Annotated in this window: 52 protein-coding genes (2 of these 52 running past the window's edge); 9 read left to right on the forward strand and 43 right to left on the reverse strand. The window is 68.9% G+C overall.

Features of this window, described 5'->3' with window-relative positions; translation table 11 throughout:
• The 5 genes in view from PSPA7_RS14060 to PSPA7_RS14080 are tightly spaced (at most 6 nt apart) and all read right to left on the reverse strand, a layout consistent with a single transcriptional unit that may run on beyond the window.
• Positions 1-1,362: the 5' portion of a M48 family metallopeptidase gene (locus PSPA7_RS14060; protein ID WP_012075734.1), read on the reverse strand. 183 nt of this gene lie to the left of the window's left edge; only the first 1,362 of its 1,545 coding nucleotides appear in the window; its start codon is at positions 1,360-1,362; its stop codon lies beyond the left edge, outside the window.
• The gene (locus tag PSPA7_RS14065; RefSeq protein ID WP_012075735.1) at positions 1,363-2,025 is read right to left on the reverse strand and encodes a hypothetical protein; all 663 of its coding nucleotides are present in this window, start codon (positions 2,023-2,025) and stop codon (positions 1,363-1,365) included.
• Entirely contained in the window at positions 2,022-2,687 is a 666-nt protein-coding gene (locus PSPA7_RS14070) for a hypothetical protein (protein ID WP_033999872.1), read from the reverse strand. Before PSPA7_RS14070 ends, PSPA7_RS14065 begins: the two co-directional genes overlap by 4 nt.
• Positions 2,684-4,141, reverse strand: coding sequence for a M48 family metallopeptidase (locus PSPA7_RS14075; protein ID WP_012075737.1), 1,458 nt, complete (start codon positions 4,139-4,141; stop codon positions 2,684-2,686). The genes PSPA7_RS14070 and PSPA7_RS14075 overlap by 4 nt, the downstream gene beginning before the upstream one ends.
• A 6-nt stretch (positions 4,142-4,147) precedes the next feature.
• Positions 4,148-4,576 (reverse strand): hypothetical protein, encoded by a 429-nt coding sequence (locus tag PSPA7_RS14080; RefSeq protein WP_012075738.1) that lies wholly within the window; start codon positions 4,574-4,576, stop codon positions 4,148-4,150.
• A gap of 287 nt (positions 4,577-4,863) precedes the next feature.
• Here PSPA7_RS14080 and PSPA7_RS14085 point away from each other — a divergent pair, with 287 nt between their 5' ends.
• Positions 4,864-5,718 carry a helix-turn-helix transcriptional regulator gene (locus tag PSPA7_RS14085; RefSeq protein ID WP_074197344.1) on the forward strand — a complete coding sequence of 285 codons (855 nt, stop codon included), beginning with the start codon at positions 4,864-4,866 and terminating at the stop codon, positions 5,716-5,718.
• Positions 5,719-5,730: 12 nt separating this feature from the next.
• Here PSPA7_RS14085 and arsH read toward each other — a convergent pair whose 3' ends face one another.
• From arsH to PSPA7_RS14110, 5 genes are all read right to left on the reverse strand, one after another.
• The gene (gene arsH / locus PSPA7_RS14090; protein WP_012075740.1) at positions 5,731-6,423 is read right to left on the reverse strand and encodes an arsenical resistance protein ArsH; all 693 of its coding nucleotides are present in this window, start codon (positions 6,421-6,423) and stop codon (positions 5,731-5,733) included.
• Between the two features lie 11 nt (positions 6,424-6,434).
• Positions 6,435-6,905 carry an arsenate reductase ArsC gene (locus tag PSPA7_RS14095; protein WP_012075741.1) on the reverse strand — a complete coding sequence of 157 codons (471 nt, stop codon included), beginning with the start codon at positions 6,903-6,905 and terminating at the stop codon, positions 6,435-6,437.
• A gap of 29 nt (positions 6,906-6,934) precedes the next feature.
• Entirely contained in the window at positions 6,935-8,218 is a 1,284-nt protein-coding gene (locus tag PSPA7_RS14100) for an arsenic transporter (protein ID WP_012075742.1), read from the reverse strand.
• 13 nt (positions 8,219-8,231) lie between these two features.
• Positions 8,232-8,582 carry a metalloregulator ArsR/SmtB family transcription factor gene (locus PSPA7_RS14105; protein ID WP_003150304.1) on the reverse strand — a complete coding sequence of 117 codons (351 nt, stop codon included), beginning with the start codon at positions 8,580-8,582 and terminating at the stop codon, positions 8,232-8,234.
• A gap of 90 nt (positions 8,583-8,672) precedes the next feature.
• Positions 8,673-9,560: an AraC family transcriptional regulator gene (locus tag PSPA7_RS14110; RefSeq protein WP_012075743.1), complete on the reverse strand. Its 888-nt coding sequence runs from the start codon at positions 9,558-9,560 to the stop codon at positions 8,673-8,675.
• A gap of 214 nt (positions 9,561-9,774) precedes the next feature.
• Here PSPA7_RS14110 and PSPA7_RS14115 point away from each other — a divergent pair, with 214 nt between their 5' ends.
• Positions 9,775-10,836: an NAD(P)-dependent alcohol dehydrogenase gene (locus PSPA7_RS14115; protein ID WP_012075744.1), complete on the forward strand. Its 1,062-nt coding sequence runs from the start codon at positions 9,775-9,777 to the stop codon at positions 10,834-10,836.
• Positions 10,837-10,860: 24 nt separating this feature from the next.
• On the opposite strand, the gene pumA is transcribed toward PSPA7_RS14115, so the two are convergent.
• Positions 10,861-11,238 carry a monooxygenase PumA gene (gene pumA / locus PSPA7_RS14120; protein WP_003150300.1) on the reverse strand — a complete coding sequence of 126 codons (378 nt, stop codon included), beginning with the start codon at positions 11,236-11,238 and terminating at the stop codon, positions 10,861-10,863.
• A gap of 77 nt (positions 11,239-11,315) precedes the next feature.
• On the opposite strand from pumA, the gene soxR reads away from it, so the two are divergent.
• Positions 11,316-11,786, forward strand: a complete 471-nt coding sequence (gene soxR / locus PSPA7_RS14125; protein WP_012075745.1) for a redox-sensitive transcriptional activator SoxR — start codon at positions 11,316-11,318, stop codon at positions 11,784-11,786.
• A 7-nt stretch (positions 11,787-11,793) separates the two neighbouring features.
• On the opposite strand, the gene PSPA7_RS14130 is transcribed toward soxR, so the two are convergent.
• The 3 genes from PSPA7_RS14130 to PSPA7_RS14140 all read right to left on the reverse strand — a co-directional run bounded on the left by PSPA7_RS14130 (position 11,794) and on the right by PSPA7_RS14140 (position 14,724).
• On the reverse strand, positions 11,794-13,491 hold the full coding sequence (locus tag PSPA7_RS14130) for a peptidoglycan D,D-transpeptidase FtsI family protein (RefSeq protein WP_012075746.1): 1,698 nt from the start codon (positions 13,489-13,491) through the stop codon (positions 11,794-11,796).
• Between the two features lie 121 nt (positions 13,492-13,612).
• Complete coding sequence (locus tag PSPA7_RS14135; protein WP_003089295.1) at positions 13,613-14,128, reverse strand: GNAT family N-acetyltransferase; 516 nt, start codon at positions 14,126-14,128, stop codon at positions 13,613-13,615.
• Between the two features lie 5 nt (positions 14,129-14,133).
• Complete coding sequence (locus PSPA7_RS14140) at positions 14,134-14,724, reverse strand: TetR/AcrR family transcriptional regulator (protein ID WP_003150295.1); 591 nt, start codon at positions 14,722-14,724, stop codon at positions 14,134-14,136.
• A gap of 146 nt (positions 14,725-14,870) precedes the next feature.
• Here PSPA7_RS14140 and PSPA7_RS14145 point away from each other — a divergent pair, with 146 nt between their 5' ends.
• Complete coding sequence (locus PSPA7_RS14145) at positions 14,871-16,076, forward strand: MFS transporter (protein WP_012075747.1); 1,206 nt, start codon at positions 14,871-14,873, stop codon at positions 16,074-16,076.
• On the opposite strand, the gene PSPA7_RS14150 is transcribed toward PSPA7_RS14145, so the two are convergent.
• The gene (locus PSPA7_RS14150; protein WP_012075748.1) at positions 16,040-17,110 is read right to left on the reverse strand and encodes a CTP synthase C-terminal region-related (seleno)protein; all 1,071 of its coding nucleotides are present in this window, start codon (positions 17,108-17,110) and stop codon (positions 16,040-16,042) included. The two genes, PSPA7_RS14145 and PSPA7_RS14150, sit on opposite strands and share 37 nt — an antisense overlap.
• Before the next feature lie 86 nt (positions 17,111-17,196).
• Here PSPA7_RS14150 and PSPA7_RS14155 point away from each other — a divergent pair, with 86 nt between their 5' ends.
• Positions 17,197-18,093: a LysR family transcriptional regulator gene (locus PSPA7_RS14155; protein ID WP_041025351.1), complete on the forward strand. Its 897-nt coding sequence runs from the start codon at positions 17,197-17,199 to the stop codon at positions 18,091-18,093.
• A gap of 99 nt (positions 18,094-18,192) precedes the next feature.
• On the opposite strand, the gene PSPA7_RS14160 is transcribed toward PSPA7_RS14155, so the two are convergent.
• The 8 genes from PSPA7_RS14160 to ptxS form a co-directional block, all read right to left on the reverse strand.
• Entirely contained in the window at positions 18,193-19,512 is a 1,320-nt protein-coding gene (locus tag PSPA7_RS14160) for a c-type cytochrome (RefSeq protein ID WP_012075750.1), read from the reverse strand.
• Between the two features lie 11 nt (positions 19,513-19,523).
• On the reverse strand, positions 19,524-21,299 hold the full coding sequence (locus PSPA7_RS14165) for a GMC family oxidoreductase (protein WP_003110747.1): 1,776 nt from the start codon (positions 21,297-21,299) through the stop codon (positions 19,524-19,526).
• Positions 21,300-21,301: 2 nt separating this feature from the next.
• Positions 21,302-22,018, reverse strand: a complete 717-nt coding sequence (locus PSPA7_RS14170) for a gluconate 2-dehydrogenase subunit 3 family protein (RefSeq protein WP_003157914.1) — start codon at positions 22,016-22,018, stop codon at positions 21,302-21,304.
• A gap of 179 nt (positions 22,019-22,197) precedes the next feature.
• Positions 22,198-23,184, reverse strand: coding sequence for a 2-hydroxyacid dehydrogenase (locus tag PSPA7_RS14175; protein WP_012075751.1), 987 nt, complete (start codon positions 23,182-23,184; stop codon positions 22,198-22,200).
• Positions 23,185-23,202: 18 nt separating this feature from the next.
• A complete protein-coding gene (locus PSPA7_RS14180; RefSeq protein WP_012075752.1) occupies positions 23,203-24,510 on the reverse strand; it encodes an MFS transporter in 1,308 nt (435 codons plus the stop codon).
• A gap of 62 nt (positions 24,511-24,572) precedes the next feature.
• A complete protein-coding gene (locus PSPA7_RS14185; protein ID WP_012075753.1) occupies positions 24,573-25,523 on the reverse strand; it encodes a sugar kinase in 951 nt (316 codons plus the stop codon).
• Complete coding sequence (locus PSPA7_RS14190; RefSeq protein WP_012075754.1) at positions 25,516-26,298, reverse strand: sugar phosphate isomerase/epimerase family protein; 783 nt, start codon at positions 26,296-26,298, stop codon at positions 25,516-25,518. Before PSPA7_RS14190 ends, PSPA7_RS14185 begins: the two co-directional genes overlap by 8 nt.
• A gap of 71 nt (positions 26,299-26,369) precedes the next feature.
• A complete protein-coding gene (ptxS, locus tag PSPA7_RS14195) occupies positions 26,370-27,392 on the reverse strand; it encodes a transcriptional regulator PtxS (protein ID WP_012075755.1) in 1,023 nt (340 codons plus the stop codon).
• Between the two features lie 575 nt (positions 27,393-27,967).
• On the opposite strand from ptxS, the gene ptxR reads away from it, so the two are divergent.
• Complete coding sequence (gene ptxR, locus PSPA7_RS14200; protein ID WP_012075757.1) at positions 27,968-28,906, forward strand: HTH-type transcriptional regulator PtxR; 939 nt, start codon at positions 27,968-27,970, stop codon at positions 28,904-28,906.
• A 33-nt stretch (positions 28,907-28,939) separates the two neighbouring features.
• Here the strand turns inward: ptxR and pvcD are convergent, their stop codons facing one another.
• The 6 genes from pvcD to PSPA7_RS14230 all read right to left on the reverse strand — a co-directional run bounded on the left by pvcD (position 28,940) and on the right by PSPA7_RS14230 (position 35,766).
• The gene (gene pvcD, locus PSPA7_RS14205) at positions 28,940-29,596 is read right to left on the reverse strand and encodes a paerucumarin biosynthesis heme-binding protein PvcD (protein ID WP_012075758.1); all 657 of its coding nucleotides are present in this window, start codon (positions 29,594-29,596) and stop codon (positions 28,940-28,942) included.
• Positions 29,589-31,091, reverse strand: a complete 1,503-nt coding sequence (pvcC, locus tag PSPA7_RS14210; RefSeq protein WP_012075759.1) for a paerucumarin biosynthesis protein PvcC — start codon at positions 31,089-31,091, stop codon at positions 29,589-29,591. Before pvcC ends, pvcD begins: the two co-directional genes overlap by 8 nt.
• A 51-nt stretch (positions 31,092-31,142) precedes the next feature.
• A complete protein-coding gene (gene pvcB / locus PSPA7_RS14215) occupies positions 31,143-32,018 on the reverse strand; it encodes a paerucumarin biosynthesis oxygenase PvcB (RefSeq protein WP_012075760.1) in 876 nt (291 codons plus the stop codon).
• Between the two features lie 17 nt (positions 32,019-32,035).
• Positions 32,036-33,022: a paerucumarin biosynthesis protein PvcA gene (pvcA, locus tag PSPA7_RS14220; protein WP_012075761.1), complete on the reverse strand. Its 987-nt coding sequence runs from the start codon at positions 33,020-33,022 to the stop codon at positions 32,036-32,038.
• Between the two features lie 214 nt (positions 33,023-33,236).
• Positions 33,237-34,223, reverse strand: a complete 987-nt coding sequence (locus PSPA7_RS14225; RefSeq protein ID WP_012075762.1) for an asparaginase — start codon at positions 34,221-34,223, stop codon at positions 33,237-33,239.
• A gap of 97 nt (positions 34,224-34,320) precedes the next feature.
• The gene (locus PSPA7_RS14230) at positions 34,321-35,766 is read right to left on the reverse strand and encodes an alanine/glycine:cation symporter family protein (protein WP_012075763.1); all 1,446 of its coding nucleotides are present in this window, start codon (positions 35,764-35,766) and stop codon (positions 34,321-34,323) included.
• A gap of 168 nt (positions 35,767-35,934) precedes the next feature.
• Here PSPA7_RS14230 and PSPA7_RS14235 point away from each other — a divergent pair, with 168 nt between their 5' ends.
• A complete protein-coding gene (locus tag PSPA7_RS14235; protein ID WP_003157512.1) occupies positions 35,935-36,753 on the forward strand; it encodes a Cro/Cl family transcriptional regulator in 819 nt (272 codons plus the stop codon).
• Between the two features lie 133 nt (positions 36,754-36,886).
• On the opposite strand, the gene lpdA is transcribed toward PSPA7_RS14235, so the two are convergent.
• The 5 genes from lpdA to PSPA7_RS32825 are packed head-to-tail and all read right to left on the reverse strand — an operon-like array spanning position 36,887 to position 42,020.
• Positions 36,887-38,281, reverse strand: coding sequence for a dihydrolipoyl dehydrogenase (gene lpdA / locus PSPA7_RS14240; RefSeq protein ID WP_012075764.1), 1,395 nt, complete (start codon positions 38,279-38,281; stop codon positions 36,887-36,889).
• Between the two features lie 3 nt (positions 38,282-38,284).
• Positions 38,285-39,568 carry a dihydrolipoamide acetyltransferase family protein gene (locus PSPA7_RS14245; protein WP_012075765.1) on the reverse strand — a complete coding sequence of 428 codons (1,284 nt, stop codon included), beginning with the start codon at positions 39,566-39,568 and terminating at the stop codon, positions 38,285-38,287.
• The gene (locus PSPA7_RS14250) at positions 39,569-40,621 is read right to left on the reverse strand and encodes an alpha-ketoacid dehydrogenase subunit beta (RefSeq protein WP_012075766.1); all 1,053 of its coding nucleotides are present in this window, start codon (positions 40,619-40,621) and stop codon (positions 39,569-39,571) included.
• Positions 40,618-41,850, reverse strand: a complete 1,233-nt coding sequence (locus PSPA7_RS14255; protein WP_012075767.1) for a 3-methyl-2-oxobutanoate dehydrogenase (2-methylpropanoyl-transferring) subunit alpha — start codon at positions 41,848-41,850, stop codon at positions 40,618-40,620. Before PSPA7_RS14255 ends, PSPA7_RS14250 begins: the two co-directional genes overlap by 4 nt.
• Positions 41,851-41,891: 41 nt before the next feature.
• Entirely contained in the window at positions 41,892-42,020 is a 129-nt protein-coding gene (locus PSPA7_RS32825; RefSeq protein WP_255286380.1) for a hypothetical protein, read from the reverse strand.
• Between the two features lie 139 nt (positions 42,021-42,159).
• Here PSPA7_RS32825 and PSPA7_RS14260 point away from each other — a divergent pair, with 139 nt between their 5' ends.
• Both PSPA7_RS14260 and PSPA7_RS14265 read left to right on the forward strand, forming a co-directional pair.
• A complete protein-coding gene (locus PSPA7_RS14260) occupies positions 42,160-42,621 on the forward strand; it encodes an Lrp/AsnC family transcriptional regulator (RefSeq protein WP_003151882.1) in 462 nt (153 codons plus the stop codon).
• A gap of 71 nt (positions 42,622-42,692) precedes the next feature.
• A complete protein-coding gene (locus PSPA7_RS14265; RefSeq protein WP_012075769.1) occupies positions 42,693-42,986 on the forward strand; it encodes an inner centromere protein in 294 nt (97 codons plus the stop codon).
• Here PSPA7_RS14265 and PSPA7_RS14270 read toward each other — a convergent pair whose 3' ends face one another.
• From PSPA7_RS14270 to PSPA7_RS14310, 9 genes are all read right to left on the reverse strand, one after another.
• On the reverse strand, positions 42,987-43,988 hold the full coding sequence (locus PSPA7_RS14270) for a DNA topoisomerase IB (protein WP_012075770.1): 1,002 nt from the start codon (positions 43,986-43,988) through the stop codon (positions 42,987-42,989).
• A 135-nt stretch (positions 43,989-44,123) separates the two neighbouring features.
• Positions 44,124-45,191 carry an acyltransferase family protein gene (locus tag PSPA7_RS14275; protein ID WP_012075771.1) on the reverse strand — a complete coding sequence of 356 codons (1,068 nt, stop codon included), beginning with the start codon at positions 45,189-45,191 and terminating at the stop codon, positions 44,124-44,126.
• 82 nt (positions 45,192-45,273) lie between these two features.
• A complete protein-coding gene (gene murJ, locus PSPA7_RS14280) occupies positions 45,274-46,683 on the reverse strand; it encodes a murein biosynthesis integral membrane protein MurJ (protein WP_012075772.1) in 1,410 nt (469 codons plus the stop codon).
• 1 nt (position 46,684) lies between these two features.
• Positions 46,685-48,121, reverse strand: coding sequence for an O-antigen ligase family protein (locus PSPA7_RS14285; protein WP_012075773.1), 1,437 nt, complete (start codon positions 48,119-48,121; stop codon positions 46,685-46,687).
• A 2-nt stretch (positions 48,122-48,123) separates the two neighbouring features.
• Positions 48,124-49,227, reverse strand: a complete 1,104-nt coding sequence (locus PSPA7_RS14290; RefSeq protein WP_012075774.1) for a glycosyltransferase family 4 protein — start codon at positions 49,225-49,227, stop codon at positions 48,124-48,126.
• The gene (locus PSPA7_RS14295) at positions 49,218-50,426 is read right to left on the reverse strand and encodes a glycosyltransferase family 4 protein (protein WP_012075775.1); all 1,209 of its coding nucleotides are present in this window, start codon (positions 50,424-50,426) and stop codon (positions 49,218-49,220) included. The genes PSPA7_RS14290 and PSPA7_RS14295 overlap by 10 nt, the downstream gene beginning before the upstream one ends.
• 8 nt (positions 50,427-50,434) lie before the next feature.
• On the reverse strand, positions 50,435-51,763 hold the full coding sequence (locus tag PSPA7_RS14300) for a glycoside hydrolase 5 family protein (protein WP_012075776.1): 1,329 nt from the start codon (positions 51,761-51,763) through the stop codon (positions 50,435-50,437).
• Positions 51,753-52,940 (reverse strand): glycosyltransferase family 4 protein, encoded by a 1,188-nt coding sequence (locus PSPA7_RS14305; protein ID WP_012075777.1) that lies wholly within the window; start codon positions 52,938-52,940, stop codon positions 51,753-51,755. The genes PSPA7_RS14300 and PSPA7_RS14305 overlap by 11 nt, the downstream gene beginning before the upstream one ends.
• Positions 52,940-54,855: the 3' portion of a GumC family protein gene (locus tag PSPA7_RS14310; protein WP_012075778.1), read on the reverse strand. 73 nt of this gene lie beyond the right edge of the window; 1,916 of the gene's 1,989 nt are visible here — the last part of the coding sequence; its start codon lies beyond the right edge, outside the window; its stop codon occupies positions 52,940-52,942. Before PSPA7_RS14310 ends, PSPA7_RS14305 begins: the two co-directional genes overlap by 1 nt.

Raw genomic sequence — 54,855 nt, forward strand, 5'->3', positions numbered from 1 at the left:
CATGCCCAGCGGAGGGTGGGTATCCTGCGGATGGACCTGGAGTCCCTCCGCGCCGGGGTCCGGTGCTTCCAGGCCGGACTGGCCCAGGTAGACGTGGATGGCGTCCACCAGGTTGTCCGGCGCGCGCGCCGGAGCGAGCAGGCAATGTTCGAGGAACGCCCGTATCGGCGCGCCGGCCGCCGCGCTGCGCAGCAGGGCCGAGGCCATCGCCGGCGCACCGGCCAGTTGCGCGGCGTGGCGGTCGGCGGCGAATTCGCGCAGGCGGCTCCAGTGGTTCACGGCGAGGCCGAAACGTTCGAGGAAGTACCCGGCCAACAGTCGCGCCGGCTCCAGTGCCGCACGTTCGAAGACGTTGGCTTGCTGTTCCTCGATGGCGGCCAGTTGGCTCGCGGCGCCCTGGTAGATCGGCAGGAAGCGCAGGCTGTAATGGGCGTCGCGGCCGGCGAAGTGGGCCAGTTCGTGGGCGATCACGGCACTCAGTTCGGCGCGATCCAGCAGGCCCAGCAACGGTAGCGAGAGGTATAGGCTGCGTCCTTCCAGATGCTCGCCGGAAGGTTGCAGGCAGACGCGGTTGGCGGTCACGTAGAAGCCGTCGCAGAGTCCCACCAGCAGGTGCTGCGGGACTGGCGTATCGAGGCGCGCCGCCAGCTCGCGCAGTAGCGTCCAGAGTTCCGGCGCATCCTCTTCGCCCAGCCGGCGGCCGATGACATCCAGGGCCGGCGCCGGGCGCAGTCGCAAGCGGCCGATCTTCGCCAGCATCTGCAACGCCGACGCCAGCAGGCCGAGAAGGATCAGCGCCACGCTCAGTTGGGTGCGTCCTTCGCTGACCGGAACCTGGCCGACCCGCCACAGCCCGAGGATCTCGAACGTTCCGGCACAGGCCAGGGCCAGGGCGAGCAGGCCGATCTGGGCCAGCAGCAGGCAGGGCAGCAGGCGTCTGCCCAGCTCGAACCACAGGAGCAGGCAGCGCCGCGAGCGCAGTGCGCTGCGTGCGGCGCCGGCGATGCCGGCCAGGGAGACGGCTCCCAGTACGGCGACCAGCGCCGCCAGGCAGGCTCCGCTATCGGCGAGGACGGCGGCGAAGCGATTCAGGCGCTGTGCGCTTCGTGTGTCGACGAGTTGCTCGTCGAGCCGCGCCAGGGCCAGGTCGCGCACATAGGCCCGGCCGTCCACCCGGACGCTGGCCCTCGGCGGCAGCGCCCGCGCTTCGGCGAGCGCGCGCTCGACCCGCTGCTGCGCGGCGCCCAGTCGCTCGGCCTGCTGCTCGGCGCGCCAGGACTGCCAGGCGCCGAGCCCCGCCAGCAGCGCTGGTACCAGCACCAGGCAAAGCAGCAGCCTTCGCGGATGGACCGTGCCCTTCACTCAGCCCTGGCTGCGCAGTTGTTGCAGGTAGCGCTGGGCGTGGGCGGCCTGGATGTAGGCGTCGAGGATCGCCGCCATGTCGTCGCAGTCCAGCTTCTTGCCGTCGCTCTGCAGGCCGGCCGACATGATGGTGATGCGCGGGTCCTTGCCTTTGAAGGCCATGGCCTGGGAGGCGAACACCTGGCGTACGGCGCGATGGGTCGGCAGGGGCGTTTCGGGGCGCAGGTGGAGGGTCTGGGTGGTTTGCAGCATGTCGGCCTTGACGCTGAAATCGATGACGTCGGCCAGCTCGACCGGAGCCGACAGGCTGTCGGCCCAGAGCTGGGTACGGGTCAGGCGCATGAAGGGGGTCTTGCCGGAGTTGCGATGCTGGTAGCCGAGGAACAGCCCGAACAGGCCGAGCAGCAAGCCGACGACGCCGACCCCCGGCTTGCCCTGGGAGAACCACATGCCGGTCATGATGAAGGGCACGATGCTCAGCAGCGGACCCAGCACCACGTACTTGCGGGTATTGGTGAATTCGGTGGCCGGCGGCACGTTGGCGATTACCTTTTCCAGGTGGGCGACGACCTCGGCGGTCTTCGCCTGGTTCAGTTCTTCATGCTCGGCGCCGAGGGTTTCGGCGAGGTTGGAGACGAGGTCCCGGGGTTCCTGGTTGCTCATGGAGATATCCTTGGCGTTGGGGAGAAAGAAGGAGTGCTGGGCGGCGTTCCGCCCAGTTGGCGGAGCCGGGCCTGGGCGCGGGCGATGTCCAGGTAGAGGTCGATGACCTCCGCGGCTTCCAGAAGCGAGAGGTTGCGACCATTGAGCCGCCAGCCGGGGGACAGCAGGCGAACCTGGGGGCCGCCCCGGCATTCGCTGACGGCCCGCGCGGCGAACGGATCGAGCGGGCGCGTGGATGGCGCCGGCGGCGCCTTGCCGTGCAGTTCGAGGGTTATCGTGGTGAACCAGACGCCGTCCTCCAGGCGCAGGTCGGCGACCTCCAGCAGGTCCAGCGGCGCCGACAGGCCGCGTGCGCGCAAGCATCCATCGCCGAGCACGAGGAACGGCGCGTTCCTGGCGTTGCGCTGCAGGTGGGCCAGGCCCAGGAGGAGTGCGGCCGACGCCAGCAGGCACAGCGCCAGCGCTTCGCGCCCGGGGTGGTCGCGCAGCGTCCAGGCGCCGCCGAGCAGCAGCAGGCCGAGCAAGGCGGACAGCGGCGCCGCGCCACGGGCGGCGCCGATGCCTATCCGGTTGGGAACGCTGCCGACGAAGCGCCGCAACCGTGTGGCTTCGTCGTCCCTTGTCCCGGTGGGGCAGGGAGATCGCGCGCCAGGCGGGTTCATCGGCTTCCCCCGTGACCGGCGGCGAGCAGGCGGTTGAGCCACTGCGTGTCGTCAGCGCTGACGACGCGGCTCGCCTGCCGCAGCAGGTCGTCATCGAGCGCCAGGGACAGGTCCGCTATCCGCTGGCAGGTTGGCGGATGGCTGTCGAACGGGTGCTCCAGGCGGCGAGCGCTGTCGTGTTCGTCCAGCTCCAGGGAGTTCCCGCGCAGATGGTCGGTCAGCGCATGCACCAGGTTGCGCGTCTGCGGGCTGGCCAGCAGGCGTTCGATCAGTCCTGCCAGGGCGCAGGTGCGCAGCAGCGCGATGGCGAAGGTCCGTGCGCCGGCCACCCGCGCCCCGACCTTGTCGGCCGCCAGTTCCTGGCGACGGTTCCAGTGCAGGTAGGCGCGCTCGAAGCGTTCGAAGAAGTACAGCGCGGCCCACAGGCCCGGCTTGCCGAGCAGGCCGACATGCCCATCCTCGGGCGCGGCGATGCGTTCGATGCGCAGGCGCACCTGCCGCTGCAGCAGCGACAGGGAGGCGCCGTGGGCGGTGTCGCCGGCGGCGAAGTGGCCCAGTTCGTGGCCGATGATCGCGGCGCTTTCGGCCTCGCTCATGACCGAGGCGTAGGTCAGCGGGATGTACAGGGTACGCCCCGCCAGGGGAATGCCGCGGGGTGCCAGCAGGACCCTGGCCTGGGTGACGAAGTAGCAGTGCTCGATGCCGGTGACGACGTGGTCCGGCAGCGGCGCTCCGGCGCGCTCGGCGATCTGTCCCAGCCATTGCCAGAGCCCCGGCGCGGCGACCCGGTCGAGTTCGCGGCCGAGCAGGTGCAGCTCCGGCTCCTCCAGCGGCAGCAGTTCGCCGCGCAGACGCCGCAGCATGAGCAGGCCGCCGAGGAACAGCAGCCACAGCGGCAGCGAGAAGAGCAGGGCGGTGAAACCGTGGCTGTGCCAGTGGCTGTAGCTCCACAGCGCTTCGTAGAGCAACTGGCTGGCCAGGGCGGCGACCAGCAGGCCGGCGTGCAACGGGACCAGTCGACCGAGGCGTCGCCAGGCCGGCGCGAGGTGGCCGAGCAGGTAGGCTTGCGAGCGCATCGAGCGGCGCCCGTCGTATTCCAGTTTCGCCAGTAACGCGGCCGCGACCAGCGCCGAGGCCAGCGCGCAGAGCTTGCCGAGAGCGGCCAGCCAGCCGCGCAGGGCCAGCCATGGATGGTCGCGGCGGATGGCCTCGGCGTCTTCGGCGAACTGGTGAAGATGACCTTCGACGCCATAGGCCGGGCGGAACAGGTGACGAGGAATAGCGCCGGCGGCTTCCGGGTCGTTGCGCGCCGAGGCGCTCCAGTCGCGCATGAACTGTTCGTCGCGCAGGCTGGAGTCGACGCGGAAGGCCTGCACGGCGGACCAGGCGTAGAGCACCAGGGGAATCAGGAAGAGGAATGCGAGCAGCCTGACCCGTAGCGTATCGTGGCTCATCCGCGCTTATTTCTGCTCGAGGTAGTCGGTCAGGAACGCCTGCGGCTCGCCGGCGGACGACAGCGCCTCGCTATAGGCGACTTGCCGCGTCTGCTGCTCGCCGGGCAGGTAGAGCTCGCCCCAGCCGTCGCGCACGATCAGGATCACGTACTTGCTGCCGTTCAGTTCGGTGGAATACCGACTGTCCCTGCTGCTCTTTTCCACCTTCACCTTGTGGATCAGGCGGTCCCAGTCGTGGTCCAGGCCTTCGACCTGCAACAGCGCTTCGCCGGCCGCCGCTTCGCCGATACGCAGGGTCCAGACCTTGAGCCCCTGCTGGCCCTGGTAGGCCACCACCTTGTCGGCGACTGGCGGCCGCGCCTCTTCGGCATGCGCCACGCAGGCACCCCAGGTCAGCGCGCCCAGCAGCAGCGCCGCACTCCACTTTGCTATCATTCTCGCCCCCTTTGGCAACGCGATATAAAAGGGGCGCATGTATTAATACAGGCGCGGATCACGAACAACCGAGGCGGCCGCTGCTCACAGGAAAAGCGTCGCGGCCCACAGGTTCGGTTCGATCAGCGCACGGAACCAACCTGGAAAGCCGCTGCCTGAACCGGTTCAGATGGCTGCGTACCACCGATATCTTCGCCATGGAAAGCTGGAATCCCTACCACGACACGGAACTCTACTTCGACGCGCCTTCGCCCCTGTGCCAGTCGCGCATCCTCGACGCGCGCGAGATGCTCGGCAGCGCCACCGGCCACTACCAGGCGCGGACGGTGCGCCCGTCGATGCAGTATTTCGATTGCGACCTGAGCTTCACCGAGCCGCTGCGAACCCACAAGGTGCTGCCGGAAGGCCTGTGCATCGTGCAGATGTTCGACGGCCAGTGGCGGCACAGCGTCGACGGCGGCGAGCCTTATCTCTACAACCTGGGTGGTCCTTCGGTGCTCGGCACCGGCGAGCCGATGGAGGCCTTCGATATCCTGCCGGCGGGCAGCCGCGTGCGCCTGGGCGGGCTGCGGATCGCCGCCAGCTACCTGGAGGAGGAACTGGAAACCGGCGATGGCGCCCTGCGACCGCTGGCGCGGCTGAAGGGCGACGGCGCGAGCTTCACCCAGTTGTCCCGTTGCGGCGCCATCAGCGCCCTGTTCGAGCGCCTCTACCAGAATCCCTACCGTGGTGCCCTCGCACGCCTGCACGAAGAGAGCCTGACCCTGGGCCTGCTGGTGGAGCTGGCGGCCCACCTGGGCGGCGCGGACCTTCGTCGCGCGCGTACCCCGCGCGCCCAGCGCGACCTGGCCCACGAGGCGCGCCGCCTGCTGGAGGCGAACCTCGGCCAGCCGCCTGCCAGCCTCGAACTGGCGCGCCAACTGGGGGTCGGCGAAACCACCCTGCGGCGGATTTTCAAGAACGAGTTCGGTCGCTCGATGTTGCAGTACGTCCGCGACCGGCGTCTCGAGATCGGCCGGCAGATGGTCCGCGAGGGCCGCTGGCAGATCGCGCAGATAGCCTATCGCCTGGGCTACTCCAGTCCGGAGAACTTCACCCATGCCTATCGCGCGCGCTTCGGCCATCCGCCGGGGCGCGAGTGAGGCGGGCGCGGCTCAGAGCGAACGCTGGTCGACCCGCGCGGAAAGCTGTTCGGCGCTTTCCTTGCGCTCCGAATAGCGGTCCACCAGGAAGTCCGTGCGCTCGCGCAGGAGCAGGGTGAACTTGAACAACTCCTCCATCACGTCGACCACCCGGTCATAGTAGGGCGACGGCTTCATCCGGCCTTCTTCGTCGAACTCCAGGTAGGCCTTGGGCACCGAGGACTGGTTGGGGATGGTGAACATGCGCATCCAGCGACCCAGCACGCGCAACTGGTTGACCACGTTGAACGACTGCGAGCCGCCGCAGACCTGCATCACCGCCAGGGTCTTGCCCTGGGTCGGGCGCACGGCCCCGAGCGCCAGGGGAATCCAGTCGATCTGCGCCTTGAATACCGCGGCCATCGCGCCATGGCGCTCGGGCGAGCACCAGACCTGGCCTTCCGACCACTGCACCAGGTCGCGCAACTCGCGGACCTTGGGATGCTCCAGCGGTGCGTCGTCGGGCAATGGCAGTCCGGAAGGGTCGAAAATCCGCGTTTCGGCACCGAAGCGTTCGAGCAGGCGTGCGGCCTCCAGCACCAGCAGGCGGCTGAAGGAGCGCTCGCGGGTCGAGCCATAGAGCAGGAGGATGCGCGGCCTGTGCCCGGAGACGGGTGGCGGGTCGCCGAGCAGTGCGGGATCGAGGTTGGGTAGTTGTTCGGACATGCTTCCTCCGGTCAGAGCGAGCCGATGCGCTCCAGCTCGCGCTTGAGCTGGTCGCGATCCAGGGTAGCGAAGGGCAGGCCGAGGAAGGCCCGGCAACGCTGTTCGCTACGTGCCAGGGTGGCGCGGAACGCCGCATCCCGCTGGGCCTCGTCGCCGTCCAGGGTGGAGGGATCGGCCAGGCCCCAATGGGCCTTCAGCGCTGCGCCGAAATACAGTGGGCAGGCTTCCCCCGCGGCGGCGTCGCAGACGGTGATGACGATGTCCGGCGGCGCGCCTTCGAAGGCTTCGCTGCCCTTGCTGTACAGGCCGTGGGTGGCGATGCCGGCCTGTTCGAGGGTCGCCAGGCTGCGCGGATGCACCCTGCCGCTGGGCTGGCTGCCGGCGCTGCATGCCTCGAAACCTGGCGGGGCCAGGTGGTTGAACATGGCTTCGGAAAGAATGCTGCGGCAACTGTTGGCCGTGCACATGAACAGGACTCGCATCGCATGCTCCTTCCGCCGTGCGGCGGATCTCAGAGGCTCAGGCGCAGGGCCAGGGCCGAAAGGGTCGCCAGCAGGACCGGCAGGGTCAGCAGGGCGCCGACCCTGAAGTAGTAGCCCCAGGTGATGCGCGTGCCTTTGCGCGCCAGCACGTGCAGCCAGAGCAGCGTCGCCAGGCTGCCGATAGGGGTGATCTTCGGCCCCAGGTCGCAGCCGATGACGTTGGCGTAGATCATCGCTTCGCGCACCGCGCCGGCGGCGTCGCTGGCCTGGATCGACAGGGCGCCGAGCAGCACGCTGGGCATGTTGTTCATCACCGAGGAGAGCGCGGCGGAAAGCAGCCCGGTGCCCAGCGCGGCCACCCATACGCCGTGTCCGGCCAGGCGGTCCAGGAACTGCGCCAGGAGGTCGGTGAGCCCGGCGTTCTTCAGGCCGTAGACCACCAGGTACATGCCCAGCGAGAACACCACGATCTGCCAGGGCGCTTCGCGCAGCACCCGCCGGGTCGAGATCACCCGCCCGCGCCCGGCCACCGCCAGTAGCAGCGCCGCGCAGGCCGCGGCCACCGCGCTGACGGGGACGCCCAGCGGCTCCAGGGCGAACAGCCCGGCGAGCAGGACCAGCAGCATCCAGCCGCCGACGACGAAGGTCGCACGGTCGCGGATCGCCGCCCGCGGCGGCTTCAATTGCTCCAGCGCATAGACCGGCGGCAGGTCGCGGCGGAAATACAGGAACAGCACCAGCAGGGAGGTCGCGACGCTCACCAGGTTGACCGGCAGCATCACCGCGGCGTACTCGCCGAAGCCGAGCCCGAAGTAGTCGGCCGAGACGATGTTCACCAGGTTCGACACCACCAGCGGCAGGCTGGCGCTGTCGGCGATGAAGCCTGCCGCCATGACGAAGGCCAGGGTCGCCGCCGGGCTGAAGCGCAGGGCCAGCAGCATCGACATCACGATAGGCGTGAGGATCAGCGCCGCGCCGTCGTTGGCGAACAGCGCCGAGACCGCCGCGCCGAGCAGCACGCAGAAGGCGAACAGGCGCCGGCCGTCGCCGCCGGCCCAGCGCGCGACGTGCAGCGCGGCCCATTCGAAGAAGCCGGCCTCGTCCAGCAGCAGGCTGATGACGATCACCGCGATGAAGGTGGCGGTGGCATTCCAGACGATGTTCCAGACGGTCGGGATGTCGCCCGGCGCGACGCTGCCCAGGGCCAGGGCGAGCAGCGCGCCGATGCTGGCGCTCCAGCCGATGCCGAGGCCCCTGGGTTGCCAGATGACCAGGACCAGGGTGAACAGGAAGATGGCGAAGGCGATCAGCATGGGGCGGCTCGCGCTATGGGCAGCAGGCGGAGGCGCGCTGCGGGCGGCCGTCCATGTCGCGCAGGCGCGCGGCGTCGGCTTGCAGCCAGTCGCCGTTGGCCCGCAGGGACACTTGCAGGACTTCGTGGATCCAGGCCGGCAGCGCCGGGTTCAGGCGGTAATACACCCACTGGCCCTGGCGGCGGTCGAGAAGCAGCCCGGCGCTGCGCAATTGGGCCAGGTGACGGCTGATCTTCGGTTGGCTGTCGGCGAGGGCGCACATCAGTTCGCAGACGCACAGTTCGCCCTGGTCGACGATCAGCAGGGTGGCGCGCAGGCGCGTCTCGTCGGCCAGGCATTTGAACAGGTCGGGGGGCATGAGCATGGTGTCGCGCTCTTGTATATGGAAAATCGAATATACGTATATCCATATGTATTGCAAGCAGCACGCCCGCCATAGCGGGCCGCGCGCCTCTCAACCGCGAGCAGCCTGGACTTCTTCGCTCGGCGTGCGGCCGAAATAGCGCTTGAACTCGCGACTGAACTGCGACGGACTCTCGTAACCGACCTGGCCGGCCGCGGTGCTGGCGTTCAGGCCGTCCTGCACCATCAGGCTCCAGGCCTTGTACAGGCGCACGCTCTTCAGGTATTGCAGGGGCGAGGTGAAGGTCATCGCCTTGAAGTTGTGGTGGAAGGTCGACACGCTCATGTTCGCCTCGCGGGCCAGGGTGTCGATGTCCAGAGCGCTGGCGTAGTCGGTGTGGATGCGCCGCAGGGCGCGCGCCATCCGCCCGTAGCCATTGTGCCGGCCGGCGACGGCGCGCAGCGCGCTGCCCTGTTCGCTGCGCAGGGCGCGGAAGATGATCTCGCGGACCAGTTGCGGGCCGAGGATATGGCTGTCCATCGGGCTGTGCAGGCAGCGCACCAGGCGCAGCGCGGCATCCTGCATGCCCGCGTCCAGGGGCACCGAGGCCATCGGCGCGCTGGGTGCCACCTCGCTGTCCTCGGGGTCGCCGGGAACGTCTTCCATTTGCAGCAGCAACTCCTTCAGCACGCCGATCTCGACATCGACCTTGAAACCGAGCAGCGGCTCGCCGGGGGAGGCATGGGTCTCGCATTCGAAGGGCAGGGGCACCGACATCACCAGGTAGTGGTGGGCGTCGTAGCGATAGGTTTCGCCGCCGAGGTGCCCGATCTTCTGCCCCTGGGCGATGATGCAGATGCGCGGCTCATAGAAGATCGGCCCGCGCGGATAGTCGCGCTCGGCCTGCATCAGGTGCACGCCGGGGATGCGGGTGGCGCTGATGCCGGGCTGCGGGTGCAGGTCGGCGATCAGCTGCGCCAGTGGGTTCTGTGCGGTCATGCCTTGAGCGATTCTCCGGAAGGGGAGGCAAACGTAGCAACCTCGCGCGTGCCTGGGCAGGGGTGGCGCGTCACTTCGGCACGAATAGGCAAGGCTTCGACAGGAATGGACATTCTGCGCCGGCGGCCATCCGGCCAACAATTGCCGCCCGTACCGGGCCGCCCTCCGCCATGCCGGAACGCGCGGCCCGCCTTCCCGTCAAGAGGACACGCCGATGACCCTTCAGATCCGCGGCTATGCCGCGCAGTCCGCCAGCGCCCCGCTGGCCGCCCACCGCTTCGAACGGCGCGCGCCGCGCGTCGACGACGTGGTGATCGACATCCTTTACTGCGGCGTCTGCCATTCGGACATCCATCAGGCACGCAACGAATGGCACAACAGCCTGTACCCGCTGGTGCCGGGCCACGAGATCATCGGCCGGGTCGCCAGCGTCGGCGCCGCGGTGAGCGGTTTCGCGGTCGGCGAACTGGTCGGCGTCGGCTGCATGGTCGACTCCTGCCAGCACTGCGCCGCCTGCGCCGAGGGCCTGGAGCAGTACTGCGCGGAATACCCGACCCTGACCTACAACGGCCGCGACCGCCACGACGGCCTGCCGACCTTCGGCGGCTACTCGGAGCGTATCGTGGTTTCCGAACGCTTCGTCCTGCGTATCCCCCGGGGGCTCGACCCGAAGGCGGCGGCGCCGCTGCTGTGCGCCGGGATCACCTCCTACTCGCCACTGCGCCACTGGAAGGTCGGCCCCGGTAGCCGGGTGGCGGTGGTCGGCCTGGGCGGCCTCGGTCACATGGGCCTGAAGTTCGCCAGGGCGCTCGGTGCCGAGGTGGCCCTGTTCACCCGTTCGCCGGGCAAGGAAGAGGAAGCGCGGCGGCTCGGCGCCGACCAGGTGATCCTTTCCACCGACCCGCAGCGGATGGCCGCCGTCGCCGGGCGCTTCGACCTGATCCTGGACACCGTGCCGCACCCGCACGACCTCAATCCCTACCTGGCGACCCTCAGGCGCGACGGCACCCTCGTACTGGTCGGCCTGCTCGAGCCGCTGGAGCCGGCGGTACACGGCGCGCAACTGGTGATGGGGCGCCGCTCGATCGCCGGCTCGGCCATCGGCGGCATCGCCGAGACCCAGGAGATGCTCGATTTCTGCGCGACCCACGGGATCGCCTGCGACATCGAGATGATCGAGATCCAGCAGATCAACCAGGCCTACGAGCGGATGCTGGCCAGCGACGTGAAGTACCGCTTCGTGATCGACATGGCGTCCCTGCGGAAGTCCTTCTGAGACCGACCGTCGGCGCCGGTGGGCTCAGCAGCCCTCGGCGCCGACCAGGAAGGTCTCGAAACGCACGCTTTTCGCGCCCAGCCGCCAGACGCCCGCGCTCAGCGGGCCTTGCGCGTCCTCCCGGGCCTGCCAGGCGCGTTCGCAGTCCTCGCGTGAACGCCAGCAGGTGTAGTTCAGCACGTGCTGGCCGTCCTCGCTGGGGTGCAGGCTGGCGGACAGGTAGCCCGGGCATTTCCTGAAGCAGCGTTCCAGGCGTTGTAGGTGCGCGTTCTGTTCCAGCGCCAGCGACAACTGGCTGGCGGGCTCCACCTCGATATCGATGAATTGCGCGTAGCACGGCGACCGCTCGCCATCGGCCGGGCACTGGTCGTCGGTACAGCAGTAGGAGCAGGGGATGAGCATGGCGGGTTACTCCGGATGACTTGTGTCGAGGGCCGGCTCAGGGTAAAACCTCAAGTAAACTTGAGGTCAAGCCAATCATGAAGAATTCCTGCGCATCCCGCGAACTGAGCGTCGGCGAACTGGCCAAGCGTGCCGGCGTGGCGGTCTCCGCGCTGCACTTCTACGAATCCAAGGGGCTGATCAGCAGCCAGCGCAACGCCGGCAACCAGCGTCGTTTCAGCCGCGAGACGCTGCGCCGGGTGGTGGTGATCAAGGTCGCCCAGCGGGTCGGCATTCCCCTGGCGCAGATCGCCCGTGCCCTGGATACCCTGCCGGCCGGGCGCAGCCCCACGGCGGCGGACTGGGCGCGCCTGTCGGCGCAGTGGAAGGCCGACCTCACGGAGCGAATCGACAAGCTGCTGCTGTTGCGCGACCAGCTGGACGGCTGCATCGGCTGCGGCTGCCTGTCGCTGCAGGCCTGCCCGTTGCGCAATCCCGGCGACCAGCTCTCCGCCGAGGGGCCGGGGGCGCACTGGCTGGACGCCGAGGGTCGCGAGCACGACGGCTAGGCGGCGGTCAGCCGTGGTGCTGGCGGTCGGCGACGGCCGGGCTGTCCTGCAGATTGTCCGGCGGGATCGCCAGGGCGCGTAGCGATCCGGCCATGATGTCGCTGAAGGTGGGCGCCGAGACCAGGCCGCCGAAGTAGCCGATCTTGCTCGGCGAATCGATCATCACCGCCAGCACCAGTTGCGGGTCGGACGCCGGGGCCATGCCGACGAACAGCGAACGGTAGGACTTGTCAGCGTAGCCCCGGCCCGAGGCCTTGCGCGCGGTGCCGCTCTTGCCCGCCACGTGGTAGCCCGGCACGCGGGCGCGGACCACGCCCTTCGGGTCTTCCACCACGGTTTGCAGCATCGCCCGGATGCGCCGTGCGATCTGCGGGTCCATCGCCTGGCGCACCTGGTTCTGCGGGTTGTCGCGGAGCAGGCTGAGCGGCACCAGCTTGCCGTCGTTGGCGAACACCGAGTAGGCCTGGGCCAGCTCGGCGGTGTTCACCGCCAGGCTGTAGCCGAACGACATGCTGGCGGTGGCGATGTTCGACCACTTCGGGTGGAACGGCAGGTAGCCCGGGTTCTCGCCGGGGAAGCCCAGCGACAGCGGCGCGCCGAAACCGACCCGGCCGAGCTGTTCGAGGATCGGCTTGGGTCCGATCTGCAGGGCGACCTTGCTCATGCCGATGTTCGAGGAGTTGATCAGCACTCCGGTCATGGTCAGTACGTCGCGCCGGGCGACGTCGTGGATGGTGTGCCCGTCGATGGTCATCCAGCCCGGTGCCACGCTGACTTGACTGTTCTCGTCGAACTTGCCGGAGGCCAGCGCCGCCGACATGCTGAACGGCTTGATCACCGAGCCCGGCTCGAAGGTATCGGTGAGGGTGCGGTTGCGCATGAAGGCCGGGGCGAAGCTGGCGCGGTTGTTCGGGTTGTAGGAGGGGAAGTTGGCCATCGCCAGGATCTGTCCGGTCTTCGGATTCACCAGCACCGCCGAGCCGGAGTGCGCGCCGAACTTGAGCACGGCCTTTTCCAGCGCCTTGTAGGCGATGAACTGTAGTCGCAGGTCGATGCTCAGGGCCACGTCCTGGCTGGCCTTGGGCGTCTTCAGTACCTTGATGCTGTTGACCAGCGAGCCGCGCGGGTTGATCGCCACCTCGCGTACCCCGTCCTTGCCGCTAAGCCAGTCGTTGAAGCCCAGTTCGGTGCCTTCCTGGCCGCGGCCGTCGATGTTGACCAGGCCGATCAATTGCGCGGTCAGCTCGGAGCTGGGGTAGAAGCGCTTGTATTCCTTGATCTGGTGTACGCCCGTTATGCCCAGGGCCATCACCTCGCTGGCCTCGATCGGCGACAGGCCGCGCTCGAGGTAGAGGAAGCGCTTGTTCGGGTTGGCCTTGAGTTGGGCCAGCAGCGGCGCGGCGGGGCGGTGCAGGGCCCCGGCCAGGCGCGGCACCTCGTCGAGGTGGCCGGCCATTTCCCTGGGGTTGCACCAGATCGACGCGACTTCGGTGGATACCGCCAGCGGCTCGCCGTTGCGGTCGGTGATCATGCCGCGGGTGACCGGGATCGGCAGATCGCGGATCGAGCGGAGGTCACCCTGGTCGGCGAGGAACTCGTGGTCGTGGACCTGGAGATAGACCAGCCGTCCGGAGACGGCCAGGGAGGCGAGGAGGAACAGGGTGACGACAAGGATGAAGCGGTAGTTTCGGCGTTGGCTGCTCATGCAAGGGCACACTGGGGAAGAGGGAGAGCGGAAGCCCGTCCGGGGCAGCGCTGAAACATCCTGTTGCAGTTGGCAACTGTACCGTCACCCGCCACCCGCCGGTCAAGCCCTTTGCCGCCGTCTAGAGCACCAGGCGCATCGCGCAGCGGCTGTCGGCGGCGAAGCCGATCTCCTGCTCGTGGCCGAGGATCGCGCGCAGGCGCTCGCCGGCTTCCTGCCAGGTCAGCCGCTGGAAGCCCAGGCGCGCGTAGAACGGCGCGTTCCAGGGCACGTCGCAGAAAGTCGTCAGGGTCAGCGCCCGGCAGTGGCTGGCGTGGGCGTAGGTCACCGCGCGTTCCAGCAGGCGGCGGCCCAGGCCCTGCTGCTGGTGGGCCTGGGCGATGGACAGCTCGGCGATGTGCAATTCGTCGGCGCAGCGTTCGGCGGCGAGGAAGCCGACCGGCTGGCCATCGGCGTCTTCCGCCAGCCAGTGGCTGCCGCGTTCGATCAGGCGGCGATGGAAGTCCACCCCGGCGACCCCGGCGTCGGCGATCCAGGCCAGCTCGGGCAGCAGGCGGAAGCTTTCCCCGGCCGAGCGCTCGATGGCCGGGAGCAGCGCGGCGTCCTCGTCGCGGCTGGTTCTGATGCGGTAGTCCATTGGCTTCACTCCATGAGCAGGCCGTCGAGCAGCACGTCCAGGGCCTGGCAGGCCCTGGCCAGGCTCTGCGGCGGATGTTCGGCGTTGGCGATGCGCAGCGCGGCATCCACCAGCGCGCCATTGAGCAACCAGGCCAGGGCCTCGGCGTCGGCGCGGCGGATCCGTCCGCTGTCCATCAGCTCGCGCAGTTGTCCGGTCATCGATTGCAGGCAGCGCAACTGGCTGGCCTCGCTGCTGGTACAGCCGAGGATCGCCGGCGCATCGCGCAGGACGATGCGCTGGATCTCCGGTTCCAGGGCCATTTCCAGGTAGGCCCGGTTGTAGGCGCGGAAGCCGTGCCAGAGGTCGCTGCCGGCGGCGAGGATGGCGCCGAGGCGGGCGTTCATCTCGTCGTCGATCTGTTGCACCACGGCGGCCAGCAGGCCCTTCTTGTCGCCGAAGTGATGGTAGAGCGCGCCACGGGTGAGGCCGGCGCTGGCGGTCAGTTCGTCCATCGAGGCGTCGGCGTAGCCGCTGGCGGCGAACGCCCGGCGCGCGGCATCGATCAGCTTGGCGCGGGTCTCCTCGATCATTTCGGCGCGAGGCTTGCGGGCCATGCGAGGTCTCCGGGTGGCAAGGGGGCTTCAGGATAATTGACATACGCTGCGTATGTCTCCATGATTTTTTACATACGCAGCGTATGCAAGTTTCGCTTTCTCCCGTCGTCGCCGGTTCCGCTGGAACCGGCCAGCCGAGGCTTTCCATGAGCAATCCCTATCTCGAACTGTTTTCCGCGCCTGGCGCCAAGGGCTTTTCCGCCGCCGGCCTGCTGGCGCGGATGCCGCTGTCGATGACCGGCCTGGGCATCGTCACCATGCTTTCCCAGGTACATGCCGACTACTGGCTGGCCGGCACCGTGGCGGCCACCTTCGTGTTCTGCAATGCGCTGCTCGCGCCGCAGGTATCGCGCCTGGTGGACCGCTTCGGCCAGGGCCGGGTGCTGCTCCCGGCGGCGCTGGCCAGCGCCCTGGCGATGGCCGCGCTGCTGCTCTGCACGCACTATCGCGCGCCGAACGCCTGGCTCTACCTGTTCGCCCTGCTGGCCGGGGTGATGCCGAGCATGCCGGCCATGGTGCGGGCGCGCTGGAGCGAGCTGTACCGTGGTTCGCCGAAGCTGCATACGGCGTTCTCCTTCGAATCGGTGATGGACGAGGTCTGCTACATCATCGGGCCGGTGCTGGCGGTGAGCCTCAGCGTCGGCTGGTTCGCCGAGGCGGGGCCGCTGCTGGCGACGCTGTTCCTGGTCGCCGGGGTGAGCCTGTTCAGCCTGCAACGCGGCACCGAACCGCCGTTGCATGCCCAGCCGCGGCGCCGCGCCGGCAGTGCGCTGGCCTATCCGGCGGTGCGCGTGCTGGCGCTGGTGCTGGCTGCCATCGGGGTGATCTTCGGCGCGGTGGAGGTGGTCAGCGTGGCCTTCGCCGAGACCCACGGCAACAAGGCGGCGGCAAGCCTGGTGTTGTCGGTCTATGCCGTCGGCTCATGTCTCGCGGGATTGCTGTTCGGGCTGCTGCGCTGGCGCCTGGCGCTTTCCCGGCAACTGCTCTGCATGATTACGCTGATGGCCCTGAGCCTGGTGCCGCTGCTCGGGGTGGACAGCATCCTCGCGCTTGCCCTGACCGTGCTGGTGGCCGGTTTCAGCGTGGCGCCGACGATGATCCTGGCCATGGGCCTGGTCGAGCGCGCGGTGGACCCGGCGCGCCTCACCGAAGGCCTGACCTGGGCCATCACCGGGCTGGGCATCGGCATGGCCCTGGGCTCGGCGCTGGCCGGTTGGGTGGTGGAGGGCTACGGCGCCGCCAGCGGTTTCCTCGTCGCGGTCGGCGCCGGCTGGCTGGCCTGGCTGCTGGCCCTGGCCTGCTTCCGGGTGCTGGCTCAGGACGAGGCCGGAGACTGCGCGGTGTCCGGCTGAGCCGGGAAGGCGTATTCGCGTTCGACCCGGGCGATCCGCGCGCTGAAACCGGCGTACCAGTCGCGCCGGCCGCGCGCCTGGGCGTCGCGGTGCTCCGCGTGGCGGCTCCAGGCACGGATCGCCGCCTCGCTGTCCCAGTAGGACACGGTGATGCCGAAACCGTCGGCGCCGCGGACCGACTCCACGCCGAGATAGCCCGGCTGGCGGCTGGCCAGTTCCAGCATGCGCTCGGCCACTTCGGCGTAGCCGTCGTCGACGGCGCTGCGATGGGAGCTGAAGATCACTGCGTAATAAGGTGTCGGGCCGCGCCGCGGGCGGTCGCGGCGCTGCGTCCGGCACGCCTCGACGAATGCCTTCGGCAGTGGCGGCAGGACGCCGGCCAGGGCTGCCCGCTCGGGTTGGAACAGGGTGGCGACGAAGAACGGATGCTGTTCCAGCTCCACCGCGCGGATCGCCCCGTCGGCGCTCCAGGCGCTGGCCCGCAGTGCGCCGCCGGTGAGTTCCGCGGCGAAGCGCGGGGCGATTGCGTAGCGGCAATGGTAGTCTGCCTCGATCCAGTCGGCGGCATACGCCAGGGCCAGGCGCGAGCCGCGCAGCAGGCGGACTTCCTCGCGGGCTTCGAGCAGAGCGCAGGGCAGGGTGGCGATCACCGCCTGGTCGCTGTGCGGATGCTCCTCGCCATGGGTCGCCGCCTGCCAGCCGAGGGCGTTGCGGGCGAACTCGAGGATCGTGTGCTGGAAGCCGGCGCAGGTACCGAGGAACGGCCGGCGCCGGCCCCGGGCATGGGCGATCAGGCGCAGCACCGCGTCGGTGTCGCGATAGGGGCTGCCCGGCACACACCAGAACCCGTCATAGCGTTCCAGCGCCGGCTCGGCGGGCAGGCGGTCGCTGGCCAGCCAGTCGAATGCGATCTTCAGGCCGAGTGCCTCGCCGGCCAGGCGCAGGGCCAGGGGAATCGCCCGGTGGGCGGTGATGTGCGGGTCGTGGTCGCCGACCAGGGCAATGCGCAGCGGCGCCGCGGGAGGGGTGGACATCCGTTTTCGCTCCAGTTTCGCCACGCCGGTTGGCGGGCCCTGGCGCTCACTCTATAGTTGCGTTTCCGCACTCGATATCGGCGCCAATGCAAAAGATGAATGCACCGCTGCAATATCGCCTGGACCATGCCGATCTCGCCCTGGTCCTCGCCCTGGTTCGCGGCGGCAGCCTGGCGCGGGCCGCAGAGTTGCTCAGGGTCGATGTGTCGACGGTCTTCCGGGCCATCCGCCGGCTGGAAAAGAACCTCGGCAAGGCATTGTTCGACAAGAGCCGCAGCGGCTACCTGGCGAACCAGACCGCCCGCCGTCTGGCGCAGCAGGCGGAACTGGCGGAGCAGGCGCTGGAGGCGGCGCGCATCGGCCTCGAACTGGAGCGCGAGGTGCTCAGCGGTACCGTGCGCCTGACCTGCTCCGACGCTGTCCTGCATGGCCTGCTGCTGCCGGCGCTGGCGCGCTTCATGCCTGGCTATCCGGCCTTGCAACTGGAGCTGGCGACCTCCAACGACTTTGCCAACCTCAGCCGGCGCGACGCCGACATCGCCTTGCGCATGACCCGCACGCCGCCGGAACACCTGGTCGGGCGCAACCTCGGCGAGGTGCACTACGTGCTCTGCGCCAGCGAACGCTACCTGGAGGGCCGCGACGCGGCGGAGCCCGCCATGCTGCACTGGATCGCCCCGGACGATTTCCTTCCCGACCACCCGAGCGTGGTCTGGCGTCGTCGACACTATCCCGGGGTATTGCCGGCCTACCGCTGCAACGGCGTGTTGGCGGTCGCCGAGATGGCCCGCGCCGGCCTCGGCCTGGCGGCGATCCCCGCCTACCTGCTACGCGACGGCGACGGCCTGCGGGTACTGGACGCCGACCTCGAGGGCTGCGCCAGCGCCTTGTGGCTGCTGACCCGTCCGGACTGCCGGGCGTTGCGCTCGGTGGTCGCGTTGTTCGACGAGCTGGGGCGGCATGTGCGCTTGGGCGATGACTGAAGGGGGAGGGCCATGCTCGGGACGGCGCACTCCCGCTCCCCAACCCTCTCCCGCGAGCGGGAGAGGGGCTGGAATGGCGTTTCGCCAGAGGCCTGGCGTTCAGCCGCGATCCGCCGCGGCCGGTCCCGGCGGCGGAATGTCGCCCACCGCCGCCGCGCCGGTGGCCTTGCGCAGGCGCTTGACCTCGTCGACGCTGACGCTCGGCGCCTGGTTGCCCCAGCTGGTGCGGATGAAGTTGACCACGTCGGCGATCTCCTGGTCGTTCATCCGCCAGCCGAACGGCGGCATGGTGAAGCTCGACGGTGCCTGGTGGGTGGCCGGCAGGGAGCCGCCCTTGAGCACGATGTGCACCAGGGAGGTCGGGTCGCCGCCGGTCACTACCGGGTTGCCGGCCAGGGCCGGGAAGACCCGCGCATAGCCCTTGCCGTCGGTGCGGTGGCAGGCCCCGCAGTTGTCGACGTAGAGCGCCGCGCCGGTCTTGCTGTCGTCGCCGTGGAATAGCGCCTGGGCCACGCTCTCGTCGTAGACGTGCGGCTGGTCGGCGGGGTCCGCTGGCGGCAGCGACTTGAGGTAGCGGGCGATGGCGGTGAGGTCGGCGTCGGTCATGTACTGCATGCTGTGCACCACCACGTCGGACATGCCGCCGAACACCGCGCTGCGCTCGCTGCGGCCGGTACGCAGGAAGCTGACCAGGTCGGCTTCGCTCCAGCTGCCCAGTCCGGTCCGGTGGTCGCCGCGCAGGCTCTTGGCGATCCAGTTCTCCAGCGGCGCGCTGCCGGACAGGTAGGCCGCGCCATCGCTCGCCGCCAGGGCCTTCTCCTGCATGCCCAGCCCACGTGGGGTATGGCAGGCGCCACAGTGGCCAAGGCCTTCGACCAGGTAGGCGCCGCGCGCCAGCACCGGGTCCTGCCCGGCGGCGGCCTGGAAGTCCTTCACTTCGGGAGCGAAGGTCCAGCGCCAGAACGCCAGCGGCCAGCGCATCGACAGCGGCCAGGGGATGTCGCTGGCCTTGTTGGGCTGCTCCACCGGCTCCACGCCATGCATGAAGTAGGCGTAGAGGGCGCGCATGTCCGCTTCGCTGACTCGTGCGTAGGACGGGTAGGGCATCGCCGGGTAGAGCGTGTCGCCGGACCTGGCCACGCCGTGGCGCACGGCGCGGTCGAAGTCCTCGAAGCTGTAGTCGCCGATGCCGGTCTTGCGGTCCGGGGTGATGTTGGTCGAGTACACCGCACCGATCGGCGTTTCCATCGGCAGGCCCCCGGCGAACGGCTTGCCGTCCCTGGCGGTGTGGCAGGCCACGCAATCGCCGGCGCGGGCCAGGTATTCGCCCTGCCTGATCAGGGCCGGGTCCGGCGCCTCGGCGGCCTGGGCGATGCCGCAGGCGAGGACGGAGAGGGCGAGCAAGGCTGTCGGTTTCATCGTTGCGCTCCTCATGCCTGCACCAGCGGACCGGGGTTCTTCAGGTATTGCTCGCGGATCGCCTTGGCCGACCAGTAGGCCAGCGCCGCCACCAGCCCGGTGGGGTTGTAGCCGGTGCCCTGGGGGAAGGCCGAGGCGCCCATGACGAAGACGTTGTGCACGTCCCAGCTCTGCAGGTAGCGGTTGAGCACGCTGGTCTTCGGATCGCTGCCCATGATCGCCCCGCCGAGCAGGTGGGTGGTCTGGTAGACCCGCGTATTGAAGTGGTCGCCGAAGTTCTTCACGCTCACCGAGATGGCCTTGGGGTTCATCGCCTCGGCGATCTTGCGCATGTGCTCGGTGACGTAGCGGCTCATGCGGATCTCGTTGTCCTTCCAGTCGAAGGTCATGCGCAGCAGTGGCTGGCCGTAGGCGTCCTTGTAGGTCGGGTCGAGGTCGAGGTAGTTGTCGCGGTAGGTCATGTTGCTGCCGTGGGCGTCCATCGACACGGTGTGCGTGTAGGCGTCCTTGACCGCCTGTTTCCAGCCGCTGCCCCAGCTCGGCGTGCCGGGCGGCACGGCGAGGCCGCCGATCGGCTTGGAACCGGCCTGGTTGACCCACATCGGCGAGCCGCCGACGAAGCCCAGCGGGCCGTGGTCGAAGTTGTCGGCGTTGAAGTCGTCCACCGCCACGCCGCCGCCGCCGGTGCCGACGAAGGGGTTGGTGTGTACGTCCTTGTCGAAGAACGCCTTGATGGTGGCCATGTTCTGGTAGGCGAAGTTCTTCCCCACCACGCCCTCGCCGGTGCGCGGGTCGTAGGGCTTGCCGATGCCGGAGAGCAGCAGCAGGCGCACGTTGTGGAACTGGAAGGCGCTGATGATCACCAGCTTCGCCGGCTGCACGATCTCGCGCCCCTGGGCGTCGACGTAGGTCACGCCGGTGGCCTGCCTGCCGTCGCTGTCGAGGTTGACCTTGAGCACGTTGCAGTTGGCGCGCAGTTCGAACAGCGGGGTCTGGCGCAGCGCCGGGAGGATGTTCAGGTTCGGCGAGGCCTTGGAATACATGTAGCAGGCGTAGCCGCTGCAGAAGCCGCAGAAGTTGCACGGTCCCATCTGCACCCCGTAGGGGTTGGTCCAGGGCCCCGAAGCGTTGGCCGCCGGCAGGTCGTAGGGGTGCAGGCCGAGTTCCTCGGCGGCCTTGCGGAACAGTTGCGCGGAGTACACCTGGCGCAGCGCCGGCAGAGGGAAGTCGTCCGAGCGGTCGGCGGCGAACGGATTGCCCTTGCCGACCACCTGGCCCTTGACCGTATGCGCGGTGCCGGAGGTACCGAAGACCTTCTCGGCGAAATCGAAGTGCGGTTCCAGCTCCTCGTAGCTGACCCCGTAGTCCTGGATGGTCATGCCTTCGGGGATGAATTTCTTGCCGTAGCGTTCCTCGTAATGGCTGCGCAGGCGCAGCTCCTCGGGCATGATCCGGAAGTGCACGCCGGACCAGTGCAGGCCGGCGCCACCGACGCCGTCGCCGGGAAGGAAGGCGGAGAGCTGGCGGTAGGGCAGCGCGGTGTCGTTGATCCCGTGGCGGATGCTCACGGTACTCTTGGAGAGATTCTGGAACAGCTTGCCGCGGGTGTTGTAGGTCAGCTCGTCGAGGGTGTTGGGGTAGGCGCCGTCGGGATAGGTATCGCGGTTCTCGCCGCGCTCCAGCGCCACCACGTTGAGCCCGGCCTCGGTCAGCTCCTTGGCCAGGATCGCTCCGGTCCAGCCGAAGCCGACCACCACCGCATCCACCGGTTTGAGTGTCGTCGCCATCTTCAGCCCCTCTCGCCGGAAATTGCCACCGGCGGGAAGGGATACTTCTCGCCGCGGTCGGCCCAGTCCATGAAGTCGGCGCGGGCGCCGGGGAAACCGACCAGCTTCCAGCCCACCAGGCCGCGATTGCCGCCGTGCTGCGGATCGGAGAAGAAGCCTTCGTGGGTGTTTTGCAGCAACTGGCCGAAGAGCAGGGTGGCCGGCAGGTCCTGCAGGTCGATCCGGCCGGCTTCCAGGCGCTGCAGGATGTCGTCCTGCGCCGACGGCTCCAGCTCGGCGAACGGCTTGCCCTGGTTGGCCTTGCTCCAGCGTTCCAGGGCGGCGATGCCGACCCGGTAGATGTCGCGTGGCACCAGCTTCAACTGATGGCCGAACTCCGGCGCGGCGTCGGTGACGAACGGCCCCTGCATGTACCAGAGTGCGCCGTGCCCGTAGGGGGTTTCCATCTGTCGGTCGATGAACTCCGGCACCCCCGCCTCGATGGCGCCGGGGCCGTTGTCATCGCTGGGGATCAGGCGCGCCACCGCGGCGTTGACGAAAGCCCATTCGGCGCTGGTGAAGAAGCGAGGCTGGTAGCGTTCGCCGGGTTTGTCCCGCTCGGCGGCGGGAGTCTGCATGGCATGGCCGACGCCATAGCCGGCCAGGGTCACCGCCGGGATCACGGTCAGGGTCTTGCGCAGGAAGTCGCGTCGGCCGTTGACGGCCTTGTCATCGGGCATGGTGGGGTCCTCTCTGGATCATCACGGTTTCGTCTTTCTGATAATGATTAGCAGGCTAATTATAAGTTCATGTGTCACGTTGGAGAAACGTTTCAGCAAGGATTCAGGGCAGGCCAATACGGCAAGTGAAGCAGAACGGCACCCCGGGTGTCGGCCCGGCGCGCTCGCTGGCGACCGCTTCAGGCGCGCTGGCGTCGCGCCCAGGCCGAAGGATTGACCAGGTTCAGCGGCCGCTCGCCGGCGAGGGCGGCCAGCAGGTTGTCTACCGCGCAGCGGGCCATGGCTTCGCGGGTTTCCTCGGTGGCCGAGCCGATGTGCGGGGTGGCCACCACGTTCGGCAGGCGTAGCAGCGGCGAGTCGGGAGACAGCGGCTCGCGCTCGAACACGTCGAGACCGGCGGCGCGGATCCGCCGTTGGTCCAGGGCCTCGATCAGGGCCGCCTCGTCGACCACCCGGCCACGGGAGATGTTGATGAAGATCGCCTGCGGGCGCATCCGGGCGAACTGCGCGGCACCGACCAGGCCTTCGGTGGCGGCGGTCAGCGGCAGGGTCAGGCAGACGAAGTCGGATTCCTCGAGCAGCGCGTCGAGGGAGCGGTAGCTCGCCGCGTAGCGTTCCTCGACCCGGGGCTTCGGGCTATGGCTGTGGTACAGCACACGCATGCCGAAACCGTGGTGCCCGCGCCGGGCCAGGGCCTCGCCGATGCGGCCCATGCCGACGATACCGAGGGTCTTGCCATGCACGTCGGTGCCGAACTGGGCGGCGCCGATGCTCTTCTTCCATTCCCCGGCGCGCACCCAGCCGGCCAGCTCCACCACCCGCCGGGCGGTGGCCAGGATCAGGGCGAAGCCGGTATCGGCGGTGGTCTCGGTGAGCACGTCGGGGGTATTGCTGAGGAGGATGCCGCGGCGGTCGAGGTAGTCGATGTCATAGTTGTCGACGCCCACCGAGACACTGGCGATGGCTTCCAGTCGCGGCGCCAGGTCGAGCAGCCCGGCGTCCAGGCGCAAGCTCGCGCCGAGCAGGCCGTGGGCCTCGGGCAGGGCGTCGCGCAGGCGGGCTAGGCCGTCGCGGCCGGGCTCCTCGACCAGGAGCACCTCGGCCCGCTCGCGCAGGCGCTCCATCAGGGGCGTGGAGAGACGTTTGTAGAGAACCACTTTCTTCATCGGATGCTCCGGAGTCGCTCAGGGATGGGCCGGCGCCGCCCGCCGCGAGGGATGCGCACGACCGGCATCGGGCTCGCGCCTGTCGGCGTGCGGGTTGAGGAACACGGTGAGCAGCACCGACAGCAGCAGCGCGCCGCTCATGAACAGATAGGACGCCCCGGGCCCGCCGGTGATGCCGTTCAGGTAGCCGACCAGCCAGGAGCCGGAGAACGAGCCCAGCGCGCCCATGCTGTTGATCAGCGCCATGGCGCCGCCGGCGACGTTGGCCGGGAGGACTTCCGGGACGATCGCGAAGAATGGCCCGTAGGGCGCGTACATGCAGGCCCCGGCTAGCACCAGCAGGGCGTAGGACAGCCAGAAGTGCTCGCTGCCCAGGGCGTAGGAACCGTAGAAGGCGATGGAGGCGATCAGCAGCGGCGGCCAGACGAAACGCTTGCGTTTCTGCATCCGGTCCGAGGCCCAGGATACCCCGAGCATGGCGATCACCGCCGCCAGGTAGGGCAGCGCCGACAGCCAGCCGGCTTCGACGATGTCGATGTTGGCGCCGTGCTTGAGAATCGACGGCAGCCAGAGGACGAAGCCATAGACGCCGATGCTCCAGCAGAAATACTGCAGCGAGAGGACGATGACCTTTGGCGAACGGAACGCCTCGCGGTAGTTCTTCACCGGCTTGATGCCCTGCTGCTCGGCGGCCAGGGCGTCTTCCAGGTCGCGTTTTTCCGCGGCGCCGAGCCAGGCGGCCTGGCGCGGGCGGTCATCCACCAGGCGCCACCAGATGAAAGCCCAGATCACCGCTGGCAGGCCTTCGATGATGAACATCCAGCGCCAGCTGAAATGCTCCACCAGGTAGCCGGAGACCACCGACATCCAGAGGATGGTCACCGGGTTGCCGAGGATCAGGAAGGTGTTCGCCCGCGAGCGCTCGGCGCGGGTGAACCAGTGGCAGAGGTAGACCAGCATCGCCGGCATCACCGCCGCCTCGACCACGCCGAGAAGGAAGCGGATGCCGATCAGCAGGTAGACGTTGGCGACCATTCCGGTCAGGGTGGCCAGCCCGCCCCAGAGGATCAGGCTGACGAAAATCAGCTTCTTGACGCTGCGCTTTTCCGCGTAGATCGCCCCCGGCACCTGGAAGAAGAAGTAGCCGAGGAAGAACAGCGCCCCCAGCAGCGAGGACAGCCCGGGGGTGATCCGCAGGTCGTCGGCCATCCCGGAGGCGGCGGCGAAGCCGTAGTTGGCGCGGTCCAGGTAGGCCAGGCTGTAGGTGACGAAAACGATCGGCATGATGTACCACCAGCGGCTGCTGGCGAGGCGAGGCATGGTCATGGTCGGGTATCTCCTGAGCTTGTCTTGTTCTTGTCGCAACAGGTGCCGCGTGGGCGGCGGGTTCAGGCGCTCCTGCGGCGCTCGCGGTCGAGCAGCTGGCTGCGTTCCGGCAGCCCCTCCATGTCGCCGCGGACCTGCACCGCGCGGCTGCCGATCCAGTTGCCGCGGGCCACCGCGTCGGGCAGCGGCAGGCCTTCCAGCAGCGCGCTGACCAGCCCGACCGCGAAGCCGTCGCCGGCGCCGACGGTGTCCACCACGGTCGCCACCGGCACGCCGGGAACCAGCCCTTCACCGTGGGCGTCGCGATAGTAGGCGCCGCTCGGACCGAGCTTGATCGCCACCGCGTCGACGCCCATGTCCAGGTAGAACGCGGCGATATCCGCCGGTTCCTGCCAGCCGCTGAGCAGGCGGCCTTCCTCCAGGCCCGGCAGGACCCAGTGGGCGCGCGCGGCGAGGGCGTTGACCTCGGCGATCATGCGGCGCTCGCCGGGCCACAGCGAGGGCCGCAGGTTGGGGTCGAAGGACAGGCTGGCACCGTTGTCGCGCATGCGCCGCATCAGTTCGTGGGACAGTTCGCAGGCACTCGCCGAGAGTGCCGGCGGAATGCCGGTGGCGTGCAGGTGGCGGGCGCCGAGCATTTCTTCGCGGAGGTGGGCGAGGCCCAGCCGGCTGGCCGCCGAGCCGCGGCGGAAGTACTCGACCCGCGGGTCGGTGCCATCGACTTCGCGGGACTTCATCTGGAATCCGGTGGGCGCTTGCGCGTCGACCTCGACGAAGCGGCAGTCGAGGCCCTCGCGGGTCAGGCTGTCGAGTACGAAGCGGCCGAGCGAGTCGTCGCCGACCCGGCTCAGCCAGGCCACCGCGAAGCCGAGGCGGGCGAGGCCGATGGCGACGTTGCTGTCGGCGCCGGCGATGCGCTTGCTGAACTGCTCGACCCGGTGCAGTTCGCCGGGCTGTTCGGCGACGAACATGGCCATGGTCTCGCCGAAGCAGAGGATCTCGAAGTCAGCCATGCTGGCGTTCCTCCTGGATGTGCCCGAGGCGGGCGAGGGCGGCGATGTGCCGACGACTGAGACTGAGCAGGTCGTCGCCCAGCAGCGGGTATTCAATGGCCCGCGCGGCGCCCTCCGGGAAATGCTGGAACAGGCGCTGCCAGTACTGCAGGTCGGCGGCCGACGGCGGCACCGCGACCAGCTTGCCGTCGCGGTTGCGGATCACCGCCTTGCAGTGCACGTAGCCGACGTAGCGGCCCAGGCGCAGGGCGGCGTCGTCCACCGCCTGTTCCTGCCAGCGCCAGTTGCCGATGTCGAAGGTCATCGCCAGGTTCAGTTGCTGGCGTTCGGCGAGGCGGAAGAAGCGCTCCAGCACCTCGATCCGGCCGCCCTGGGACGTCTGGTCGTTTTCCACCAGCAGTTGCAGCGGGTGCCGCGCCAGGCGTCGGCCAAGGGCGGCGAGGTCGGGCTGCTCCGGCAGATGACCGAGCGAGACCTTGAGCCAGCCGGCCCCGCAGGCTTCGGCGCGACGCAGGGTCGGCTCCAGTTCGGGGTGCAACTGGCCGTCCTCGCGCCACAGCTCCAGGGGCGAGGAGAACACGCATTCCAGTCCTTGCAACTGGATGGCGGTGGTCAGCGCCTCGGTATCCGGCGGGCCGGCGAAGAGTTCCTCGCGCAGTTCCACGCGCCGCGCGCCGGCCATCGCCAGCAGGGGCAGGAAGCTGGCCTGGCCGCGACTGCGGACGAGATCCGCGCCGTAGCTGGAAAGACTGATGGAGACGGGATGAAGGGACATTGGCATTCCTCTGAAACCGGTTTCATTTCAGGCCGAGCGAAGGCCGCCGGCAACGCGTCGGTGGCAGGCCGCTAACCGCGTGGATGGGTCGAGCCGCGAACGATCAGTTGTGCCGGGAAGGTCACCCGGCGCGCCGGCTCGCGGTCGCCCTCGAGTCGCGCCAGGAGACGCTCGAAGGCGGTGCGGCCGATTTCGTCGGTGGGTTGGGCGAGGGCGGTGATGCCGCTGCCCACCAGCGGGTACCAGTCGAGTTCGTCGAGGGCCAGCAGGCCGACCTCGTCGAACAGCCGGCAACCGAGGTCGCGCAACTGGCGGGTGGCGCACAGGGTGGCGACGCCGTTGCAGCTGAACAGCGCCTTCGGCCCCGGGCCGCTGGCGGCGAGGAAGGCGCGCAGGCCGTCGCGGAAGAAGTCGTCGGTCTGCAGGACCTGGCCCTTGAGCGCCGGCCGGCGACCGATGGAGGCGTTGAAGGCCTGCACCCGCTCGATCCGCGAACTGGTGCCGTCGAGCGGTTCGGTGACCAGCAGGATGTCGCGGAAGCCGCGCTGTTGCAGGTGGTCCAGGGCCTGTTCGACGGCGTCGGCGTTGTCCAGGCCGACCAGGTCGGTGTCCAGCTCGGCCAGCTGACGGTCCACCAGCACCATCGGCAGGTGCTGGTGCAGGGCGCGCAGCTCGCCCGGGTGGTGGCCGAGGGTGTTCACGATCAGTCCTTCGACGTTGTAGGACTGCAGGGCGGCCAGGTGATGGCGCTCCTGCTCGTCGTCGCGGTCGGTATTGCACACCACCAGGCTGTAGCCGTGCTCGCGGCAGGCGGTTTCCACGCCATGCATGACGGCCACGGAGTAGGGGTTGAGGATGTCCGCCACCAGCATTCCGACCAGCCGCGTGCGGCCGCGCTTGAGGCCTCGGGCCATCTGGTTGGGGCGATAGTCGAGCTGGTCGATGGCACGCTCGATGCGCTCGGCGGTGGCATCCGCGAGAAGCTGGCGGTCGCCGCCGATATAGCGCGACACGCTGGCCTTGGAGACGCCGGCGGCCTCGGCCACCTGGTTGATGGTGGCGCGGCCACGGCTGGGCAGTATTGAACCATTCACGGACCTGGTACCTCTTGGTGCTGTTCTTATTGGTGTGTCCGGCTGGTCCGCACCAGCGGATGCCAGGGGTCTGAAACCGGTTTCAGAAAACACCAGAAGCGGCTTGTCCGTCAACGGGAAAAATGTACGACCTCCGTGAAGTCAGCAAGGCGAGCGCTGATGTTGTTCATGAAAAACGAATAATAACCTGGAGTGATCGGATTCAATTATTAATGTCGAATGACATGAATGTGCCATATCTCCATAAATAAAAAGAAAGTTTGCTTAATACTTAAGAAACTACTTGAGGAGCGATTTGTCGGTAGGACGTGATCAATCGGCCAGGCGTGTGCCGAAGTTCGACCACCGATGTCTACCCGACCGACCGTCTGAAGCAGTTCTCATTTATCGGAAGACGAAGGTGCGGCGGTGAAACTTATGGCGCTGTGGCGGTCCGTATCGACCACCTGACCACCCGGTTTCGTCATCACGCTTACCCATCGTCGCGGGGCCCTGCCGAATATCGCCGTCCGCCGCCGCAGGATGCTGCGTCGACAGACCCGTCCGGCCCCACTTCCCGGCTAAGGAATGACAGGATGAGCGCCGCCCTGGAGCGATTGAATCATCTGAACCTGAATCACTTGTATGCCTTCGTCGCCATCGCCGAGCACAACAGCTTCACCGCCGCGGCGGAGGCGCTCGGCCTGTCGAAATCACTGCTCAGCGAGCAGTTGCGGCGTCTGGAGGCCGACCTCGGGATCCAGCTGCTGACCCGCACCACCCGGCGCATGACCCTCACCGATCGCGGCGAACTGCTGTTCGGCGTAGCCCAGCGCATGCTCGGCGAACTCGACGGGGCGCTCTCCGATGTCCGCGACCTGCAGGGCGAACCCAGCGGCCGGCTGCGCATCACCGCGCCGCAGGACTTCGTCAAATGGCATATCAGCAGCGTTTCCGCGGCGTTCATCCGGCAGTTTCCCAAGGTCCAGGTGGAGATGCTCGCCGACGACCAGTTCAGCGACCTGGTCGGCCAGCGTATCGATCTCGCCGTGCGTATCGGCTGGCCGCGTGACTCCGGGCTGCACGCCAGCAAGCTCTGCGATTTCCAGCAGGTCGCGGTGGCCACGCCGGAATACCTCGCCGGCCTGCCGCCGCTGCGCCAGCCATGCGATCTGGAGCGTTGCGAGTGGATCGGCCATACCCGCCTGAGCACCCCCTGGAACTGGACTTTCGAGCGCCAGCGCGAGCGCGCCACGGTGCAGACCCGCGGCCGCCTGCTGGCGAACAATACCCTGGCGGTGTACCGCCTGGTCCTCGACGGTGCCGGGGTCAGCGTGCTGCCGAGCTTCCTCGTGGCCCGCGAGCTGGCCCGCGGGCGGCTGGTCCATCTGTTGCCCGACTGGCGGCTGCCGCAGGGCGGCATCTATGCCCTGTATCCCTCGGCGCGCTACATGCCGGTGCGGGTCAGGGCGTTCATCGAGTCGCTGCGCGAGCATCTCGGCCGCGAGCCGTTCCGCCTGGCGCAGGGCGAATGAGGCTGGGCATCCATGCCTGGGGGCTGTAGGGCGTTATTCGCCCTGCGGCCCCAGGCTGCCCAGGTAGCCGGCGAGCGCCTGGATGTCGTTATCCTCCAGGCCGTCGGCGACCACGCGCATGGTCTGGCTGTTACCGCGCTGGCCGTCGCGGAAACGCTGCAGCTGGGTCGCCAGGTACTCCGCCCATTGCCCGGCCAGGCGCGGCGCCTTCAGCGCCGCCAGGCCCCGGGCGGCGCGCCCGTGGCAGGTGACGCAGGGCGGTACGCCGCGCTGCGCCAGGCCGTTCTCGAAGAGCTGCCGGCCGCGTTCGCGTTGCGCCGGGTCGGCCAGGGTCTGCTCGCCGGCGCTCATGCGCTGGGCGGCGAACCAGGCGGAGACGTTGACCACGTCCGCCGCGCTCAGCTCCTCGCCGCGGCCGTTGGTGGCCGGGTTGCGCCGGCGCTGGGTCTTGAGGTCGTAGATCTGCTTGTACAGGTATTCCCGGTCGAGCCCGGCGAGCTTCGGGTAGCTGCGGTTCGGCCGCGGCCCGCCGTTGCCGTCGTCGTCGTGGCAGCGCGAGCACATCTTCTGCGCCATCGCCTTGCCGCGCGCCAGGTCGGCGGGGGCGTCCGGGCCCGGCACGGCGGCGGCCAGCGGCAGGGAAACCAGGGCCGACAGGCAGCCGGCCAGCCAGCGTTTGCGCTCAGTCATGCTGCCAGGGCCCCCGTAGCCAGCCATGGATGTCGTAGTCGGCCATGCAGCGCCGGACCATCGCCTCGCAGTCGGCCAGGTGCCCGCGACGGTTGGCCCAGGCCAGCGAGTCGAGGCGGATCTGCTCGGCATTGCCGGAGTAATGGCTCTCATAGACCGCATGGCGCGCGCCGAACTCGCTGCCGGTGGCGTCCCAGATCAGCTTGAACAGCTTCAGGCGCTGCTCCGGCTCCAGTTCGGCGCCGCGGTAGTAGCTGTCCACCAGCCGCCGCGCCTCGCCGTCGCGCAGGTCGGCGGCGGCCGAGACGGTGACCAGCGGGGCGCCGCCGAGGGCGTTTTCCAGCAACTCGCGGACACGCTTCCAGATCTGCGGCACCTGGATGCGCAGGGCATTGGCGTACTCCAGGCGCGGCACCGCCGAACCGGCGGCGTTGCGCTCCGGGTCGCGGGCCATGGCGGTGGTCAGCGCCTGCAGCAGGTGCTGCAGGGCGATCAGCTCACCGAGGGCCGCCTGGATCCCGCGGAAGCCCTGGGTGCCATTGGCGCGCACGCCGAGGGAAAGCAGGCCGATCATCAGCTCCAGCTTCACCCCGAGGCGGATGCCGGACTGGAAGTTGTACAGGTTGGCGAAGCCCGACTCGGCATAGAAGCCGGTGGCGCGGCGCAGGTCGCGGTAGACCAGGACGTCTTCCCAGGGAATCAGCGCCTTGTCGAACAGCAGCACGCTGTCGTTCTCGTCGAAGCGGCTGGACAGCGGATAGTCGAAGGGACTGCTCGCGCGCTCCTCGTAGGATGGCCGGCACATCAGGCGCAGGCCGGGGTTGTCCAGGCGGGCGAAGAACACCAGGGCGAAGTCCTCGGCCTTGCCGGCTTCCATCTGCGCCGAGGCCACCGGGGCGACGAAGGTGGCATTGGTGATGGCACTGCCGGTGGCGAGCATCTTCGCCCCGCTGACGACGATGCCCTGGTCGGTCTCGCGTTCGACGTGGACGAACACGTCGCGCATCTCGTGGATCGCCTTGCTGCGGTCCAGCGGCGGATTGATGATCGCATGGTTGAGGAACAGCCCGCGGTCGGCGAAGGCGCGGTGCCAGGCGCAGGCGTTCTGCCGGTAGTCGCCGTAGAAGCCGGCGCCGGCCTCCAGCCCGGACATGAACGCCGCCTTGTAGTCCGGGGTACGCCCCATGAAGCCGTAGGTCATGCGCGACCAGCAGCCGATCGCCTCGCGCGCGCCGAGCAGGTCCTCGGCGTTCTGCGCAGGGGTGAAGAAGCGGTGGCTGCGGCGGCCCTGGGCATCGACCCGGGTGAGGACGTCGCGCTGCTCGCCGTGGAGGGCGTCGTAGAGCCCGGCGATGCTCCGGCAGGCATTGCGGAACGCCCTGTGCCGGGTGACGTCGGCGACCCGCTCGCCGTTGAGGTAGACCTGGCGGCCGTCGCGCAGGCTGTCGAGATAGTCGGCGCCGGTCATCAGCGCGTTGGGGACGGAATGGCTCATGCTGGTTCCTTGTCGGGACGCCGGCCGTGGCGCGCACGGCCGGCGGGGCGGTCAGTCGCGCTGCAGGTGCGGGTTGCGCAGCGCCGGCTCGGCGTGGATATGCACCCGCCGCAGGTGGCGCGGCGCGCGGTGGGCGAAGGCCTCGCGACCGTGCAGCAGGGTCAGGTTGTCGGCGATCACCAGGTCGTCGCTGCGCCAGCGGTGGGCGTAGTGCGCCTCTGGGTGGTACAGGCAGCGGCGCAGGCTGGCGAGCAGTTCGCCGCGCTGTTCCGGGGCGATGCCGTCGTAGTGGAACTCGGAGGGGTTGATGAAGCTGGCGTCGCCCTCTACCGGCGGTTCGCAGAAACGCAGGATGGGAAACTCGCGGCGCGGGTGGCGCTCGATGATCGGCGCGGCCGAGCGGCTGCTGTAGTGCGCCGCGCTGCGCTGGTACCGGCCGCTGGCGCGGCGCCAGAGTTCCAGCTCGCTACTGTCGGCCAGTTGCAGCGCCGCCGGGGTCGAGCTGAAGGTGGTGCGGCCACCGTCGCTGTCGCCGGGCGCGTCGACACAGTGGAACACCTGGAATTCCGGCACCGTCTCCAGATACATGCCATCCCAGTGCAGCGGCACGTAGTTGTTGGCGAAGATGTGGTCCTCGGCGCCTTCCTGCTCCACCAGCTCGAGCACCGCGCCGAACGGCCACCGCATGACTTCGCCGAAGTCGTGGCAGTAGCGGGTCAGGCTCTCGGCGTCGGCGAAGGCGGCGAAGCCGCGCAGGAGCAGCAGGTGGTGGCTGCGCGCCAGGCCCTTGAGCCACTGTGCCGGCAGCTCGCCGACGTGCATGCCGGGACGGCCCGGCTCCAGCAGCAGGCCGAAGCGCGGCTGCTTGCCCTGTTCGTCGCGCAGCGGCGAGAGACGTACCGGTTGATCGCTGACATAGGCGTTCATCGTCTGGCTCCTCGGACTCAGGCCACGGCGGCGCGCCGGGCGGCCCTGGCCGGCAGGCGGTAGTGACTGGGCTGGCCGTTGATCTGCACCAGTTCGCCGCCCATTTCCAGCACCTCGCTGCGCTTCATCAGCACGAAGCGGTCCTCGGTGTTCACCGCCACGCCGTGCCAGGGCGTCAGCCAGTCGTCGCGGGTCGGCATCATGTGGATGCCGAACTTCAGGCTGTCCGCCGGCTGCGGGTGGATGGACAGGCGGATCGCGCGGGGGAACTGGTCGGCCAGCAGCGCGCCCCAGGCCCAGCTGCGCTGGATCACCCCGTAGGCGCGCTCCTTGGCGTCGCGTTGCAGGGCGGTCTTCGAACCCTGGTAGTCGGGGGTCAGGCCGTCCTCGTAGAGGAAACGGGTGATGGCGCGGTACAGCAGCAGGCCTTCTTCGCTGGCCAGCAGGGTCTCGCGGATGCTTTCCAGCGGCTCGGCGTAGCCGTCGATCAGCAACTGGCGGAGCTGCTCGTGGTCGTCGCGCTGGGCCTCGAAGGCGCGCACGTCCTCCAGGTTGAACACGCCGATATGGGTGGCGCCGATCTCCTCGATCATCAGGCGCAAGGCATCCTGGTAGGCGCTGATGTGCGCATCGCCGATCCTCACCAGGTCGCCGAACACCCGGCCGTCGGAGCAGACGGTGATCTTCGCGCCTGGCGCATAGAACAGCTGGATGCGCTGGCACAGGTGGTTGAGGAACGACAGCGAGAGGCGCTCGGCCATGTCCGGACGGCTGTCGAGGACCTTGCCGGGGTTCGGCGACTTGGCCGGAAACGCCGGCAGGACGAATTCGATGGGCTCGCCGGCTTCGATGAAGGCGGCGATGCGCGGCAACTGGACCTGTTCGATGCGGCGGATCTCGTCCGCTTCGCTGGCGCTCTGGCGATGCTCGGGGTAACGGCGGCGATAGAGCAGCAGTTCTTTCAATACGCGTGCGGGAAGGGTGTCTTCGGCGATGGCGTACATGCAGGTGTTTCCTCCTTGTGGGCGGACGCCGGCGTGGCCGGCGGCGGAAGCCGACATCCTGTGGATTCGCTGGCGGCGGATAAACCGCGGAAGGCCGGAAACACTGTTCGCTGAAGCTTGACGATGAGCGCCGGACACGGGCGGACCGTGGGCGTTGTCGCGTATCGCGGGGAGGGCGGAAGGAAGCGGCCGCCACCGGGCGGCCGCTGGGGAATCAGTCGGCGTTCTCGCCGCACAGGTCGAGGGCGAACCAGCGTTGCGCGTCGTCGCGTCCGAGGCCGGCGCCGAGCAGGCCGAACAGCTTGCCGAGGGCCGCCTCGCGGGTCATCCCGCCGGCCGAGACCAGGCCGGCGTCGCGCAGGCGGCTGCCGGCGGCGTAGACTCCGAACTCGACCGCGCCGTAGGCGCACTGGCTGACGGCGGCGAGCAGCACGCCACGGGCGTGGGCCTCGCGCAGGGCCGCCAGCAGTTCCTCGTCGTCGGACGGGCCGGTGCCGCTGCCATAGCATTCCAGCAGCAGCGCTTCCACGCCGCTGTCGAGCAACCCGCGCAGATGCGCGGCGCGCAGCCCTGGATAGAGCGGCAGCACGGCGAGGTTCACTTCCCGGCGCGGCTGGCGGTAGCCGAGGGTGGCGGGTACCGGCGCATGTTCGGCTTGGCGTGGTCGCGGCAGTTCGGCGAAGGCGTCGAACGCATCGCTGCGCAGCTTGCTGACCCGTGCGCCGTGCAGCAGGGCATCGTTGAAATAGACCTGCACGCCGCGCGCATGGCCCGCCTGGAGTACCCGCAGGGCGCCGACCAGATTGTCCCAGGCGTCGCTGCCCGGGGCGCCGGCCGGCAGCATGGAACCGGTCAGCAGCACCGGGACCGGCAGGTCGAGCAGCAGGAAGGACAGCGCCGCGGCGCTGTAGGCCAGGGTATCGGTGCCGTGCAGGAGGAGCACGCCGTCGTGGCCGGCGTCGAGCGCGGCGACGATGGCGTCGCGCATCGCCAGCCAGTTGCCCTGGCTCATGTTGGCGCTGTCCAGCGGCGGTTGCAGTTCGGCGAAGCGCCAGCGCAGGTCCGGGGCGTCGCCGAGGGTGCGCAGGTGGTCGCGCATGCGGGTTTCGAAACCGCCGGCCGGGGCCAGGCCCCGGGGGGTTTCCAGCATGCCGATGGTGCCGCCGGTGTAGAGCACGAAGAGGTTCTTGACTGGGAGCATCCGTAATCCTTGTGTCGGGCCTCTTCGCAACGGATGTGCGAAGAGATGCCCCATTGTCGCGCAGGCGCCGCTCCAGGGGGAGGGCGCCCGGCCGGACTCAGCGGTTGCCGCTGGGCAGCGGCTCGGTGCCCGCTTGCGTCGGGCTTTCGGCGCGCTGGCCGGCGGGCCAGGCTTCGCGGTCCAGGTCGAGGTCGGCGAACTGCGCCGAGTCGAACACCGGTTGCCTGATACCGGCGCGACGCTGCACGTCGTAGTCGCGCATCACCCGCAGGCCGACCTTGAACAGCAGGGCCAGGGCCATCAGGTTGACGAAGGCCAGGCAGGTCATGGTGATGTCGGCGAAGGCGAACACGGTCGACAGGTCCTGCACCGAGCCCCAGACCACCAGGGCCAGCACCAGCGCGCGGTAGCCGATCAGCACCAGGCGGTTGCGGCTGAGGAACTGCAGGCTGTTCTCGCCCAGGTAGAAGTTGTAGAGGATGCAGGTGAAGACGAACAGCGACAGGGCCACGCTGACGAACACCCGGCCCCAGTCGCCGACCACCGCCGCCAGGGAGTTCTGGGTAAGGACGATGCCGTCGCCCTCGAAGCCCGGGGTGTAGAAGCCCGAGAGCAGGATCAGCAGGGCGGTGCAGGTACAGATCACGAAGGTGTCGAGGAACACGCTGAAGGCCTGGACCACGCCCTGCGCCGCCGGATGGCGCACGGCGGCGACCGCGGCGACGTTCGGCGCGCTGCCCAGGCCGGCCTCGTTGGCGAACACGCCGCGCTTGACGCCCATCACGATGGCGCTGCCGAGCAGGCCGGCGAACGCCGGGTCGAGGCCGAAGGCGCTCTTGACGATGGTTTCCAGCATCGCCGGGACGTGCTCGATCTGGCTGGCGATGACGTACAGGGTGACGCCGATGTAGGCCAGGGTCTTGATCGGTACCAGCAGGTCGGAGACCGCGGCGATGCGCTTGATGCCGCCGATGAAGACCACGCCGAGCAGCACCGCCAGGGCGATCCCGGTGTGCTGCGGGGCGAAGCCGAAGGCGTTCTGCAGCGAGTGGGTGACGGTGTAGGACTGCAGGCCGTTGAAGGCGAAGCCGTAGGTGATCAGCAGCAGGATCGCGAAGACCACCGCCATCGAGCGCAGCTTCAGGCCGTACTGGATGTAGTAGGAGGGGCCGCCGCGATACAGCCCGTCGCCGTCGCTGCGCTTGTAGACCTGGGCCAGGGTGCACTCGAAGAAGCTGCTGGACATGCCGACCAGCGCGGTCACCCACATCCAGAACACCGCGCCCGGACCGCCGAGGGTCACGGCGATGCCGACCCCGGCGATATTGCCGGCGCCGACCCGGCCGGCGAGGCTCAGCATCAGGGCCTGGAACGAACTGAGCTGGCCGGCCTGGCCGCGCAGTGATTCGCGGAACACGCCGAACATGTGGCCGAAGTGGCGGAACTGGACGAAGCGCGAACGGATCGTGAAGTAGGCACCCAGGCCGACGATCAGGACGATGAGGACTTTTCCGGAGAGAAAATCGTTGAGCATTTCAAGCATGGAGGTCTACCTCGGTTCTTATTCTGGTACCGGCGTGCACTGCGGCAGCGCCTTGCTGCGCGGCGCATGGTTGGCCATGACGCACCTGGTTACAATTTCGCGGGTTGCTCCTGCTTGATGCGACCTGATGCTAGAATCGCATCGATCGCATCATCTTCGGAGCCACCGATGTCCGAGCACCTGAGCGCCAATCTCAAGCTGCTGTGCAGCCATTACCGCTCGATCTCCGAGGTTTGCCGGCAATTGGCGATCAATCGCGCGCAATTCAACAAGTACCTCAGCGGCCAGAGCCAGCCGACGCCCTACAACCGCAAGCGGATCGGCGATTTCTTCGGCGTCGAGGACTACGAGCTGGGCCTGCCGCCCGAGCAGTTCGCCCGCCTGATCGGCGCGCGCGCCAACCTCCAGCCGCGCCAGTCCAGCAACGATCCGCTGTTGCGTCTGCTAGAACCGCTGCGCGCCGAGGCCGGCGACCTGGGCCGCTACTGCGGCTACTACTTCGAATACGCCAACTGCATGTCGGTGCCGGGCAGCATCCTGCTCTCGCTGGTGCATCTCTACGAGGAGGACGGCGTGTTCCTCTTCGAGCGCCAGGAACGCCAGGAACGCACCAGCAGTACCGACGTGCAGGCGGAGGAGTGGGCACGCTGCCGCTATCTCGGCGCGGCCTTCCAGTTGCAGGACCGGGTGTTCCTGATCGACTACGAATCGCTGACCCTCAACGAGATGAGCCAGACCATCCTCATTCCCAGTTTCAAGAGTCGCATCACCCGCCTGAACGGCCTGAAGATGGGCGTTTCCAGCGGCGACCGGCGGACCCCGGCGTGCAGCCGGGTGGTCTGGGAGTACCTCGGTGCGGAAATCAACCGGATCAACGCCTACCGCCAGGTGCGGCTGTATCGCCCGGACGACCCGCGGATCGACGAGGACGTCCGCCAGCGCCTGGCGGCGGGGAGCCTGCGGCACGGGTTGCTGGAGACGGAGTGAGGGGACGGAGGATCGCGCAGGGCGATGAGGCCTGCCGATGACCCGGTTCGCGGCCACGAAAAAGCCCCCTTGCCCGACGGGCAAGGGGGGTAATGTGCGCCGGTGGTTGGCCGGCTACCGAGGTTCGCGGGAATCAGATGTGCAGGGCGTGCCCCAGCGCGCGCAGGGCGGCTTCCTGGACCGCTTCGCCGAGGGTCGGGTGGGCGTGGATGGTGCCGGCGATGTCTTCCAGGCGGGCGCCCATCTCCAGCGACTGGGCGAAGGCCGTGGACAGCTCCGAGACCGCCTTGCCCACCGCCTGCCAGCCGACGACCAGATGGTTGTCGCGGCGCGCCACCACGCGGACGAAGCCTTCGTTGGCCTCCAGGGTCATGGCGCGGCCGTTGGCGGCGAACGGGAAGCTCGCCACCAGGCAGTCCAGCCCGGCATCCTTCGCCTGCTCGGGGGACAGCCCGGCGACCACCACTTCCGGATCGGTGAAGCACACCGCCGGGATCGCCAGCGGGGCGAACTGGCGGCGCCTGCCGGCGATCAGCTCGGCGACCATCTCGCCCTGGGCCATGGCCCGGTGCGCCAGCATCGGCTCGCCGGCGAGGTCGCCGATGGCCCAGACATTGCGCATCGAGGTGCGGCACTGGTCGTCGACCTTCACCGCCCGGCCGTTCATGTCCAGGCCCAGGCTTTCCAGGTTCCAGCCTTCGCTGCGCGGTCTGCGGCCGACCGCCACCAGCACCTGGTCGGCGGCGATCTCGCGCTCCTCGCCGGCGCCGTCGCGGACCCGTACGCCATTCTCGCCCGGGCCCAGCAGGCTGTGCCCGAGATACAGCTCGACGCCCAGCTTGCGCAGGGCCTGGGCCACCGGCTTGGTCAGTTCCTCGTCGTAGCCCGGCAGGATGCGCGGTTGCGCCTCCACCACCGCGACCTCGACGCCGAGCTTGCGGTAGGCGGTACCCAGCTCCAGGCCGATGTAGCCGCCGCCGACCACCACCAGGCGCCCGGGCAGGCTGCCGGGCGCCAGCGCCTCGGTGGAGGAGATCACCTTGCCGCCCAGCGGCAGGCTCGGCAGCTCGACGCTCTGCGAGCCGGCGGCCAGCAGCAGGTGCTCGCAGTCGATGCGCTGGCTGCCGCCGCCGGCCAGTTCGACCGCCACGCTCTTGCCGTCGAGGATTCTTGCCCAGCCCTGGACGACAGTGACCCCGTGCTTCTTCAGCAGCGCGGCAACGCCGCTGGTGAGACGGTCGACGATGGCGTCCTTCCACTCCACGGTGCGGGCGATGTCGATGCTCGGCGCCTGTACCTGGATGCCCAGCGCCGACTGGCCGGCATAGTGGCGGGCCTTGAGGTATTCCTCGGCGGCGTGGATCAGCGCCTTCGACGGGATGCAGCCGACGTTCAGGCAGGTGCCGCCGAGGGCGGCGCCCTCCACCAGCACGGTGGGAATGCCCAACTGCCCGGCACGGATCGCCGCGACGTAGCCGCCGGGACCGCCGCCGACGATCAGCAGGGTAGTCTTCAGGGTCTGGCTCATCGCTTACTCCAGGAACAGGGTGGCGGGATGTTCGAGCAGGCCGCGCACGGCCTGGATGAAGGCCGCCGCGTCCATCCCGTCGACCACCCGGTGGTCGAAGGAGGAGGAGAGGTTCATCATCTTGCGCACGACGATGTTGCCGCCGACCACCATCGGGCGCTCGACGATGCGGTTGACGCCGACGATGGCCACCTCCGGATGGTTGATCACCGGCGTGCTGACGATCCCGCCGAGCGCGCCGAGGCTGCTCAGGGTGATGGTCGAGCCGGACAGTTCCTGGCGTTGTGCCTTGCCGCTGCGCGCGGCTTCGGCCAGGCGCGCCACTTCGCTGGCGTTGCCCCAGAGGTCGCGCGATTCGGCGTGGCGCAGCACCGGCACCATCAGGCCGTTGTCGCTCTGGGTGGCGATGCCGACGTGCACCGCGCCGTAGCGGGTGACCACCTCGGCCTCGTCGTCGTAGCGCGCGTTCAGTTGCGGGAACTCACGCAGCGCCACGACCATGGCGCGGACCAGGAACGGCAGCAGGGTCAGCTTGCCGCGCTGGCCGCCCCATTTCTGGTTGAGATGGGCGCGCAGGGCCTCCAGGTCGGTGACGTCGATTTCCTCGACATAGCTGAAATGCGGGATGCGTCGCTTGGCGTCCTGCATCTTCTGGGCGATCTTGCGACGCAGCCCGATCACCGGCACCGCCTGTTCGTCGTGGCGCTCGGCGTAGCCAGGCGAGGCGCCGCCGCGGCTGGCGTTGCCATCCTGGGTCAGGTAGGCGTCGAGGTCCTCGTGGAGGATGCGTCCGGCCGGACCGCGTCCCTGTACGAACTGCAACTCGATGCCGAGGTCGCGGGCGCGCTGGCGCACCGCGGGGGAGGCCAGCGGACGTTCGCCGGGCTGGCGCCGTTGCGTCGGCGCCTCGCTGTCGCGGAACGCGCGCGGTGCCTCGACGGCGGGTTTCGCCGGGGCGGCCGGGGCCTCCCTGGGGTGCTCGGGAGCGGCCGCGACAGGCGTCGCCGGCGCCGCCGCGGCCGGACTGTCGGCGAGGTTGCCGGCGCCTTCCACTTCCAGGCGGATCAGTTCGCCGCCCACCGCCATCACCTGGCCCGGCTGGCCGCCGAGGGCGAGAATGCGTCCGGCCACCGGCGAGGGGATCTCCACCGTGGCCTTGTCGGTCATCACCTCGGCGAGAACCTGGTCTTCATTGACCGAGTCGCCGACCTGGACATGCCATTCCACCAGTTCGACCTCGGCGATGCCTTCCCCGATGTCCGGCATCTTGATCACATGGGTACCCATTCAGACCTCCATCACACGCTTGAATGCCGCGCCGACGCGCGCGGGGCCGGGGAAATACGCCCACTCCTGGGCATGCGGGTAGGGGGTGTCCCAACCGGTGACGCGCTCGATCGGTGCCTCCAGGTGGTGGAAGCAGTGCTCCTGCACCAGCGACATCAGCTCGGCGCCGAAACCGCAGGTGCGGGTCGCCTCGTGGGCGATCACGCAGCGGCCGGTCTTCTTCACCGAGGCGACGATGGTTTCCAGGTCCAGCGGCCAGAGGCTGCGCAGGTCGATGATCTCGGCGTCGAGGCCGGTCTCATCGGCCGCGGCCTGGGCCACGTAGACCATGGTGCCGTAGGTCAGCACGGTCAGCGCCGCGCCGGGGCGGACGATCGCCGCCTTGTCCAGCGGCACCTTGTAGTAGCCGTCCGGCACCTGGCTGGCCGGATGCTTGGACCAGGGCGTCACCGGACGGTCGTGGTGGCCATCGAACGGGCCGTTGTAGAGGCGCTTGGGCTCGAGGAAGATCACCGGGTCGTCGTTCTCGATGCAGGCGATCAGCAGGCCCTTGGCGTCGTAGGGGTTGGATGGCATCACCGTGCGCAGGCCGCAGACCTGGGTGAACATCGCCTCCGGGCTCTGGCTGTGCGTCTGCCCGCCGTAGATGCCGCCGCCGCAGGGCATGCGCACGGTCATCGGCACAACGAAGTCGCCGGCCGAGCGGTAGCGCAGGCGCGCGGCCTCGGAGATCAGCTGGTCGGAAGCCGGATAGACGTAGTCGGCGAACTGGATCTCCACCACCGGGCGCAGGCCGTAGGCGCCCATGCCGACCGCGGCGCCGATGATGCCGCTCTCGGAGATCGGCGCATCGAACACCCGCGAGGTGCCGTATTTCTTCTGCAGGCCTTCGGTGCAGCGGAACACGCCGCCGAAGTAGCCGACGTCCTGGCCGAACACCACCACGTCGTCGTCGCGCTCGAGCATGATGTCCATCGCCGAGCGCAGCGCCTGGATCATGGTCATGCTGGTGACCGTCTGGGCGTTCTCGTGTTGCGGATTCATGGCATTCATACCCCGAGCTCCTGGCGTTGCCGGCGCAGGTGCTCCGGCAGTTCTGCATAGACGTCCTCGAACATACTGGCGGCGCTCGGCACCCGGCCATCGATCAGGGTGCCGTGGCTCTCCGCCTGTTTCTGCGCGGCCAGCACTTCGGCTTCGAGGGCCTTGTGGGTGGCTTCGTGCTGTTCCTTCGACCAGATGCCGAGGCCGATCATGTGCCGTTTCAGGCGGGCGATCGGGTCGCCCAGCGGGAAGTTGGTCCAGTCGTCGGCGGGGCGGTACTTGGACGGGTCGTCCGAGGTCGAGTGCGGGCCGGCACGGTAGGTGACCCACTCGATCAGGGTCGGCCCGAGGTTGCGCCGGGCGCGCTCGGCGGCCCATTCGGAGGCGGCGTAGACCGCCAGGAAGTCGTTGCCGTCGACCCGCAGCGAGGCGATCCCGCAGCCCACGCCACGGTTGGCGAAGGTGGTGCCTTCGCCGCCGGCGATGGCCTGGAAGGTGGAGATCGCCCACTGGTTGTTGACCACGTTGAGGATCACCGGCGCGCGGTAGACATGGGCGAAGGTCAGGGCGGTGTGGAAGTCCGACTCGGCGGTGGCACCGTCGCCGATCCAGGCCGAGGCGATGCGCGTATCGCCCTTGATCGCCGAGGCCATGCCCCAGCCGACCGCCTGGATGAACTGGGTGGCGAGGTTGCCGGAGATGGAGAAGAAACCGGCCTCCTTGCTCGAGTACATGATCGGTAGCTGGCGGCCCTTGAGCGGGTCGGCCTCGTTGGAGAGGAGCTGGCAGATCATGTCCACCAGCGGGTACTCGCGGGTGACCAGGATGCCCTGCTGGCGATAGGTCGGGAAGCACATGTCGCCGTCGCGCAGGGCCAGGGTATGGGCGGTGGCGATGGCTTCCTCGCCGAGGCACTGCATATAGAAGGAAAGCTTCTTCTGGCGCTGCGCGGTGAGCATGCGCGCATCGAAGATGCGGGTCTTGAGCATCGCCCGCATGCCGCGCAGCAACTGTTCGTCGCTCAATTGCGGATTCCACGGGCCGACGGCGTTGCCGTCGTCGTCGAGCACGCGAACCAGGCTGTAGGCCAGGTCGCTGGTCTCGGCGGGTTCGACGTCCACCGGCGGCTTGCGCACTTCGCCGGCGGGGGACAGGTGCAGATAGGAAAAGTCGGTCTTGCAGCCAGGACGCCCGGTGGGCTCCGGGACATGCAGACGCAACGGCTCGTAATCACTCATGACAGGCCTCCGGCCCGGTCCGGGCCAAACGGTTGGAGAGATCAGAAACGGGCGAACGGCGCTCGAAGCGGCGGACTGGGCGGATGGCGGGTTCCCGGCCCGTGGGTGGGGGCGGGTTGCAGGCATGCCGGGGTACGGCAGGCGCGGTCGTACTGGGTGACGTCACTCATGGTGAAGCCCTCGGGTTTTGTTTTTGTAATTTCAGTATAGGCCTCGGGTGCTAGTTTTTTGCTCCAAATTGACTAAGGTATTCCGACAGTATTGGGTTGTTTGAACTACAAGAATCACTAACAAGAGAAACAACGAACCATGGCCGAACTCGACCGCATCGACCTGAAAATCCTCCGCGCCCTGGCCGACGACGGCCGCCTGAGCTGGCGCGATCTCGCGCAGAGAATCGGCCTCTCGCTGACGCCGACGCTGCGCCGGGTACGCCGCCTGGAGGAGGAACACTACATCCAGGGCTACTTCGCCCGGCTCGACGAGGAACGCCTGTCCGGGGCCATGAGCGTGTTCGTCTCGGTGTCCCTGGAAAAGCAGACCGGCGACTACCTCGCCCGCTTCGAGGAACGCATCGTCGATGCGCCGCAGGTCATGAGCTGTTTCCAGATGACCGGCGATGCGGACTACATGCTGCGGGTGGTGGTCAAGGATCTCGCCGCCTACCAGGCGTTCCTCACCAATACCCTGACCTGCATTCCCGGCGTGGCTGGCATCAAGTCGGCCTTCGCACTGAAGTCGGTGATGCTGCGCTCGGCCCCGCCGCTCTAAGCATGGATCCTGTCTATCTGTGTAACGTTACGCTATTCTGATTGCGTAACGTTACGCAGATGGAGCCTTTCATGAAAGCCAGCAAACCCGGGCCCAAGCCGAGCGGCAAGGCCAAGTCGGCCGCCCAGCGGATGCGCGAGTACCGCGCGCGCAAGGCCGAGGAAGCCCTCGGCGCCGAGCATTCCGACAAGGAGCGCGAGCGGCAGATCCGCCGCGAGGCGCACGCCGAGCTCGAACGGGTGAAGCTGGAGCAGCAGCGCCGCGAACACACCCTGCGCAAGGAACTGGAAGCCTGCCAGACCGAGATTGGTCGCCTGCTCGGGCTGCTGCGCCGGCACGGCATCGATCCGCACCCGGGCAGCTGATCAGCCGGGGGTGTCGAGGAAGGCCAGCAGGGTCGCTTCCTCGGCGCTCAGCCAGCGGCGCTTGCGGGCGCGCCTGAGCTGGCCCAATTGGCCGGCCTGGTAGGCCTCGATGATCGCCGGATGGATGTAGCATTGCCGGCAGATCGCCACGCTGTTGCCCAGTTCGGCAGCGACCTCCGCCACCACCGCGCCGAGCCCGTCGGCCCCGGCCCGGCGCAGGCGCTCCAGCGCCAGGGCGCTGCCGGCCCAGGTGCGGTAGTCCTTGGCGCTGAAGTCCTCGCCGGTCTGGCGGCGCAGGTACTCGTTGATGTCGTGGGAGCCGATGCGGTGGGGGTGGCCGTCCTCGTCCAGGTACTGCAACAGGTCCTGCCCGGGCAGTTCCAGGCAGCGCCGCAGGACCCGCGCCAGGCGCGGATGCTCCAGGCTGACGTCGTGCTCGATGCCGCTCTTGCCCTTGAAGCGGAAACGGATGCGACTGCCGTTCACGTCGACGTGCCGGGTACGCAGCGTGGTCAGGCCATAGGAACGGTTGTCGCGGGCGTAGCGGTGGTTGCCGACGCGGATCAGGGTCGCGTCGAGCAGCGCCACCGCCAGGGCCACCACCTTGTCGCGACCGAGGCCGGGCAGGCGCAACTGGGCGTCGATGTGCCGGCGCAGCCCCGGCAGCGCCTGGCCGAAGCGCAGCAGGCGCTCGTACTTGTCGGCATCGCGTACTTCGCGCCAGCGCGGGTGGTAGCGGTACTGCTTGCGCCCGCGGGCGTCGCGGCCGGTGGCCTGGAGATGGCCGGCCGGGTCCGGGCAGATCCACACTTCGCGGTAGGCCGGCGGGATGGCCAGCTGGTCCAGCCGATGGATCCGCTCGGCGTCGCGGATGCGCTGGCCGTCCGGGTCGAAGTAGACGAAGCGCTTGCCCTGGCGGCGCCGGCGAATGCCCGGCTGGCGATCGTCGACGTAGCACAGGTCGGCGGGCAGGACGGGGGGTGGCGGTGGCGCTGCGCTCATGTTCCGGGTTCCGAAGGGACGCTGCCTGTTTAGGCCGCTGCGTCCGGCGGAACGTTCAACCGCGCTGCGTATTCCTCCCGGCGGCTCGACGGGCCGGTCGGCGGGGCGTTCGCCGCCGTCCGGCCCGGGCGGGCATCAGCGGGCTTCGCCGCCGCCCTGCGGCGCCAGGGCTTTCTTGCGCACCGGGAAGGGGAAGTACAGGGCGCGCAGCAGCGCGACGCGCTTGATCAGCTCGCCGATCAGCAGCGAGGCGATCACCGAGACCACCAGGGCGACGCAGGCGGCGGCCGGCTCCGCCAGGCCCAGGCGCACCAGCAGGGCGAAGGACTTGTGCTGGATCTCGCCATGGAAGATCAGCAGGATCAGGGTCGACTGGCCGATGTAGGTCATGGCCTTGCCCAGCCAGTCGAGCTTCATCATCAGCCCGGACAGCGCCCAGCACACATAGACCCCGCTCGCCGCCTGTACGGTGGCCCAGAACCAATGGTCGTAGCGGCGCTGCGCCATGTCCACCACGGTCGGGTAGTAGAGGAAGCTGCCGATGGTCACGGCGAGGGCGATGCACAGGGTCAGCAGCGAGCTCTGGTGGCGGCGCAGGACGTCGCGCAGGAGGTAGCCGAACATGAAATGGGCGCTGCTGATCAGGGTGATGTCCAGGCTGAACGGCAGGCCCGGCAGCAGGTACTGCTCGCCGCCGAACTCCACCGGGATCTGCCAGAACGTCTTCAGGAACAGGATGCCCAGGCCCAGTTGCATGCCCACCAGCACGCAGGCGGCGCCGAGGGACAGGCCGAGGCGCTGGATGACGCGCAGCATGAGCCAGGCGAACAGGGTCGCCACCCAGAAGTGCGGCAGGTACCAGAGCGCCTGCCAGGGCAGGGTGTCGACCGAGGCGTAGAGGACCCCGCCGATGTCCGGCAGCAGCGGCTGGCCGCGCAGCAGGTCGCGGAGGATGACGTAGCCGAGCATGGTCACGAAGAACGGCTTGAGCAGGGCGTCGGCCTTGCGCAGGGCCATTTCGCCGAAGGGCTGCTCGGTCCTGAAGAACACCCCGGAGATGAAGAAGAACAGCGGCAGGATGAACGGCGACAGCAACGGATAGAGCACGTTCGGCGAGCTGGCGACGAACCAGCTGTGGCCGAAGACGATGATCAGGATGCCCACGCCGCGGGTCACATCCATCTGAATCCAGCGTTTTTTCACTTTGCAACTCCCGCTTGACGCGCTAACTCGGTGTGGTTGTTCGAAGGCCCCCAGGGCCAGGCTCGCTACCCGGAGCCATGGGTCAACTCGTGCGCCAGGGCCGCAGCCAGAGCGCCATGCCGGCCAGCGCCAGGCAACCGGCGAGGGTGCCCAGGCCCAGTTGCAGCCAGGTCCCGTCGATGCGGAACAGCAGGCCGGCGGCGAGCGCCATGGCGACTGCGTTCAGCAGCCAGAGCCGGGCCCAGGGCAGGGCGTCGAGCAGGGCCTGGCGGCGCATCAGCAGCAGCGCGGTGCAGAGCACCCCGCCGAGGGCCGCCAGGGGAATCCCCGGCAGCCCGAAAACGAAGGGCAGGCCGCCCAGCAGCGCGGCGTTCAGTGCGCTGCCGAGCAGCTCGCAGCGCAGCGGCAGGCGGGTGTCGCCGGCGGCATAGGCATAGCGCGCCAGCAGGGCGTTCCAGGCGCCGAACACCAGGGGCACGGCGAACCAGGCCAGCAGCGCCGGCAACGGCGAGCCGGCGGTCTGCTGCGGCAGCAACAGGGCGACCAGGCTGGGCGCGGCGGCCACCAGCCCGACCCCGGCCGGCAAGGTCAGCAGGCTGGCGGTCTCCAGGCCGCGGCGAAGCAGGGCCAGGCGCTCGCCACCCTGGCGTCGACTCATCATGCCGAGCAGCACCTGGTTGAGGCTCATCAGGGCGATCAGCGGCAGGTTCATCAGCTTGCGCGCCAGGTTGACCCAGGTCACCGCGCCTTCGCCGAGCAGCGAGGCCACCAGCCGCTCGACCAGCGCCAGGCCCTGGCTGGCGGCGTTGCTCAGCAGCAGCGGGCCGATCCGTCCGCCGAGCTGGCCCAGCTCGACGCCCGACAGGCGCCAGTGCCAGGGGCGCCAGCCCTCGGACCACAGCGAGGGCAACAGCACCAGCGGCATCAGCAGGCTGCCGATCAGACAGGCCAGGGCCAGTTGCCCGGGCTGGCTGGCCTGGCCGTGCAGGGCCAGGTAGAGCACCGGCGGCAGGTTGAACAGCAGCGAGCCGAGTCCGGCGAGGACGAAGCGCTCGGCGGCCTGCAGGGGGATGCTGAACAGCGCGTGGAGCATCAGGCCCGGCACGCACCAGGCGAGGATCCTCAGGTTGGCCGCGGCCTGGGCGCTGGCGCTCTCGGCCAGGCCGGGGCCGAGGAAGCGCACCAGCCAGGGCGCGCCGGCCAGCAGCAGGAGGCTGAGCAGCACGGCGATCCCCAGCAGCGCCGGCTGGATCGCCGCCAGCCAGTCGAGACGGCGTGCGCCCTGGCGTTCGAGGAACAGCGGCAGCGCCGCCGCGCTGAGCACGCCACCGGCCAGCGACATGCGCAGGGCCTCGGGCAGGAACAGGGCGATGAGGAAGGCGTCGCTGCGCTCGCCAGCGCCCCAGGAGGCGACCAGCAGCCATTCGCGGGCGAAGCCCAGGCACAGGCCGAGCAGGGTGGCCAGGGTCAGCCAGAAGGCGGAGCCGAGCATCTCAGGCCTCGGCCCCGCGCTCGAGCTGCCGCTTGAGCTTGCGATAACCCACCGCCCGCACTTGCGGCTGGCGCTCCGGGAACAGCCGGCGGGCTTCCAGCAGGTTGATCCCGACCAGCAGCCAGAACAGGCCGATCATCACCACGGCGAAGCTGAAGTAGTGGTCGAACAGGCCGCTGACCAGCGCCGCCAGGATGCCGCCGGTGCTGCCCAGCCAGATCGCGTTGTCGCGGGTCAGGCGGATCGGGCCTTTCTCCGGACGCGCCTCGCGCCACCAGCGCCAGGTCACCGCGATGAACAGCAGCATGCCGCCCAGGCCGACCTTGTACATGAAGTTCAGCCACAGGTTGGAGATGCCCAGCAGGTCGGTGCCCGGCACCGGCGGGTCGACCTTGAAGCCGATGCCCAGCGGATAGCGGGCGACGGCCTTGGGGAACATCCGGTATTCGTCGAAGCGCACCTCGGTACTGGCGTTCTGCGGCGAGAAGATGGTCGCCAGGCGCTCCTGCAGCGGCGGGTAGCTGAGCACCAGGACCACCACCAGGCCGACCCCGAGCAACAGCAGGCGGCCGGTGTAGGGCACCTTGCGCAGGGACATCCAGAACAGCACCACCGCCAGGCTGAGCATCGCCCCGCGGGAACTGGCGAGGAGGATCGCGGCGGCGCCGAGGAGCGCCACGGCGAGGCCCAGGCCGCGCCGCCAGCCCTGGTTGGCGACCCCGTAGCAGAACGCCAGGGGCAGCAGCAGGGCCATGATCCCGCCGGTGGCGTTGGGGTGCATCCAGGGCGAGCCCATCCGCGAGGAAAGCGCCTCCAGGCCGAACTTGAGGGTGTCCAGGTTGGCGTAGTTGAACAGCGCCAGGATCGGCGCCATCCCCGACGCCGAGCGGTAGCGGATGAACACCGCGATGGACATCAGCAGCATCGCCAGGGTGCCCAGCAACAGGGCGATGACCAGTGTCTCGCGGTTCTTGCGCTCCACCAGCAGGCGTCCGGCGAGGAACACGATGGACAGGTTGAGCAGCCAGCGCAGCCAGTTCGACAGGCCGCTGGCCTCGGCCTTGATGCTGACCTGGCCGACCACGAACGGCAGCGCGGTGAACAGCATCAGCCACAGCAGCATGCGCTCGGTGGAGCGGTAGCGCAGCGCCGGCGCCGGCGGCAGGCGCGAGAGGAAGATGTGCCAGAGCACCGCGCCCCAGGTCAGGGCGAGGATCGCTTCGCTGACCGTCGAACGGATCCCCACGTTGACCGTGGAGTAGGGCATGAAGGTGGCCACCAGGGCGAACAGCAGCAGCCCCCAGAACGGGAAGCGCAGGATGGTGACCGCGGCCGCCAGGCCGACCATGGCGGCGCCGGCCTTGGCCGGGCTGAGCAACAGCAGCGCTCCGCCGAACGCCAGGCCGAAGACGACAGCGACGAGGTTTCCCAACGACATTCTCAACTCAGTTCCTCGATCAGTGCGGCCAGGCGTTGCCGGTAGGCTTCGCGGTTGAAGCGCGCGGCCCAGGCGATGAGCTCTTCCGCCGAGGCTTCGCGCGGCGCATCGGCCAGGCGCAGCATCAGGCGTTCCAGGGCGGCGCCGTCGGTGGGCGAGAAGCGCGGCGCCGACGGCGGGGTGATTTCGTCCAGCGAGGTGCCGCTGGCCACCGCCACCGGCGTGCCGACGCTCAGCGCCTCGACCACCGGCAGGCCGAAGCCTTCGGCGTAGGACGGTTGCCAGAGCCGCTCGGCCTGGCGGTACAGCGCATGCAGCTCGGCGTCGTCGAGCCCGCCGAGCGCGTGCAGGCCGGGCAGGTCGCGTTGCTCCTCGGGCAGGTGGTCGAGGCTGCCGACCAGTACCAGCGGCGGCACGCCGGGCGCCTGGGCGCGCGCCCGGGCCCAGGCGCGGACGAACCAGGGCACGTTCTTGCGCAACTCGCGGGTACCCACCAGCAGCCAGTAGCGCGGCGGCAGGCCGCGTGCCGAGAGGTCGGCGGGCTCGCCGGCGAAGCCATCGACCTGGTTGGGCAGCACCCGGACCTTCCCGGCGACCCCGGGAAACAGCCGCACGGCCTCGTCGGCGCTGTACTGCGAAGGCGTCCACACGCGGTCGGCGACGCGCAGCGCGTAGGCGATCGACAGGTAGTCGCTGACCCGGTAGACCAGCGCCTTCAGGCGGTTGGCGTGGTAGTTCTTCAGGGTGACCTGGAACAGGTCGTGGATCAGCAGCGCGTAGCGCACGCCCGGCGGACGCGGCGGTAGCGGCAGGCCCATGTTGAAGGTGCTGATGTACAGCTCGATGCCCTGCTCGCGCAGGGCGCGCGGCAGGAAACCGGCTTCGAAGCGCAGGCGCTGGTGCGGCTGGTGCATCGCGGTGCGCGGGCAGCCCCACGGCGGGCAGACCGCCTGCTGGCGCAGCGGGTCGTCGAGAGGCGCCACGGTGAAGCGGGTCACCTGCGTGCCGGGCAGGCTTTCCAGGGCCTGCTCCATGGCATGGACCTGGCGGCTGATGCCCGAGTGCGGCGAGGTGCCGACGGTGCGGTAGTCGAGTCCTATGCGCATGCCGGCGCTCCTTCGGCGAGGCCGGCGTAGACCTGTTCCAGTTGGCTGGCGGCGACGCTCCAGTCGTGCGCGCGGCGTACGTAGGCGCGGCCGTTCTCGCCCAGCGCGCGGGCCTGCCCCGGGTCCTGCAACAGGCGCACCACGGCGTCGGCGAGCTGCTCGGCGGATTCGCCGCCGAGGTAGTCCTCGCCGTCCCGCAGTTCCAGGCCGGAAACGCCCTGCGCGGTACTCGCCAGCGGCAGCCCGGCGGCCAGGGCCTCCAGTACCTTCAGCTTCGAGCCGCCGCCGTGGCGCAGCGCGGCGAGGAACACCGAACTGCTCGATTGCAGTTGCAGCAGGTCGGGAACGAAGCCCTGCCATTCGATGCGCGGATCGCTCCAGCGTTGCGCCCAGCCCGCCGGCAGCGCATAGCCGCAGACGCTCATGCGCGCCTCGGGGCAGCGCGCCCAGACCCGCGGCAGGATCTCGTCGAGCAGCCATTCCACGGCATCGACGTTCGGTGCGTATTCGTAGTTGCCGAGGAACAGCACGCGCTGCGCTTCGGGCGTCGGCCGGGCGGCGGCGAAGTGCTCGCAGTCGACCCCGTTGACCACCACCGGCACCGGGCGCCCGAGCAGCGCGCCGAGCTGCCGCGCATCCTTCTCGGTCACGGCGACGACCGCCGCCGCCTGGCTCATCACCCGGCGTTCCCAGCGGCGGTAGCGCCACTGGTCGTAACGCGCGAAGGGCAGCGCCCAGCCCGGCAGGCGGTCGTAGGTGGCGGCGCCGAGGGACGACTCGACGTTGTGCTCGGTGAGCACGAACGGCTGGCCGGCATCGCGCAGCGGTCGTTCGTAGGGCTGGAAGCTGTAGCTGTGCTCGACCTGGACCACGTCCCAGGGCTCACGCAGCAACTCCGTGGCGGTGCGTTGCAGCGCCGCCGACAGGCCGTTGACGCTGGCCAGCAGCGGGTAGGGCGCGAACAGCGCGGCGAGCAGTGTGGAGAGACTGCGCAGCGGTCGGCGCGGCAGCACGACCAGGCGTTCGAGGAAGGGCTCAAGGGCCCGGCGGTCCTCGGCGCTGACCGGCTGCTTGCTGTGCAGCAGCACGGTGATGCGGTGGCCGCGCGCCGCCAGGCTGCGCAACAGATGGTACTGGCGGGTCTTGCCGCCGCTGGTGGTGGGCCAGGGCGAGTAGGGCAGGATCCAGAGAATACGCATGCGTGGTTTCACTCCCAGACCAGCATCTGCAGGCTGGACTTCACCGGGACATCCAGGCCGTCGTTGCCGCTCAGGGGTGTGACCTTGCCGCTGAGCGGGTCGTGCAGGGTGGCCTGCCTGAGGTCCGGGAGGCGCACGTTGCCGCCGCGGGCCGACCAGAACAGCCAGACGTGGTGGCCGTCCTCGCGGGTCCAGCCGATGCTGAAGGAGCCGTCGGGCAGGTCCTCGGTGAGCGGCGGATCGGCCGGGCGCAGTTTCGGTCCGGTGACCTCGAGGAAGCGTTGCAGGGCCAGGTAGACCGGCTTGGGATTGGCGTCCAGGTCGAGCAGGCCATAGTCGCGGTCGCGCACGCTGGCGCGCTGGTCCAGGTCGCTCAGGGTGAACAGGAAGATCCGGTCGTAGTCCAGCGCGCTCATCAGCGCCAGGCGGCGCAGCACGTAGTCGGCCTGCCCTTCGACACCGATGATGTCCTGGGCCTCCTTCGGTCCCTTGTAGGCCGACCAGCCCCATTCGGTGCTCCAGATCGCCGGTACGCCGGCGTTGCGCAGGGCGCGGTTGAGCTGGTTGGCGTGGGAGACGAAGTCCAGGTTCCAGGGATGGTTGCCTTCCGGCAACTGGGTGTAGGGGTGGTAGCTGGCGATGGTGCCGAGGCTTTCCACGCCCAGGTGACCGAGGGCGTCGAGCATGGTGCGGCCGTCCGGCATCTCGCTGAAGAAGGCCATCCCGGCGGACACCACCGGCTTGTCCGGGTCGACCAGGCGCAGGGCGATGGTGCTCGCCTGGAGCAGCCTGGCGTAGCCTTCCGGATCGGCCTTGGGCCGCCAGAAGCCGATCAGGTTGGGTTCGTTCCACACCTGCCAGGCGGCCACGCTGGGGTAGCGCTGCGAGAGCATGGCCATGCGCCGGGCGAAGACTTCCGGGTCGCGCGGCGGATACTGGTCCTGGAACGGCGAGTAGAACGGCGCTGTGGTGATGAAGCGGGCCGAGCCGACCAGGTAGAACACCGACTTCAGCTGGCGCGCCTCGAGATCCTTGACCAACTGGTCGAGGGAGGCCAACTGGTACTGGTCCTCGGCGGTTTCCAGGCGGTCCCAGTGCAGGTCCAGGCGCACCCATTCCAGCCCCAGCTCCTGCAGGCGGTCGATCTGCTTGTTGTAGCGCTCCGGACTGAACCAGAGGAATTGCGCGTTGACCCCGAGGAAGTCCTTCCAGACCACTTCGCGAGGTGCCTTCAGCACCTGGATCTCGGCGTCCGCGGGACGCCCCCAGAACACCAGCAGCAGTACCACGGCGAGCAGCAGCGCGCTGCCGCCCAGATAGATTCCCTTACGTGCCATGAACGGTTCCCACCATGTCGTTGAACAGTGCCTGGAAGCGCAGCGCGGTGCGCGCCCAGGTCCGCGCATGGCCGATCGCTCCGGCGCGCTCGGCCCAGGCCTGGGCCAGGCGGGGTTCGCGCGCGAGGTTCAACAACTGTTCGGAGAGGGCTGCCACGTCACCCTGAGGGTAGATGGCGCCGTTGCCGCTGGCGACTTCCTCGGCGAACGCGCGGGCGTCCGAGGTGATCGCCCCGCGCCCGCAGGCCGCCGCCCAGGACAGGGCGCCGCTGGTACCGCGCTGCTGGCCGAGCAGGCCGAGCTTCTTCGACTCGCGGTACGGCAGCACCATCACATGGTGGGCCTGGATGGTGCGCGGGATATCCGCGGCGGCCAGGTTCAGGTTCCAGTCGATGGCTTCGGCCAGGCCGAGTTCGGCGATCTGCCCCTTCAACTGGTCGAGGTAGTTGCCGCCGGCGCCGAAGGCCATCTCCGCGGCGGTGCCGCCGGCGAGGGTCAGGCGCACGCGCTGGCGTGTCTCCGGGGCGCTGGCGAACAGGTCGGCAAGGGCTTCGAGGAGGTCCTCGATGCCCTTGCCGCGATAGATGAAGCCGAAGTACAGCAGGCGCAGGGTCTCCAGCGACGGCAGCGGCACCGGGGCGATCTCCAGGTTGCCATGGTTGATCACCTCGACCCGCCCAGGCGGCAGGCGCATCCGCCGGGCCAGGCACTCGCCGCCCAGGCCGGTGAGGGTCACCAGGCGCGTCAGGCCCTGGGCCACGGCGCGCTCTTCGCGCAGGGTCAGCGGGTCGGCGAGCACCACGGCGGCCTGGGGCAACGGAGAGGGCAGGTGTTCCAGCAGGTTCAGCGGCCAGGGCAGGCGCTCGCGGCGCCAGACCATGCGCTCCGGATCGTGCACGGTGGCGCTCAGTGGCAGGCGCGGGAAGCGCTTGCGCAGCTCGCGCAGGGCGATGAACTCGCCGAGGCGGCCGCCGCCGAGTTCGGCATGGACCAGGTCGAAGACGTTCCAGTCGACGCTGTCCAGCCGGCTGACGATGTTCGCGCTGCCGGCCGCCACGCCGGCGAGCGGCGTGGCTACTTCGATGCCGAGACCCTGCAGGGCGTTGCGGAAATGACTGGCGTAGTCGGCGATGCCATTCTTTTCCGGCGGCAGGGGCGCGAGGAGGGCGATGCGCATCAGAACGCGCTCCGGTAGCGGGCGATGGTCTGCAGGACCTTGCTCGGCACCTCGAAGCGGCGCCGGTTGATGATGATCCCGTCGACCTTGCCGAACGCCGTGGTGAGGATGGTCAGCGCATGCTCGACCACCGGCACGGTGCTCTTCTGCGCCTCCACCACCAGGGCGATCAGGTCGGCGCGGCGCAGGGCGATGAAGGCCTCGCGGCTGTCCAGCAGGGCCGGCGCGTCGAGCAACACCACTTCGCCCGGCTGGGCCGGCTCGCCGCCGACCCGCACGCGCACGCCGTTCTCTTCCAGCAGGCGGCGCAGCTGCTCGATGATGAAGGTCACGCCTTCGCCGTGGCGCGCCGAGGTCAGGCCGAGGGTCAGGCCCTTTTCCTCGATGCGCGCGTAGGGCAGCAGCCCGTACAGCCGGTAGATACTGGCGGTGAAGGCGTTGCTGCTCTCCGCGGTGCTGTCGCTCAGCTCCGGCAGGGTGGTCCACAGCGGCAGGCCGAACTTCTCCTCGACCAGGCCGCCATCGTGGATGCGCTGGTCGAGCAGGTAGCAGAGGTATACCACCAGCAGGCCGACGGCGAGACCGAAGGGCACGGCGAGGAACAGCATCAGCAGGGTCTTCGGGAAGATCCGCCCGGGGTTGTAGGTGGCTTCCTCGATCACCGAGATGTTGCTGATCTGGCTCTTGTCCAGCTCGCGGTCGATCCGCGATTTCTCCAGGCTGTCGACGTACAGCGCGTAGTTGCGCTCGGTGGCGTTCAACTCGCGCTGCAGGCGCGCCAGGGTCGGCTCGATATCCAGCGCCTCGCGCCGTTGCGCCTCGAGTTCGGCGAGCTGCTTTTCCTGCTCGGCGAGCTGGGTGCGCAGCGCCGCGTTGTTGCTGGTCTCGTCGAGCAGCACGCGCTCCAGGTGGGTGGTCAGGGTGTTCGGCGCGCGGTCCTCGGAACTCTGCACGGTGGCGCCTTCGTCCCGGACCTCTTTCTCCAGGGCGCGGATCGACGCATCCAGGGCTTTCACCGGCGGCGCGTCGTCGGTGTAGGTGCGCATCATGTCGGCGCGTTCCAGGCGCTTCTGGTTGAGCAGCCGGCGCAGGTCCTGCTGCGCCGGGTTCAGGGCGATCTGCCGCACCGTGACGATTTCCCGCGGCAACCCCTTCAGCTGCTGGCGGGTGGACTCCAGGGCGCTGTCGGAGGAGGCGATCAGGCGGATCGAGTTGAAGCGCTCGCCGCGCAGCACGTTGATCCGTTCGGAGAGATCCTGCAGGCGGTCCTCGATGCTGGAGGCGCCGATCTCATTGAGATGCTTGAGAATCTGCGCCTTGTAGCTCTTGATCTGCGCCGCGCTGTCGGCGGTCTGTGCCTCGTAGAAGGCGTACAGGCTCTTGCGGCCGAGCGCCTGGGTGCGCTCCTCCATGTAGATCTCGATCCAGGCCTTGACCACTTCCTGGGCGACTTCCGGCTCGCTCCAGGTGAAGCTGATCTCCATCACCGTCGAGCCGGCCGCGTGGGTGACCTCGAATTTCTTCTCCAGGTCCTTGGCCAATCGCTCGACCGCGGTGGTTTCCTCGATCACGCCGAAGGTTTCCAGGGTCACGCGTATCCCGTCGAACACCGCGCCGACGGCTTTCTTCACATAGAACTTGGTGCGCTTCCACAGGCCCTCCGGCGGCGGCCGGTTGGCCAGCACCTCGAGGTAGCGCTCGGCCACCTGGCGGACGATCGGCCGGCCGGTGAGCAGGCGCTCTTCGTCGACGATCGGGTCGCGCTGGGTGCTGGGCATGACCAGCGCCTGGCGGTTGCTGATCTCGATCGGCAGGGTCGAGTCGCGGCCCGGCTTGACCAGCAGGCGCGCGTTGGACTCGTACTTGGCCGGCAGCAGGAAGGCGCCGAGGACGATGATCACCAGCGCGCTCAGGG

Origin of the sequence: Pseudomonas paraeruginosa PA7 (assembly GCF_000017205.1) — a bacterium.
Lineage (GTDB): Bacteria > Pseudomonadota > Gammaproteobacteria > Pseudomonadales > Pseudomonadaceae > Pseudomonas > Pseudomonas paraeruginosa.

Bases quoted from the DNA above. Each gene is read 5' to 3' on its own strand.
- PSPA7_RS14100 (WP_012075742.1), bottom strand. From the start codon at position 8,218: ATGCTGATCGCCTTCGCCATCTTCCTGTTCACCCTGGTCCTGGTCATC.
- PSPA7_RS14250 (WP_012075766.1), bottom strand. From the start codon at position 40,621: ATGAATGCCATGAATCCGCAACACGAGAACGCCCAGACGGTCACCAGC.
- PSPA7_RS14150 (WP_012075748.1), bottom strand. From the start codon at position 17,110: ATGTCCACCCCTCCCGCGGCGCCGCTGCGCATTGCCCTGGTCGGCGAC.
- PSPA7_RS14145 (WP_012075747.1), top strand. From the start codon at position 14,871: ATGAGCAATCCCTATCTCGAACTGTTTTCCGCGCCTGGCGCCAAGGGC.
- PSPA7_RS14110 (WP_012075743.1), bottom strand. From the start codon at position 9,560: ATGACCGCACAGAACCCACTGGCGCAGCTGATCGCCGACCTGCACCCG.
- PSPA7_RS14105 (WP_003150304.1), bottom strand. From the start codon at position 8,582: ATGCTCATGCCCCCCGACCTGTTCAAATGCCTGGCCGACGAGACGCGC.
- PSPA7_RS14305 (WP_012075777.1), bottom strand. From the start codon at position 52,940: ATGCGCATCGCCCTCCTCGCGCCCCTGCCGCCGGAAAAGAATGGCATC.
- lpdA (WP_012075764.1), bottom strand. From the start codon at position 38,281: ATGAGCCAGACCCTGAAGACTACCCTGCTGATCGTCGGCGGCGGTCCC.
- PSPA7_RS14300 (WP_012075776.1), bottom strand. From the start codon at position 51,763: ATGGCACGTAAGGGAATCTATCTGGGCGGCAGCGCGCTGCTGCTCGCC.
- pvcA (WP_012075761.1), bottom strand. From the start codon at position 33,022: ATGTACGCCATCGCCGAAGACACCCTTCCCGCACGCGTATTGAAAGAA.
- PSPA7_RS14135 (WP_003089295.1), bottom strand. From the start codon at position 14,128: ATGGACTACCGCATCAGAACCAGCCGCGACGAGGACGCCGCGCTGCTC.
- PSPA7_RS14160 (WP_012075750.1), bottom strand. From the start codon at position 19,512: ATGAAACCGACAGCCTTGCTCGCCCTCTCCGTCCTCGCCTGCGGCATC.
- PSPA7_RS14255 (WP_012075767.1), bottom strand. From the start codon at position 41,850: ATGAGTGATTACGAGCCGTTGCGTCTGCATGTCCCGGAGCCCACCGGG.
- arsH (WP_012075740.1), bottom strand. From the start codon at position 6,423: ATGTCCGAACAACTACCCAACCTCGATCCCGCACTGCTCGGCGACCCG.
- murJ (WP_012075772.1), bottom strand. From the start codon at position 46,683: ATGCTCGGCTCCGCCTTCTGGCTGACCCTGGCCACCCTGCTCGGCCTG.
- PSPA7_RS14190 (WP_012075754.1), bottom strand. From the start codon at position 26,298: ATGTCCCTTCATCCCGTCTCCATCAGTCTTTCCAGCTACGGCGCGGAT.
- PSPA7_RS14140 (WP_003150295.1), bottom strand. From the start codon at position 14,724: ATGGCCCGCAAGCCTCGCGCCGAAATGATCGAGGAGACCCGCGCCAAG.
- PSPA7_RS32825 (WP_255286380.1), bottom strand. From the start codon at position 42,020: ATGAGTGACGTCACCCAGTACGACCGCGCCTGCCGTACCCCGGCATGC.
- soxR (WP_012075745.1), top strand. From the start codon at position 11,316: ATGAAGAATTCCTGCGCATCCCGCGAACTGAGCGTCGGCGAACTGGCC.
- PSPA7_RS14095 (WP_012075741.1), bottom strand. From the start codon at position 6,905: ATGCGAGTCCTGTTCATGTGCACGGCCAACAGTTGCCGCAGCATTCTT.
- PSPA7_RS14245 (WP_012075765.1), bottom strand. From the start codon at position 39,568: ATGGGTACCCATGTGATCAAGATGCCGGACATCGGGGAAGGCATCGCC.
- PSPA7_RS14265 (WP_012075769.1), top strand. From the start codon at position 42,693: ATGAAAGCCAGCAAACCCGGGCCCAAGCCGAGCGGCAAGGCCAAGTCG.
- PSPA7_RS14075 (WP_012075737.1), bottom strand. From the start codon at position 4,141: ATGAGCCACGATACGCTACGGGTCAGGCTGCTCGCATTCCTCTTCCTG.
- PSPA7_RS14080 (WP_012075738.1), bottom strand. From the start codon at position 4,576: ATGATAGCAAAGTGGAGTGCGGCGCTGCTGCTGGGCGCGCTGACCTGG.
- PSPA7_RS14180 (WP_012075752.1), bottom strand. From the start codon at position 24,510: ATGACCATGCCTCGCCTCGCCAGCAGCCGCTGGTGGTACATCATGCCG.
- PSPA7_RS14155 (WP_041025351.1), top strand. From the start codon at position 17,197: ATGCAAAAGATGAATGCACCGCTGCAATATCGCCTGGACCATGCCGAT.
- PSPA7_RS14065 (WP_012075735.1), bottom strand. From the start codon at position 2,025: ATGAGCAACCAGGAACCCCGGGACCTCGTCTCCAACCTCGCCGAAACC.
- PSPA7_RS14225 (WP_012075762.1), bottom strand. From the start codon at position 34,223: ATGCTCCCAGTCAAGAACCTCTTCGTGCTCTACACCGGCGGCACCATC.
- PSPA7_RS14115 (WP_012075744.1), top strand. From the start codon at position 9,775: ATGACCCTTCAGATCCGCGGCTATGCCGCGCAGTCCGCCAGCGCCCCG.
- PSPA7_RS14295 (WP_012075775.1), bottom strand. From the start codon at position 50,426: ATGCGTATTCTCTGGATCCTGCCCTACTCGCCCTGGCCCACCACCAGC.
- PSPA7_RS14235 (WP_003157512.1), top strand. From the start codon at position 35,935: ATGTCCGAGCACCTGAGCGCCAATCTCAAGCTGCTGTGCAGCCATTAC.
- PSPA7_RS14285 (WP_012075773.1), bottom strand. From the start codon at position 48,121: ATGTCGTTGGGAAACCTCGTCGCTGTCGTCTTCGGCCTGGCGTTCGGC.
- PSPA7_RS14165 (WP_003110747.1), bottom strand. From the start codon at position 21,299: ATGGCGACGACACTCAAACCGGTGGATGCGGTGGTGGTCGGCTTCGGC.
- PSPA7_RS14085 (WP_074197344.1), top strand. From the start codon at position 4,864: ATGCTCGGCAGCGCCACCGGCCACTACCAGGCGCGGACGGTGCGCCCG.
- PSPA7_RS14260 (WP_003151882.1), top strand. From the start codon at position 42,160: ATGGCCGAACTCGACCGCATCGACCTGAAAATCCTCCGCGCCCTGGCC.
- PSPA7_RS14070 (WP_033999872.1), bottom strand. From the start codon at position 2,687: ATGAACCCGCCTGGCGCGCGATCTCCCTGCCCCACCGGGACAAGGGAC.
- PSPA7_RS14270 (WP_012075770.1), bottom strand. From the start codon at position 43,988: ATGAGCGCAGCGCCACCGCCACCCCCCGTCCTGCCCGCCGACCTGTGC.
- PSPA7_RS14290 (WP_012075774.1), bottom strand. From the start codon at position 49,227: ATGCGCATAGGACTCGACTACCGCACCGTCGGCACCTCGCCGCACTCG.
- PSPA7_RS14130 (WP_012075746.1), bottom strand. From the start codon at position 13,491: ATGAGCAGCCAACGCCGAAACTACCGCTTCATCCTTGTCGTCACCCTG.
- pumA (WP_003150300.1), bottom strand. From the start codon at position 11,238: ATGCTCATCCCCTGCTCCTACTGCTGTACCGACGACCAGTGCCCGGCC.
- pvcB (WP_012075760.1), bottom strand. From the start codon at position 32,018: ATGAACGCCTATGTCAGCGATCAACCGGTACGTCTCTCGCCGCTGCGC.
- pvcC (WP_012075759.1), bottom strand. From the start codon at position 31,091: ATGAGCCATTCCGTCCCCAACGCGCTGATGACCGGCGCCGACTATCTC.
- PSPA7_RS14170 (WP_003157914.1), bottom strand. From the start codon at position 22,018: ATGCCCGATGACAAGGCCGTCAACGGCCGACGCGACTTCCTGCGCAAG.
- PSPA7_RS14230 (WP_012075763.1), bottom strand. From the start codon at position 35,766: ATGCTTGAAATGCTCAACGATTTTCTCTCCGGAAAAGTCCTCATCGTC.
- ptxR (WP_012075757.1), top strand. From the start codon at position 27,968: ATGAGCGCCGCCCTGGAGCGATTGAATCATCTGAACCTGAATCACTTG.
- pvcD (WP_012075758.1), bottom strand. From the start codon at position 29,596: ATGACTGAGCGCAAACGCTGGCTGGCCGGCTGCCTGTCGGCCCTGGTT.
- PSPA7_RS14175 (WP_012075751.1), bottom strand. From the start codon at position 23,184: ATGAAGAAAGTGGTTCTCTACAAACGTCTCTCCACGCCCCTGATGGAG.
- PSPA7_RS14185 (WP_012075753.1), bottom strand. From the start codon at position 25,523: ATGGCTGACTTCGAGATCCTCTGCTTCGGCGAGACCATGGCCATGTTC.